This is a genomic window from Kitasatospora sp. NE20-6, assembly GCF_045862635.1.
The window spans coordinates 1-57252 of sequence record NZ_BPRL01000069.1; the positions used below are offsets into that span (position 1 = coordinate 1).

57 protein-coding genes and 2 pseudogenes (1 of these 59 only partly in view) are annotated in these 57252 nt (G+C 71.7%); 49 read left to right on the plus strand and 10 right to left on the minus strand.

The window, feature by feature from the left end; genetic code table 11:
- Positions 1-228: 228 nt before the first annotated feature.
- Positions 229-2664, plus strand: a complete 2436-nt coding sequence (locus tag SNE206_RS33645) for a hypothetical protein (RefSeq protein WP_407917346.1) — start codon at positions 229-231, stop codon at positions 2662-2664.
- A gap of 88 nt (positions 2665-2752) precedes the next feature.
- On the opposite strand, the gene SNE206_RS33650 is transcribed toward SNE206_RS33645, so the two are convergent.
- Entirely contained in the window at positions 2753-3142 is a 390-nt protein-coding gene (locus tag SNE206_RS33650) for a transposase (protein ID WP_407917403.1), read from the minus strand.
- Here SNE206_RS33650 and SNE206_RS33655 point away from each other — a divergent pair.
- Positions 3054-3386: a hypothetical protein gene (locus SNE206_RS33655; protein ID WP_407917405.1), complete on the plus strand. Its 333-nt coding sequence runs from the start codon at positions 3054-3056 to the stop codon at positions 3384-3386. The genes SNE206_RS33650 and SNE206_RS33655 overlap by 89 nt on opposite strands.
- 264 nt (positions 3387-3650) lie before the next feature.
- Here the strand turns inward: SNE206_RS33655 and SNE206_RS33660 are convergent, their stop codons facing one another.
- Together SNE206_RS33660 and SNE206_RS33665 are read right to left on the minus strand one after the other, a co-directional pair.
- Positions 3651-4556 (minus strand): phosphotransferase family protein, encoded by a 906-nt coding sequence (locus SNE206_RS33660; protein WP_407917347.1) that lies wholly within the window; start codon positions 4554-4556, stop codon positions 3651-3653.
- 33 nt (positions 4557-4589) lie between these two features.
- Positions 4590-5864 (minus strand): hypothetical protein, encoded by a 1275-nt coding sequence (locus SNE206_RS33665; RefSeq protein ID WP_407917348.1) that lies wholly within the window; start codon positions 5862-5864, stop codon positions 4590-4592.
- A 383-nt stretch (positions 5865-6247) separates the two neighbouring features.
- Between SNE206_RS33665 and SNE206_RS33670 the strand changes: the two genes are divergently transcribed.
- The gene (locus SNE206_RS33670) at positions 6248-6736 is read left to right on the plus strand and encodes an ATP-binding protein (RefSeq protein ID WP_407917349.1); all 489 of its coding nucleotides are present in this window, start codon (positions 6248-6250) and stop codon (positions 6734-6736) included.
- 42 nt (positions 6737-6778) lie between these two features.
- Positions 6779-7381 carry a hypothetical protein gene (locus tag SNE206_RS33675; protein ID WP_407917350.1) on the plus strand — a complete coding sequence of 201 codons (603 nt, stop codon included), beginning with the start codon at positions 6779-6781 and terminating at the stop codon, positions 7379-7381.
- Positions 7382-7527: 146 nt separating this feature from the next.
- Here the strand turns inward: SNE206_RS33675 and SNE206_RS33680 are convergent, their stop codons facing one another.
- Both SNE206_RS33680 and SNE206_RS33685 read right to left on the minus strand, forming a co-directional pair.
- Positions 7528-8016: an SAM-dependent methyltransferase gene (locus SNE206_RS33680; protein ID WP_407917351.1), complete on the minus strand. Its 489-nt coding sequence runs from the start codon at positions 8014-8016 to the stop codon at positions 7528-7530.
- A 78-nt stretch (positions 8017-8094) separates the two neighbouring features.
- Entirely contained in the window at positions 8095-9471 is a 1377-nt protein-coding gene (locus tag SNE206_RS33685; protein ID WP_407917352.1) for a Tat pathway signal protein, read from the minus strand.
- Positions 9472-9871: 400 nt separating this feature from the next.
- Here SNE206_RS33685 and SNE206_RS33690 point away from each other — a divergent pair, with 400 nt between their 5' ends.
- The 17 genes from SNE206_RS33690 to SNE206_RS33770 all read left to right on the plus strand — a co-directional run bounded on the left by SNE206_RS33690 (position 9872) and on the right by SNE206_RS33770 (position 25724).
- Positions 9872-11080: an ATP-binding protein gene (locus SNE206_RS33690; protein WP_407917353.1), complete on the plus strand. Its 1209-nt coding sequence runs from the start codon at positions 9872-9874 to the stop codon at positions 11078-11080.
- The gene (locus SNE206_RS33695; protein WP_407917354.1) at positions 11077-11499 is read left to right on the plus strand and encodes a roadblock/LC7 domain-containing protein; all 423 of its coding nucleotides are present in this window, start codon (positions 11077-11079) and stop codon (positions 11497-11499) included. Before SNE206_RS33690 ends, SNE206_RS33695 begins: the two co-directional genes overlap by 4 nt.
- Positions 11500-11519: 20 nt before the next feature.
- Positions 11520-11843, plus strand: a complete 324-nt coding sequence (locus SNE206_RS33700) for a DUF742 domain-containing protein (protein WP_407917355.1) — start codon at positions 11520-11522, stop codon at positions 11841-11843.
- A complete protein-coding gene (locus SNE206_RS33705; protein WP_407917356.1) occupies positions 11818-12420 on the plus strand; it encodes a GTP-binding protein in 603 nt (200 codons plus the stop codon). Before SNE206_RS33700 ends, SNE206_RS33705 begins: the two co-directional genes overlap by 26 nt.
- A complete protein-coding gene (locus SNE206_RS33710) occupies positions 12417-13826 on the plus strand; it encodes a cytochrome P450 (protein ID WP_407917357.1) in 1410 nt (469 codons plus the stop codon). The genes SNE206_RS33705 and SNE206_RS33710 overlap by 4 nt, the downstream gene beginning before the upstream one ends.
- Positions 13823-14929: a cytochrome P450 gene (locus SNE206_RS33715; protein ID WP_407917358.1), complete on the plus strand. Its 1107-nt coding sequence runs from the start codon at positions 13823-13825 to the stop codon at positions 14927-14929. Before SNE206_RS33710 ends, SNE206_RS33715 begins: the two co-directional genes overlap by 4 nt.
- Before the next feature lie 408 nt (positions 14930-15337).
- Complete coding sequence (locus SNE206_RS33720) at positions 15338-15760, plus strand: hypothetical protein (protein WP_407917359.1); 423 nt, start codon at positions 15338-15340, stop codon at positions 15758-15760.
- Positions 15757-15963, plus strand: a complete 207-nt coding sequence (locus SNE206_RS33725; RefSeq protein ID WP_407917360.1) for a DUF5999 family protein — start codon at positions 15757-15759, stop codon at positions 15961-15963. The genes SNE206_RS33720 and SNE206_RS33725 overlap by 4 nt, the downstream gene beginning before the upstream one ends.
- Positions 15960-16895, plus strand: a complete 936-nt coding sequence (locus SNE206_RS33730; RefSeq protein WP_407917361.1) for an SAM-dependent methyltransferase — start codon at positions 15960-15962, stop codon at positions 16893-16895. The genes SNE206_RS33725 and SNE206_RS33730 overlap by 4 nt, the downstream gene beginning before the upstream one ends.
- On the plus strand, positions 16892-17608 hold the full coding sequence (locus SNE206_RS33735; protein ID WP_407917362.1) for a hypothetical protein: 717 nt from the start codon (positions 16892-16894) through the stop codon (positions 17606-17608). Before SNE206_RS33730 ends, SNE206_RS33735 begins: the two co-directional genes overlap by 4 nt.
- The gene (locus tag SNE206_RS33740) at positions 17605-18372 is read left to right on the plus strand and encodes a Scr1 family TA system antitoxin-like transcriptional regulator (protein ID WP_407917363.1); all 768 of its coding nucleotides are present in this window, start codon (positions 17605-17607) and stop codon (positions 18370-18372) included. The genes SNE206_RS33735 and SNE206_RS33740 overlap by 4 nt, the downstream gene beginning before the upstream one ends.
- A 75-nt stretch (positions 18373-18447) precedes the next feature.
- Positions 18448-20457 (plus strand): glycoside hydrolase family 15 protein, encoded by a 2010-nt coding sequence (locus SNE206_RS33745; RefSeq protein ID WP_407917364.1) that lies wholly within the window; start codon positions 18448-18450, stop codon positions 20455-20457.
- Positions 20454-20990, plus strand: a complete 537-nt coding sequence (locus SNE206_RS33750) for a helix-turn-helix transcriptional regulator (protein WP_407917365.1) — start codon at positions 20454-20456, stop codon at positions 20988-20990. Before SNE206_RS33745 ends, SNE206_RS33750 begins: the two co-directional genes overlap by 4 nt.
- Positions 20987-22096: a hypothetical protein gene (locus SNE206_RS33755; protein ID WP_407917366.1), complete on the plus strand. Its 1110-nt coding sequence runs from the start codon at positions 20987-20989 to the stop codon at positions 22094-22096. Before SNE206_RS33750 ends, SNE206_RS33755 begins: the two co-directional genes overlap by 4 nt.
- Positions 22097-22513: 417 nt before the next feature.
- The gene (locus tag SNE206_RS33760) at positions 22514-23506 is read left to right on the plus strand and encodes a hypothetical protein (protein ID WP_407917367.1); all 993 of its coding nucleotides are present in this window, start codon (positions 22514-22516) and stop codon (positions 23504-23506) included.
- Positions 23507-24054: 548 nt separating this feature from the next.
- On the plus strand, positions 24055-24363 hold the full coding sequence (locus SNE206_RS33765; protein ID WP_407917368.1) for a hypothetical protein: 309 nt from the start codon (positions 24055-24057) through the stop codon (positions 24361-24363).
- On the plus strand, positions 24360-25724 hold the full coding sequence (locus SNE206_RS33770; protein WP_407917369.1) for a hypothetical protein: 1365 nt from the start codon (positions 24360-24362) through the stop codon (positions 25722-25724). Before SNE206_RS33765 ends, SNE206_RS33770 begins: the two co-directional genes overlap by 4 nt.
- Before the next feature lie 28 nt (positions 25725-25752).
- On the opposite strand, the gene SNE206_RS33775 is transcribed toward SNE206_RS33770, so the two are convergent.
- From SNE206_RS33775 to SNE206_RS33785, 3 genes are all read right to left on the minus strand, one after another.
- Complete coding sequence (locus SNE206_RS33775) at positions 25753-27120, minus strand: tetratricopeptide repeat protein (protein ID WP_407917370.1); 1368 nt, start codon at positions 27118-27120, stop codon at positions 25753-25755.
- 145 nt (positions 27121-27265) lie between these two features.
- A complete protein-coding gene (locus SNE206_RS33780) occupies positions 27266-28159 on the minus strand; it encodes a glycosyltransferase family 2 protein (protein ID WP_407917371.1) in 894 nt (297 codons plus the stop codon).
- Positions 28160-28413: 254 nt separating this feature from the next.
- Positions 28414-28848: an HD domain-containing protein gene (locus SNE206_RS33785; protein WP_407917372.1), complete on the minus strand. Its 435-nt coding sequence runs from the start codon at positions 28846-28848 to the stop codon at positions 28414-28416.
- A gap of 751 nt (positions 28849-29599) precedes the next feature.
- Here SNE206_RS33785 and SNE206_RS33790 point away from each other — a divergent pair.
- The 7 genes from SNE206_RS33790 (at position 29600) to SNE206_RS33820 (ending at position 37628) form a co-directional block, all read left to right on the plus strand.
- Entirely contained in the window at positions 29600-30823 is a 1224-nt protein-coding gene (locus SNE206_RS33790) for a methyltransferase domain-containing protein (RefSeq protein WP_407917373.1), read from the plus strand.
- Between the two features lie 129 nt (positions 30824-30952).
- Positions 30953-31669, plus strand: coding sequence for a uracil-DNA glycosylase family protein (locus tag SNE206_RS33795; RefSeq protein ID WP_407917374.1), 717 nt, complete (start codon positions 30953-30955; stop codon positions 31667-31669).
- 133 nt (positions 31670-31802) lie between these two features.
- The gene (locus tag SNE206_RS33800) at positions 31803-32537 is read left to right on the plus strand and encodes a nucleoside 2-deoxyribosyltransferase (protein WP_407917375.1); all 735 of its coding nucleotides are present in this window, start codon (positions 31803-31805) and stop codon (positions 32535-32537) included.
- Between the two features lie 168 nt (positions 32538-32705).
- Positions 32706-34490: an AMP-binding protein gene (locus tag SNE206_RS33805; protein WP_407917376.1), complete on the plus strand. Its 1785-nt coding sequence runs from the start codon at positions 32706-32708 to the stop codon at positions 34488-34490.
- Complete coding sequence (locus SNE206_RS33810; RefSeq protein ID WP_407917377.1) at positions 34487-35620, plus strand: beta-ketoacyl synthase N-terminal-like domain-containing protein; 1134 nt, start codon at positions 34487-34489, stop codon at positions 35618-35620. The genes SNE206_RS33805 and SNE206_RS33810 overlap by 4 nt, the downstream gene beginning before the upstream one ends.
- Positions 35617-36585, plus strand: coding sequence for a beta-ketoacyl synthase N-terminal-like domain-containing protein (locus SNE206_RS33815; protein ID WP_407917378.1), 969 nt, complete (start codon positions 35617-35619; stop codon positions 36583-36585). Before SNE206_RS33810 ends, SNE206_RS33815 begins: the two co-directional genes overlap by 4 nt.
- Before the next feature lie 41 nt (positions 36586-36626).
- Complete coding sequence (locus tag SNE206_RS33820) at positions 36627-37628, plus strand: thioesterase domain-containing protein (RefSeq protein ID WP_407917379.1); 1002 nt, start codon at positions 36627-36629, stop codon at positions 37626-37628.
- Between the two features lie 77 nt (positions 37629-37705).
- Here SNE206_RS33820 and SNE206_RS33825 read toward each other — a convergent pair whose 3' ends face one another.
- Complete coding sequence (locus tag SNE206_RS33825) at positions 37706-38095, minus strand: hypothetical protein (RefSeq protein WP_407917380.1); 390 nt, start codon at positions 38093-38095, stop codon at positions 37706-37708.
- Between the two features lie 358 nt (positions 38096-38453).
- Between SNE206_RS33825 and SNE206_RS33830 the strand changes: the two genes are divergently transcribed.
- From SNE206_RS33830 to SNE206_RS33885, 12 genes are all read left to right on the plus strand, one after another.
- Positions 38454-38678 (plus strand): hypothetical protein, encoded by a 225-nt coding sequence (locus tag SNE206_RS33830; protein ID WP_407917381.1) that lies wholly within the window; start codon positions 38454-38456, stop codon positions 38676-38678.
- 67 nt (positions 38679-38745) lie between these two features.
- Entirely contained in the window at positions 38746-39852 is a 1107-nt protein-coding gene (locus SNE206_RS33835; protein ID WP_407917382.1) for a phosphotransferase enzyme family protein, read from the plus strand.
- 523 nt (positions 39853-40375) lie between these two features.
- On the plus strand, positions 40376-40738 hold the full coding sequence (locus SNE206_RS33840) for a GNAT family N-acetyltransferase (RefSeq protein WP_407917383.1): 363 nt from the start codon (positions 40376-40378) through the stop codon (positions 40736-40738).
- A complete protein-coding gene (locus tag SNE206_RS33845; protein WP_407917384.1) occupies positions 40735-41682 on the plus strand; it encodes an NUDIX domain-containing protein in 948 nt (315 codons plus the stop codon). The genes SNE206_RS33840 and SNE206_RS33845 overlap by 4 nt, the downstream gene beginning before the upstream one ends.
- 64 nt (positions 41683-41746) lie before the next feature.
- A complete protein-coding gene (locus SNE206_RS33850; protein WP_407917385.1) occupies positions 41747-42607 on the plus strand; it encodes an aminoglycoside phosphotransferase family protein in 861 nt (286 codons plus the stop codon).
- Positions 42608-42659: 52 nt separating this feature from the next.
- Positions 42660-43670 carry an NUDIX hydrolase gene (locus tag SNE206_RS33855; RefSeq protein ID WP_407917386.1) on the plus strand — a complete coding sequence of 337 codons (1011 nt, stop codon included), beginning with the start codon at positions 42660-42662 and terminating at the stop codon, positions 43668-43670.
- Between the two features lie 118 nt (positions 43671-43788).
- Complete coding sequence (locus SNE206_RS33860; protein WP_407917387.1) at positions 43789-44103, plus strand: hypothetical protein; 315 nt, start codon at positions 43789-43791, stop codon at positions 44101-44103.
- A 48-nt stretch (positions 44104-44151) separates the two neighbouring features.
- Positions 44152-44658 (plus strand): GNAT family N-acetyltransferase, encoded by a 507-nt coding sequence (locus SNE206_RS33865; RefSeq protein ID WP_407917388.1) that lies wholly within the window; start codon positions 44152-44154, stop codon positions 44656-44658.
- A complete protein-coding gene (locus SNE206_RS33870) occupies positions 44655-45848 on the plus strand; it encodes a protein-L-isoaspartate O-methyltransferase family protein (protein ID WP_407917389.1) in 1194 nt (397 codons plus the stop codon). The genes SNE206_RS33865 and SNE206_RS33870 overlap by 4 nt, the downstream gene beginning before the upstream one ends.
- 59 nt (positions 45849-45907) lie before the next feature.
- Positions 45908-47926, plus strand: coding sequence for an ATP-binding cassette domain-containing protein (locus SNE206_RS33875; RefSeq protein ID WP_407917390.1), 2019 nt, complete (start codon positions 45908-45910; stop codon positions 47924-47926).
- A complete protein-coding gene (locus SNE206_RS33880) occupies positions 47923-48501 on the plus strand; it encodes an AAA family ATPase (protein ID WP_407917391.1) in 579 nt (192 codons plus the stop codon). The genes SNE206_RS33875 and SNE206_RS33880 overlap by 4 nt, the downstream gene beginning before the upstream one ends.
- The gene (locus SNE206_RS33885) at positions 48498-48719 is read left to right on the plus strand and encodes a hypothetical protein (protein ID WP_407917392.1); all 222 of its coding nucleotides are present in this window, start codon (positions 48498-48500) and stop codon (positions 48717-48719) included. The genes SNE206_RS33880 and SNE206_RS33885 overlap by 4 nt, the downstream gene beginning before the upstream one ends.
- Positions 48720-48865: 146 nt before the next feature.
- Here the strand turns inward: SNE206_RS33885 and SNE206_RS33890 are convergent, their stop codons facing one another.
- Positions 48866-49051 (minus strand): hypothetical protein, encoded by a 186-nt coding sequence (locus SNE206_RS33890; protein WP_407917393.1) that lies wholly within the window; start codon positions 49049-49051, stop codon positions 48866-48868.
- 166 nt (positions 49052-49217) lie between these two features.
- On the opposite strand from SNE206_RS33890, the gene SNE206_RS33895 reads away from it, so the two are divergent.
- From SNE206_RS33895 to SNE206_RS33935, 9 genes and pseudogenes are all read left to right on the plus strand, one after another.
- Entirely contained in the window at positions 49218-50612 is a 1395-nt protein-coding gene (locus SNE206_RS33895; protein ID WP_407917404.1) for a phosphotransferase, read from the plus strand.
- 54 nt (positions 50613-50666) lie between these two features.
- Positions 50667-51068 (plus strand): annotated as a pseudogene (locus tag SNE206_RS33900) (class I SAM-dependent methyltransferase); the annotation flags it as partial.
- A gap of 81 nt (positions 51069-51149) precedes the next feature.
- Positions 51150-51386 (plus strand): annotated as a pseudogene (locus SNE206_RS33905) (IS5/IS1182 family transposase); the annotation flags it as partial.
- Positions 51387-51717: 331 nt separating this feature from the next.
- Positions 51718-52383 (plus strand): DUF402 domain-containing protein, encoded by a 666-nt coding sequence (locus SNE206_RS33910; RefSeq protein ID WP_407917394.1) that lies wholly within the window; start codon positions 51718-51720, stop codon positions 52381-52383.
- Positions 52384-52709: 326 nt separating this feature from the next.
- Complete coding sequence (locus SNE206_RS33915; protein ID WP_407917395.1) at positions 52710-53915, plus strand: helix-turn-helix domain-containing protein; 1206 nt, start codon at positions 52710-52712, stop codon at positions 53913-53915.
- 130 nt (positions 53916-54045) lie between these two features.
- Positions 54046-54384, plus strand: coding sequence for a hypothetical protein (locus tag SNE206_RS33920; RefSeq protein ID WP_407917396.1), 339 nt, complete (start codon positions 54046-54048; stop codon positions 54382-54384).
- Positions 54384-54839 (plus strand): ATP-binding protein, encoded by a 456-nt coding sequence (locus SNE206_RS33925; RefSeq protein ID WP_407917397.1) that lies wholly within the window; start codon positions 54384-54386, stop codon positions 54837-54839. Before SNE206_RS33920 ends, SNE206_RS33925 begins: the two co-directional genes overlap by 1 nt.
- 118 nt (positions 54840-54957) lie before the next feature.
- Positions 54958-56184, plus strand: coding sequence for an aminotransferase class III-fold pyridoxal phosphate-dependent enzyme (locus SNE206_RS33930; protein ID WP_407917398.1), 1227 nt, complete (start codon positions 54958-54960; stop codon positions 56182-56184).
- Between the two features lie 42 nt (positions 56185-56226).
- A protein-coding gene (locus tag SNE206_RS33935) for a hypothetical protein (protein ID WP_407917399.1) crosses the window boundary here: on the plus strand, positions 56227-57252 show its 5' portion. Its footprint extends 222 nt past the window's final position; only the first 1026 of its 1248 coding nucleotides appear in the window; the start codon lies at positions 56227-56229; its stop codon lies beyond the right edge, outside the window.

The window sequence follows — 57252 nt, forward strand, 5'->3', positions numbered from 1 at the left end:
GCGCCGGATGCACCCGAGGGGGATGCTCTTTTCGGCGGGATGTGGCACGTGCGCAGGGTCGGCAGGCCGGGGGAGAGGGAACTGTGGTTCTACGGGAGCGAGGAGGCCGCGAACGCCGAGGGGGAGCCGACGGCGAAGCTTCCGTACGACCTGCCCAAGGGGAGCGGCACCTCCCCACCGGGCACTCAGCTGGCCTTCCCAGTTGTACCGCCGCCTGGGCGTGGTGGCGTGGAGGAGGTCGATTTCGTTGCGGGCGTCGGGCGTTCCTCGCTGACCACGGTCACTCCTAGGGGCAAGTCCGGGAGCTTCGTGCTCGGTGCCGTGCAATTCCAGCATGCCCCCGTGAGGTTTCGTGGGGTGCCGCTGCGATGGGTGCGCCAGGGGGATGAGGTGACGTTCTGGAATGATGGGACCAGCCGCAAGGTCGACTCGTTCACCAAGACGATCTCGGGTCCGGAGGTTGAGGGCGACACGGTTGAGCCGAGAGCGAATGTGACGCGGCTGGGGACGGCGCGTCTTAAGGCGCCGGATGCACCCGAGGGGCATGCTCTCCCCGACGGGAAATGGCACTGGCGCATGGCCGGCAAGCGGGGGCACAGGGAACTGTGGTTCTACGATAGCGAGGAGGCCGCAAACGCCGGGGGGGAGCCGACGGATAAACGTCCGTACGACCTGCCCAGGACCAGTCTTCTCCTCCCGCCGGGCTCTTGGGAGACATGCGGGAGTTCGTTCCGGCTTTGGCTGCCTGAGCGCTCTTCCCCGGAGAAGGCCGAGCCAGTCGCACACGCGCCTGAGCCAGTGGCCGAGCGCTGGGCGCCCGTCGGGGAATTGCTGGAGGCTCGCTTCATCAGGGGCATCGGTCGTTCTTCCGTGGCTTCCCTGACACCTCCGATCGTTTCCGGGTCTTTCAGGATCGGTCCCGTGCAATTCCAGAAGGTCCCCGAGATGTTCCGTGGAGTGCCGCTGCAATGGGTGCGCCAGGGGTATGAGGTGACGTTCTGGAAGGAGGGAACCAGCCGCAAGGCCGGCTCGTTCACCATGACGTTCTCCGATGCAAAACTCGAGAGCTACACGATGGTCCCAGGGGAGGCCATCGCAGAGTTTGGGATGGTGCGAATATTTGCGCCGGATGCACCCGAGGGGGATGCTCTTTTCGGCGGGATGTGGCACGTGCGCAGGGTCGGCAGGCCGGGGGAGAGGGAACTGTGGTTCTACGGGAGCGAGGAGGCCGCGAACGCCGAGGGGGAGCCGACGGCGAAGCTTCCGTACGACCTGCCCAAGGGGAGCGGCACCTCCCCACCGGGCACTCAGCTGGCCTTCCCGGCTGTACCGCCGCCGCCTGGGCGTGGTGGCGTGGAAGTGGTCTTGTCCTTCGCGCACGCGCCTGAACCAGTGGTCGTGCTGCCGCGCGTCGCAGAACACCTGGAGGCCGACTTCGTCGGAGGTGTCGGTCCTTCCTCGGTAACCACTGGGCTGGATGGTGCTGGGACGGCTCCCGGGTCGTTCGGTGCGGATCTGTCCGGGTTTGAGGAGCTCGGCCTCGTGGAGGAGCAGCTGTTCTCCGAGTTGGATCGGCATGTCGACGGCTTCCCCGGAAGGCTCGATGAGGGACGGGTGAGGACGGAGTACGGGGAGGGCGGGGACTTTTGGAGTGACCCGCCTCCAGACCGCGAGGATCCGCGCTCGCTGATCGGCGGGCTGCCGGAGGTGCAAGCGGCACCGGACGGGATGTGGCCCGACGCGGACGAGGAACGCATGGACTACTTCCTGGGCCTCTTCGACGATGGGGGGGCGGCAGTCGGCGGTGCCGCCGGGTACCAGCCTCTCGAAGCGGACGGCGGTTCCTGGTTTGTCCGGGAGGAGGGCACCGGGCCGACCGTTTCATGGCCGGGGCACCATCAAGGGGAGGTGAGTTCTCTCGCCCTGTCGCCCGAGCAGTCCGAGGTGTTCAAGCAGTTGTACGGGGCGTGGTACCCGGCCGGTCCGGCGCAGCCTGAGGCGATTCTGGAGAAGATCCTCGCAAGCCTGGAGCTCGGGTCGTGGTCCGACGACGTGTTCGACGGCGAGGTGCCGGGTGACGAGGCGTACCACGCTCTGATCGAGTGGACCAGACGACCCGCAGGAAGTGGGCAGTCGTTCTGGGAGACCCTGCGCTCGCGGGTCGATGACCTGCCGGAGTTGCCGCCTGCGCTCGACGAGGTGGCAGAGTTGGCGGGTCCGTGGCCCGTTTCCGCCGGATCCCTGGAGGCGGACATCGAGTTCCGGGTGCCGGTCGAGTTCATGGCGATGGATGCCCCTCCGGGGCCGCCGGATCTGGCGGCGCTGGTAGAGCTGGCGCTGAGCGGCCACAGCGCCGGCAATGTCGGCGCCGAGACATCTCCCCAGCCCGGTTTCATGAGTGGGCACGCGAGCGCGGAAGCGTTGGAGGATCTGGAGCTCAGGGCAAGGGATGCCCTGATCGCCGCCCCGCTTGGCCAAGGCTTGGCGGCGATGCTCAGCCTCCTGTGGAACCAGCGTGTCGACAGGGCGGCGGCGGTGGAGACGATCCGGCGCGTCGCCGGTGTCAGCCCGGAGGATGCGACCGGGCTATGGGATACCTACCGGCGGGACCGGCTGGTTCGGAACCGGTACCACGCCGCCGACCGATTCGGATCGCAGAGGTGACGGCCTGCGCGGTGACGTGTTCGCCGACAGCGGTTCAGGTCCGCACTCACGGGTCAGGGCGACTCTGTTGCTCTATTCGGGTCGGTGATCAGGCCGCGAGTTGGTGGGCGAGCCGTGTGAGTCGGCTGGTCCGGGGGCGTCGGGGGCCTTCGGACCAGTGGGCGTCGAGGCGGATGACGTTGATCGCGGTGGCGGAGTAGGCGTGCTGGAGGCTGACCCTGGGCAGGCCGCGGTAGCGGGCCCGGCGCAACCCGGTGACGTCCAGGGCCTGGTTGATGGTGCCCTCGACCCCGGCCCGGAGGGCGTACTTGGCCCGCCAGGAGTCGGTCTCTTGTTCGGCGCGGGTGGCGGCGACGGTCTCGTGGAGTTCGCGGGGCCGCAGGGTGAGCATGCGGTTGCCGCGTGCCGCAGTGGTGCACTTGTCGCGGGACGGGCAGGAACCGCAGTCGGAGCGGGCGAACTCGATCGAGGAACGGATACGCGCACACGTCGTCCTCTGCTGGCTCGCCCTGCTGTTGATCCGCATCATCGAGACGACCACCGACGAGACCTGGACGACCATCCGTCGCGAGCTCGACCGGCTCCACCTCGGCACGTTCACCGGCCCTACCGGCCTGTTCCGCCAGGTCACCACCCTCACCAAGCCCCAGACCGACCTCCTGGCCAAGCTCGGCATCCCCACACCGAAGCAGATCATCGCCCTCGAACCCGCACCCCGCTGACCTGCACGAACACCAGCGCCTAGAGAAACGACTCTCAGGCGCCGTCACCCACGTCCGCGCAGGTCAGACCCCAGATTCGTGACTCCAGGCCGCTGAATTTCGCGGAACGCAGGTCGGTCTTCAGCTCGCTTTAGGCAGTCACCCGGTCATGGTGGGCAGCCGGCCGGGAGCCCGGGAGCGATGACCGGAAATAGTCAGGTGTGAGTGGTGTTGTGCCGCTTCATGGATGGTGATGGCTGGGCGATCACCGACAGGTTCGTCTGGTCAGAGAATGCGCCACTGGAGCATTCCACTGCCCTCCCGCAGGCCCTGGATGCGTCGCCTGACCTCCGTGAGCTCAGGCGACTTCGGCGTGGCCTTCTTCGCGTTGGTGGTGATCATGCGCAGTTCTCTCAGTCCGCACATGGTCGAGTACCCGTCCCACTGGGTGATGTCGGTCCCGTACCGGTCGGCAAATGCCTCGTAGTGTGCCCGACCGTAGCCGAATCGCCGACAGTGAATCTCAATGGTAGTCAGGTCCCATTCCGGCTGGCCGAACGATGCGGTGTCCCAGTCGCAGAGGACGGCCAGGCCGTCGCCTGCGTGCAGGGCGTTGCGGTGTTGAGGGTCTCCCTGGATGACCGATGGCTTCAGGAAGTAGGTGATGTCGGGGAGGTCCGTCTCAAGCTGATCTAGGTGCCAGCCGAGTAGGTCTCGTTCATCCGTGGTGAGGGCGTCGGCGATGGCCAAGGAGCGGCGGATAGCGGCTGCTGTGTTCACCGGAGGCAGAGAAACGGGCGGATCGGTCAGCTTATGCAGAGCGCGGAGGGGGTCGGCCAGCTGTTCGGCTGCGACCGGGTGACCGGGCTGCGCTAGGTAGGTCCAGAACGTGGCGAAGTGGCCGTCGACCTCAACGGGCTGTCGGACGGAATGCAGGTCGACGGTCGGGAAGTGCTGCTGGGTGAGCCATGTGACCAGGGCGACGGTTCGGTGGACGGCGGCGGGGGGCGTGCCGAGCCGCGAAATCTTGACCACGACCTGTTCCCCGGGAAGGTGGTAGACCGCATTGGTGTGGCCGCGCAACAGAACGGCACCGTCGGGATCGAGCCCTGCCGATCGGCACGACTGCTCGAGAACGGCGGCGAGGTGTGCGGCGGTGAAGCCGCCGGCCGCGACTGCGGAGATGGTCATGGTGGTCAGGCTGTCCTATCCCGAGGGCTGATGTCACGCCTGCCCGGGAGGCAGGGCGAGCATCTCTTTGAACTGCCGGGCCGGGCGGCCGGACTGAAGCCGGGCAGGGAGTATGTCGATGACGTCTCGGGCCCGGGCACCGAGGATTGCGGTGCGGTGCGGGCCGGGTACCTCGCCGTAGGCGTGAACGGCCAGTTGCAGGGCCTCGGCCGGGCTGTGTTCCAGGACCAGGCACATCGCCTCCTCGAGGTGGAGGAGGGCGGGGTCGATGCCGGCGTGCCCTTCCGGGTAGAGCGCGAGTGCCTGTTGCTGGGCGTGCTGGGCCTGGCTGGTCTCACCGAGGGCGGTAAGCGCTCCGGAGAGGTAGAGCCACAGGCGCCGCTCGGGGAAGGCCCAAGCGTCGTCCGGATGTCCGGTTTGGGAATGCTCGAACAGGTCCTGGGCCAGGCGGATGGCCGCCTTCGCGCCGTCACGGTCGCCCAGCCGAGCGAGCGCCCGGGCCTCGGCAGCGACGGCGAAGACCGCCGTCGGTCCGGGGCGGCCTCGGCTCAGAAGGCGGGCTTCGCGGGCGAGCTGCGCGGCGACCTGCAGGGGCCCGTAGTAGTAGGGGAGCATTGCGGTCTGTACGCGGACGCGGGCCCGTAGCTCAGGGTTGCCGGAGTCATCGGCAGCCAGCCGGGCGGTTCCGTACCAGCGTTGTGCCTCGGCAAGGCGCCCGAGCTTCATCATGGCATCGGCCACCAGGGTGGACGCGATGGCGGTGAGCTCGGACAGGCGGGACTGCGCGGCGGCGGGCTGTCGCTCGGCGGCGAGCGCCTGGATGTCGTTCAGGTCACCGAGCAGGTGCCGGATCATCTGCTCAGGTGGGGCGGTGACGTAGAGGCAGCGGGCAGTGTGGAGGCGTTCGTCGAGCAGGTCCAGCTCTCCCGGGCTGACCGTGGTTGCGGCGATGGTCCGATTGATCGCACGACGGGTCCGTTCGGCCAGGTCCTGCACCGGGTTAGCTTGCTCCGGTCGCGCGGGGGCCATGACATGGAACACCGCGGCGGCCGAGCCCGAAGAGGCAAGGCCGAGGCCAGCGGGCGCAGCCTGGTACAGCTCGCACAGCAGTTTCAGGGCTCGCTCGCGGGGTTGGACGCCGAGGTCTTCCCAGGTTCGCAGCAGCTCCCGGGTTCCCTTGAAGGGCGGCTCGCCGCGCTGGGTGGCGAGCGCGACCAGGCGGGTGATGGTCTCCGGGCGGCTCCAGCCGTTTGCCTGCCGGTGAGCACGAAGCGCACTGATCCTGCAGCAGTTCTGGAGGGCTGCCACGAGGGCGGGGTGGCCTCCGTCGAGTACCGCGGGGGTCCTCCGCAGTCGTCCCACGCATGCGCGGCCGTGACGATTCGTCATACCGGCCATTGTGCTTGCCCGCGGGGCCCTGCCGCGCGTGCTGTCAGGAAGTCGGGCCGAAATGGCCCGGATACGGAGATCAATCCGGGCGAGATTTCGGATTCGGCCCAACTTCCGGCCTGGATCGCGTTGTTCGGCCCAACTCGGGTTGGTTGCCGCACTTGTGCGGCAGGGCGAGTCTGGGCGAGCCCGAGCAACGGGCGGCAATCACCCGTCTGGCCTCCGCACCGGCGTGCGCGCCGACCATCACTCCGAAGGGGAACGGCATGACGCTCAGGTCTGTACCGTCAGGAGCCGCCTTGGTGGAGGGTGTGTTCGCCGCTGGTCAGCATCCCGAAGGGCAGCGGGATGCGGTGAAGCTGCTGACTCTGGCCGCTGACGACCGGTCCGCCGGGCTGGCCCGGTCGTTTGCCTGCGCCGCGGTGGCGCAGTGGCACCTCGGTGAGGACATCGAGGGGGACGTCCTGTTGGTCGTCAGCGAGTTGGTCACCAACGCTCGGCGCCACGGGTCCGAGCAGGTGACCGACTTTGAGATCCGCCTTCGGATCGGCCACGTGCCCGGAGTGCTGGCGATCGGTGTAGAGGACCCGCACCCGGGTGAGCCGATGGTGCTCCAGCCGAGCCTGCACAAGACCAGCGGCCGAGGCATGGCTTTGGTAGCGGCCCACTGCGACGAGTGGATGGTCTTGCCCACCGCTGATGGCAAGCAGATCTGCGCCTTCTGGAACCTGCCCAGACCGCCTGCGTATGGCACCGGCTGGTGTCACGGCTCAGTCTCCGTCGCGGGCTGACGTCACGGTGCACCCCTCGATCCGACTTCCCTTGGATGGACGATGACCAGTGCGACTCAGGCGTCCGGACTCCGGCGCCGGGCGAATTCCGGTTTCTTCCGCCGACCCGGCAGCCGCCTGCCGAGCTACGGCCAGAACCCCTCGACGGCGCTCTGCCTGCGGATGCCCTCGGGGGTGGACGTGGTGCCGGTGCCGAAGGCGCCGCGACCCGCCGCGGTCGCCCCGGCTGTGGCCAGGGACGACGGGTGGAGCGAACTGACGCTCGACGTCGTGGTGCGGGCCCAGTTGGTCCGGCTCGCCAGCGAGGTCCAGTACAAGGAGGATGTCCTCGCCCGGTTCGGCGGGTACGGTGCGGCTGAGGCCTACCTCACCGACGTCCGGCACGCGGTCACCGCGTTGACACAGCTGGTGGACGAGCACGGGTGGCCTGGGCTGGACACGGCCGGACGGGATGGCTGCGATGCCGCGCTGGTCATCGCGCAGGCGGCCGGGCTCAACGAGCAGCGTCGCCTGCGGCCAGCCCTGGCGCGGGCGGTGGCCACCGGCCGCCTACCGGAATCGCACCTACTGCACCTGTCCACGCTGATCGCTCGCGCCACCGGCACGAGGCTGGACGACGTCGCCGCAGTGGCAGGCCCGCGGTGAGCGCACGCGCCATGAAGGTGCCACGGTCCTCACACCCACGACAGTCCGGCGCCGGAACGTGGCCAGTTCGTTCTGGTGTCGGGCGCCGCCCCGGCGCGGGGCTCAAGGGGCTCGGCGGCTACGTCGGTCCTTCCGGCCGGGCGATCTCACATGGGGCGGTCGGCGGCGTCGGCCCAGTAGGTGGCGAGCATCTCGCCGGGCCAGGTCGGTTCGGTAACCGGTCCTCGCGGGCCCATTGCCTGGAAGTACGGCGCGATGTCGATGATCGGCGTGCCGTGGACGGCGTCGAGGTCGGTGACGTGGAGGTCCAGGCCGTCAACCTTCAGCAGGCGCGGGTAGGAGATCGCGAGCTGGTTGGGGCGCCGGTGGTTCCTGTGCGCGAAGGTCCCCGTAGCCGGCCAAATGGGGTTTCCGCGCGGGCTGCGGGCGTGCAACTCGACATCGCCGGGCGACGCGAGGTGAAAGTGCCAGGTGACGGTCAGGTGGCTGAACTCCTCCAGACCCTGCACCGAGTCGAGGGGGTAGTCGGGGTTGAGGCGGATCACAGCCTGGACGCCGCCCTGGTAGTCGTCAGCCGACGCGCGGTGCCCGCCGACGACGGTAGCAACCGGCGTGACCAAGATCGGTTCTGGCATGGCTGCTTCCTGTCTCCCCTGATCCGTATGCAACTCCCGAACGGCACGGCACGACGGGCGCGCGTGATGCCGGCGCCGTCAGCCTACGGCCTGCAGGAAGTCCCGGGCACGCTGGTCGAGGCTGGCGGCGGGGCCCTTGCCGCGGGTCCGGATCGGGGACAGGGCGCTGCGCATCCGGGTCACCGTGTCGTGGGTACGGCCGGACTGGATGCCGGCCATGGCGTCGAGCGCTCGGTGCCAGGTGTCGCAGGCTGCGTCGACGTGGCCGCGGCGGGCCTGGACGTCGCCCAGGTATCCGAGGGTGACGGCGTGAGTGCGGGCCAGGTGTGCCGGGCGGGTGCGGACGCTGCGCTCGAACTCGGTTTCGGCGCCTGGGAGGTCGTCGAGGTCTCGCAGGGTGCAGGCGGCTTCGTGGGCGAGGCTGCCTTCGGTGAAGAAGTGCACCCGGGTCGGGTCCGGGCTGTCGGCCGGGGTGCCGGCGCCGCGGAGGTCGTCCTCGGCGCGCAGCAGGGCGGCCAGCGCGTCGTGCTTGCGGCCGGTGGCGGCCAGGGCGCGGGCGTGGACGACACCGAGGAGGGACTTCTCGCGGTGGCTGGCGGCGCCGTAGCGGGATCTGGCCATGGAGGCTTCGGCGTACTCCAGTGCCCGGCCGGGGTGTCCGAGGTCGACGGCCTGGTGGGCTGCGGCGCGCAGAATGTGGCTGGCCAGGGCGCCGTCGCCAGCCTCGGCGGAAAGAGCGAGGGCGAGGCGGAAGTTGGCCTGGGCGCGTGCGTGGGCGCCGGAATCGAAGTCCATCCAGCCAGCCACGTAGACGATCTCGCCGGCTGCGGAGACGAGGTCGCGCCTGATCTGCTCGTCGGGGCAGCGTCCGGCCAGGTAGTCGGCGACATCGGTGCGCAGGTAGGTGCCGAGGGCGGCTCGTCCGGCCCGGCCGCCAAGTCGCTGGTCGCGGTTGGAGAACCAGGTCGTCGCCTCGACGTGGACGCTGGTGACTGTGAGGGTGGAGAGCGGTGGGCGCCCGCGGGCGAGAAGCAGGCGCTGGTCCCACCACTGGTCGGGCGGGAGAGCGGTCCCGAGGGCCGAGTAGAGCGAGCTGCCCAGCAGCTCTCGGCGGTTCATCATGTCGCTGCCCCCGTGGTCGGCCAGAGCGGAGAGTGTGTCGACGTCCCATCCGGGCACCCCGTTGTTCTCGTCGCCTGCCGGGCCGAGCCCGACCTGCGACAGGGTGACCGCGCGTCCCAGTCCCCGGGACAGCGTCGCGGCCAAGATAGCCGGGGCTCGGCCCGAGGGCTGCACTCCGCGCAGCCACTGGGAGATGTGAGAGCGGGTCACCGACAGCAGCTCCGTGGCACCCTGCTCCGCGGCCACTCGCCTCAGGTGGGAGGCCAGGCGGTCCTGGGACCAGCCCAGCTCCTTGACCACGGCCTCCAGCAGGGTGTTGCGGGTCAGCGCCACGGTGCGCTCCCTGTCCTCGAAATGATCTTTAGCGACGTTAGCGGCATTCGCCCCGGCCACGGGATTCCCACGAGCTGTCACAGGCGGTTCGCTCAACGTCATGACGATAGAGCCCAACGACGCCCCCCACAGGCGGTTTCCCCGAGACCGCGCCGGGCCTGGGTGAGTCCCGGACCCGGCCCCTCTCCGCGTCCTCCCCTGACCATCTCGGCATGCCCTGCAGCAGGCCCGACCGCCCTGGAGCGATCACTGTGACGTCGTCCGACCGAGGCCGGCAGCAGCTCCTGCTGCCCGGCCCGCACCGGAGCTGCCGGGTCCCCGGTAGTAGGCCCGGGGCCGCTTGCGTCCCGGCTCAGCAGTTCGGGCAGCCGCCGGCGTCGCACCGGGCTCGGGGGCTGCGATGAACACGGATCTTCTCGCGGCAGCGGCCGCGGTGCCGGCCGTTGCGGCGACGGCCGGGTGGCTGCGGCAGTACGCCGTTGGCTCACGGCTGCGCGGCACAGTGGCCGCCCTGGACTCGGGCCTCCAGGCGCGCGAGGCGGAGCTGCATGCGTTCGTCCAAAGCGAGGTCCCCGCCCTGCTGCTCGGTCAGCTCGACGGCACACTACCGCGATCGGTGCGGCCCGAGCTTGCGGGCACCACCTTCGCGGAGCTCCTCCACGAGGCCGCGGCGGGCATCTCGCGGACGGTCGGCGGCATCCGTGAGCAGGCGGAGAACGCCGCGGCCACCGCGGTGCGCTCGACGATGCGCGGTGTGCTGGCCTACGCCTACGAGCAGCAGAAGCTGATCGGCCACATGCAGGAGGCGTTCGACGATCCGGATGTCTTCGAAGGGCTGATGCGGATCGACCACACGAACGCGCAGATCAGCGCCCGTGCCGTGGCGCTGGCCGTTCTCGCTGGCGCCCCGTGGCCCGGACGTCAGCACCCGGACACCCCGCTGATCGACGTGGCCCGCGCCGCCAAGGGACGCATCCGCGACTTCCACCGAGTGCTGGAACAGGGCGACTTCGCCACGCTGGTCCGCGGCCGGGCTGTCGAGCCACTGGCCCTCGCCCTGGCCGAACTCCTCGACAACGCCGCACGTCACTCCGAGGGCAGCTCCCCGATCGAGATCGCGATGGAGCGGGTCCCGGCCGGCGTGTTCATCACGATCGACGACCGGGGCGTGGGCATGGAGCAGCGCGTTCGCACCCGGGCCGCGGAGATCCTCGAGGGCCGCTCCACGCTGCCGTTCAGCCAGATCGGGGAACCGGCGAGCCTGGGCCTGTTCATCGTGGCCGCCGCGGCCGACCGCTACGGCTTCCGTGTCTCGGTGGACAAGGAGTCGCCGTACGGAGGGGTTCGCGCGGTGGTCCTGCTGCCCTCCGATCTGCTGGCCGCCGCAAACCCCGAGCCGCAGCCCGTCCCTGCCGCGCCCACGACGTTGGTGAACGGACTGCCCCAGCGCCGCCGCCAACGGCGATCTCAGACGGAGTTGCCGACTACTCGTCCCGACCAGCCGGTGGCGAGTACCGACGCCGAGGCGAGCCGCTCGCGCCTGTCGGCCTTCACCCAAGGCGTGCGCGACGCGCGCGCTACCGCATCCCCGGAAGGACAGCACCCGTGAACCCCATCGCGAACAGCTTCGCCGTCGTCAGTGGACTCCTGACCGATGAGGTCCGACAGATTCCCGGAGCGATCGGCGCGGTGCTGGTCAGTGCCGACGGCCTCCTCGCCGCCGCGTCCGAGGGCCAGGAACAGGCGTCTGCGGAGCGCTTCGCGGCCGCTGTCACCGGGCTGCAGGCCCTCAGCCGCAGCCTGGCACCGTTCTGCAGCGCATCCCCCTCGGGGTGGCTCGAGAATCTGATCACCTACGAGGGCGGACTGATCTTCCTCTGCGCCGCCGGCGACAGCTCGTTCCTGGCCCTGGCCGCGAAGGACTCCGCCGACGCCGGGAACATCGGCTACCGGATGACCAAGCTCGTGGAGCGGATCGGCAAGGCGCTGGCCACACCGGCCCGCACCGCTCCGGGTCTTCCCGGATGAGCGGGGGCCGCCCGGCCCTGGTGCGCACCTTCGTGCTCACCAACGGCCGGGCACGCCCAAGCCGGGGCATCCTCACCGCCGTCGACACGCTGGTCGAAGCGCACCACGAGGCCACCGCGACGGGAGCCGGCCCCGAACACCGCGCAGCCCTCGCCCTGTGCGCCCAGGGCGCTCTGTCCCTTATCGAGGTCGCCGCGCACCTTAACCTGCCGGTCACCGTCACCCGCATCCTGCTGACCGACCTCGTCGACAGCGGAGATCTGCGGGTCATCCCGATGGCCCAGCTCCCCGACCGTAAGAAGCTGGAGGACATACTCGATGGCCTTCGCAGGCTCCAGGTTTGACCGCGCCCGCCATCTGCCGGCCGGGGTGCACGCGACAGCGAAGATCCTGGTCAGCGGGCCGTTCGGCGTCGGCAAGACCACGTTGATCGCCTCGCTGTCCGAGATCGAGCCGCTGCGCACCGAGGAACCGCTGACCGTCGCCAGCGTGGCGCACGACGACCTGGCCGGGGTGGAGGCGAAGACCACGACCACGGTCGCGCTGGACTTCGGCCGCCTCACGCTCGACAACGGCCTCGTCCTGTACCTCTTCGGCACCCCCGGGCAGGCCCGCTTCCTCCCTCTGTGGGGCGACATCGCCACCGGCGCCACCGGCGCCCTCGTCCTCGCCGACACCCGCCGCCTGGACCAGAGCTTCGACTCGATCGACCTGCTGGAACAGGGACACATCCCTTACGCCGTCGCCGTCAACACCTTCCCGGACAGCCCCGACCACCACATCGCCGACATCCGCCAGGCCCTCGACCTCGAACCCCACACCCCCCTGAGCCTGTGCGACGCCCGCGACCGGCAGTCCTCCCTTGCCGCGCTCATCGCCCTGATCCAGTACCTGCTGACCCGCACCCCGGAGGTTTCGTGAACGCCCGCGCCGCGGCCCCGCCGCCCGGCTGCCCCGCCCACGCCGGCCACCGGCCCGCCCCACTCCTGTCACTGGCCGATCCACGCTTCGCCGACAACCCCGAGCCGTTCTACGCCCACCTGCGCCAGTGCGGGCCCGTCGTACCGGTGGAGTTCGAGCCCGGCGTCACCGTGATGCTCGTCCTCGACTACCGCGCGGCCCTGGAAGTGCTGCGCAGTCCCAGGCGGTTCTCCAAGGACGCCCGCCGCTGGGACCTCACCGCCGTTCCGCCCACCAGTGCCGTGCTGCCGATGATGGCCTGGCGGCCCAGCCTCCTCTTCGCCGACGGCCCCGCCCACGACCGACTGCGAGCCCCTATCGAGGACGCCCTGGAGCGCGTCACCTCCCACACACTGCGCCGCTACGTGCACAGCTGCGCACAGCGCCTGATCGACCGGTTCGCGGCCGACGGACACGCCGACCTGGTGGCGCAGTACGCCGCCGTCCTGCCGCTGCAGGTGATCACCGAACTCCTCGGGGTGCCCGAGGACCTCGGGTGGCACATGGTCGCGGCCGCCGCGGCGATGATCGACGCCGGGCCCCACTCCGAACGCGGCAGCGCCGACCTCGCGGCCCTGCTCGGCCACCTGGTGGCCCACAAGCGGACCCACCCCGGCGCGGACGTCACCTCCTGGCTCCTCGCCCACCCGGCCGCCCTCAGCGACGAGGAGATGATCCACCAGCTCGTGGTCATGGTCGGCGCAGGCACCGTGCCGACCACCGCCTGGATCACTACCGCACTGATGCTGCTCCTCACCGACGAGCGGTTCGCCGACCGGGTGGCCGGCGGCAGCACACCGACCTCCATGGCCCTCACCGAGGTCCTGTGGAGCCAGGCACCGATGAGCAACTTCTCCCTCCACTACCCCGTCGGCCCGCAACGCCTTCACGGCGTGGACCTGCCCGAGGGTATGCCGATCGCCATCAGCCACCACGCGGCGAACACCGACCCGAAACTCGGACAGCAACGCCGCGACGGCAATCACGCCCACCTCGCCTTCAGTGCCGGCCCGCACCGCTGCCCGGCCGCTGGCCCCGCCGAACTCATCACCACGGTCGCGATCGAAGCCCTCCTCGACCGGCTTCCCGACCTCGCACTGAGCGGATCGGCCGCCGACATCCGCTGGCGCCCCGGCCCCTTCCACCGCTGCGCCGTCGCCCTGCCCACGACCTTCCGCCCCACCACCACGACCGTCCGCACGACCGAACCCGCCCAGGAGAGCTCATGGAACCCCGCTGCCCCCACGCCCGAGCACACGTCCTGGACACCCGCGGCACCGACGTCCATGCCGAAGCCTCCCGCCTCCGCGCATCGGGGCCGGCCGTCCTGGTGGAACTTCCCGGCCAGGTTCAGGCCTGGTCGGTGACCCGCCCCGACGTCATCAAGCAGCTCCTCACCGACGGAAGCCTCGCCAAGAACCCGCGACGCCACTGGCCCGAATGGATTGACGGCACCATCGGCGCCGACTGGCCCCTCGCCAGCTGGGTCGCGGTGGAGTCGATGTTCACCAGCGACGGAGCCGACCACCAGCGGCTGCGCGCCCTGACCGCACCCGCCTTCGGCCCCCGCCGCATCGACGCCCTGCGGCCCCAGGTCCGCGCGATCGTCACCCGCCTCATCGACGACCTGCGCACCGCCGCACCGGGCGAGGAGGTCGACCTCCACGCCCGGCTCGCCTACCCGCTGCCCACCACCCTGATCTGCGACCTTTTCGGCGTTCCCGAGGAGCAGCGGCCCGAGATGCGGCGCGTGGTCGACGGCGTCCTGGACACCACCGCCGCCCCCGACAAGGCGCAGGCCAACCTGGACGACCTGTTCGCCGCGATGCACCGCCTGGTCGCCCACAAGCGGAACACCCCGGGCGACGACATGACCAGTGAACTGATCGCCGCCCGCGACGCCACGGGTTCCCAGCTCACCGAGCAGGAGCTCGCCTCCACCCTGATCCTCATGATCGGCGCCGGGTCCGAGACCGCGGTCAACCTGATCGACCACGCCACCGCGCTGCTCCTGTCCCACCCCGAGCAGCTCGCCAAGGTCCACCGCGGCGATGCGACCTGGCGTGATGTCATCGAGGAGACGCTGCGCCTCGAGCCGCCGATCATGCACCTGCCGCTGCACTACGCGGCCCAGGACATCGACCTGGGCGAGGACGTGCTCATCCGCGCCGGTACGCCGGTCCTCCTCGGGTTCGGCGCCGCCGGCCGCGACCCGCACCTGCATCCCGACCGCCCGAACGACTTCGACCTGACGCGCCCCGACAAGTCCCACCTGGCGTTCGGGCATGGCCGCCACTACTGCCTGGGTGCGTCCCTGGGCGTCCTGGAGGCCGAGGAGGCCCTCACCGCACTGTTCCGCGCGTTCCCGGACGTGCGCCTCGCCGTGGGCCGCGAGCAGCTGCTGCCCCAGGAGTCGTTCATATCGAACGCGCTGCGGACCCTGCCCGTCCTCCTGGCTCCCGCCGCGTAGGCACGCCCGATCGGAGAATCGTCATGCCGCCTCTGCCACTTCCGCGCAGCCGGCGCCGCTCGTACTCAGCTGTGACCGGGAGCGCGTCCGCGGCCCCTGGCGGCCGGTACGTGCATGGCGGTGGCGGAGGCGCTGCGCGCGTTGGAGCAGACGGATCTGCGGACCTGGCAGGCCACTCTGCTCGTCGCGTTCGTGGTCGTCACCGCCGTCGGCGCGGGGATGGCAGATGCGGCCGGGCTTGCGGCCATTCCCGGGCCGCCCGGGTGGTGGCCCTCCTCCCCTGGTGATCCCGGGGCCCATGGCGGCCGTTCGGGTCAGGGCCGCAACAGCAACACCCCGCAGGGGGAAGCCCGATCGGGCTTCCCCCCCCCGGCACTCCCGTTCCCACCAGCCCTTCGCGAAGGTCCGATGCCGTACCTCCCCAGCACCACCCCACACACAGCTGCCAGCAAGGCGACGGCCATCGCCGTTCTCACCGGGCGCACCGGAAGCGGGCAGACAACCACCCAGATCCTGTCCGGAGGTCAGCAGGTGTTCACCACCGCCTACCCGGACCGGTCCTGGGTCGCCGTCCACGAACCCGGGCACCGCGCCCCGGCCGTGCTAGCCGCCGAGGCCGTGCCGAACGGACTTCGCCTGACGGGCTTCCTGCACGTCGACGGGCAGGTCGTCCCCTCCGAGGAACGGGCTGGTGCCGAGTGGACCGTGCGGGCCTGCGCAGTGGACCAGCGTGCGGTCGTCACCTGCACGCCGTCCACCGACGCCGCTCTGCCCCGCGTCCTGCTCACCTACCCCGCCCTTCCCGCCACCGCCGCTCGGGAGGACTCGTGAGCTGCGGCCACAGGGACGCCTGCCCCGACGGCGACGCACCGGACGCCGCAGCCGCCGTGCCCGTGGCCCGCCAACCCGAACAGGGCTGGAGCCTGTTGTGCAACGGCGTCCTGCTCTTCGACGACACCGGTGCGGTACTGCCCGACGGGGACATCCAGCCGCCCGCGGGTACGGGCGCGCGCCGTTCGGAGAGTGCCGCATGACCCGACCCGGCAAGACCCGCCCCGAGGCCGTACGCCGCCCGGCCGGCCACGCCCCGGCGCCGCGATCGGCAGGCGTTGTACAGATCGAGGAACCGCTGCGGGAAGCCGTCGCCCTCGCCGAGCCGTGGAACAGCCCATGGGACCGGCCGTGGCCGCCCCAGGCCGCCGCCGCGCAGCTTCGTACGGACGTCGCCGCCTCGGCCCGGGTCACGAGCGTGGTCCTGGGCGGAAAGGATCACGTCGGCATCGACCGGGACGTCGCCCACCGCCTGCTCGAGGCAGACTCCGACTGGGCACAGACCGCCGAGTCCGCCAGGTGGGCCGTACTCGGTATGGCGGCCGCGGTTGCCAGCCTGGGCGTGGGCCAGTTCGTGGACCTGGGGTGCGGCCTGGCCACCGGGGCGCCCGGCAGCGCCCTCGCGCCGCTGCACACTGCTGTCCTTGCGGCCCGCCCCGACGCGCACATCCTGTACGCGGACCAGGACCCGATGGTGCTGGCCCACGCCCGAGCCCTTCTTCGGGTCCCCGCGCCCGCATCCGTCGGACACCTGCCGGTCGACCTCACAGACCCCGCCGCACTCCTGGCGGCGCTGCGCGAGGAGACGAACCTGGAATGGAGCACCCTGGTGGCGGCGGTCCTGTCCGACGTCCTCCACGAGCTGACGGACACTCAGGCCCATCGACTGCTGGCGACGCTGCACGAGAGCCTGCCGCCTGGCAGCGTCCTGCTGCTCACCCACCGGGCCCCGGGCACAGGCGGGAGCGCAGTGGCGCTCGCCGACACACACACCGAGGCCGCTCTGGCGTGGCACCCGCGCAACGACGAGCAGGTCGCAGACCTGACCAGCGCCTGGCAACCCTTGCCACAGGTCGGTCCCGTGCGGTGCGCCGGCTTCACCACCGCGGTCCTCACCAACAGGCGGCCCGCATGACCGCCACCACCACGGCCGTCCCCGGCACGAACGATGCGAAGCCGACGACTGCGGCCCGCGCCGCGGGCCCCCAGGTGCCGACGGTCACCCGGTGGAGCGGCGAACTGCTCGACCCGAGCCTGATCGTCGACACCGGCCCGGACGGCGCCCGGCTGGCCTACCGGCAGGAGACACCGGCCGACCGTGTGAACGGCGTGCTGGTGCTGCGCTTCACCGGCAAGCCGGGCCAGGGCGAGCCGCTGTGGAACGCCAGCCACCCGGGCCGTCAGACCCGGACGATGGGCGGCTTGCGGTGCCGCGTGTGCGGGGCGCCGGCCGACCGGACCGCGGACGGTGTGCTGTGGCTGCTCCCTCACCCCACAACGCCGGGCGGGCGGCGGCGCACCCTGGACCCCTGCTGGCCGGAGGGCGCGGTCGTCGAGCACCCGCCGATCTGCGCCCCGCACGCCCTCTCCTCCCCACGCCTGTGCCGTGCCCTGGACAGCGCGCTGCTCCTACGGGTGGCCGACGCCCCCCTGTACGGCTTCGCGGGACTGCGCTTCGACACCGGGAACGGCGGACCGCAAGCACCACTCCGAGGGCAGTTCGCCCTCGACTCGGCGGAGCTGCGCCGGGTGGCCGCCACCCACCTGCTGCGCACCCTCACCGGCTGCACCCGCATGTCCGAGGAGCACCTGCGCACCGAACTCGCCCGCCGCGGGGAGGAACGATGACCCGTACCCAGGCGGGCGCGGCGGCCCGCGTCGCAGAGCTGTGGCTGCACGGCCTCGCAGACACCCCGATGGCGCCGCAGCACATCAAGGACCTTGCGGACCGGGCGGGCCTGCCCGCCCGGCACCCGGACCGGCGCGCGCTCCTCGCGATGGCCGACCACGGCCACAAGCCAGCATCAAGGACGCGGGCGGTGGCCGTCGACACCGGTGAGGGGCGCCAGGACCGCTTGCAGGCACTGGCCGGGCACGCCGTACGGATGCGCTCGGCCGGCACGCTGGTGCCGTGCGGACTGCGTACCGCCCGGTACGCGGGCCTGCTCGGTGCCACCGAAGCCGGTAGCCGCCTTGCCCCTCCGCGCGGGAGCCGGGTCAGGCACCGGTCGCACGTGGCGCTGGACGAGTCCGCCCTCCACCAGTCCTACGGCAATCCAGCAGTGGTCGCCGACCAGTTCGGCAGCCTGACCGCAATGGCCCACGCCGGGCAGCTGAGCGTCACGATCGTGCCGACCCGCAACCCCCGTCACGCGGTGTGCGTCACCCACCTCGCCTTCGCGGACGGCGGGCAGCCACTGATCGCCGTGGAGCACCCAGAGCGAGTCGCCTACCTCCTTCCTGAGAGCGGCCCCGGGCTGCGGGCAAAGGCCCTTCTCCGCCGCTGGCTTGGACACGGGCAAGGTCCGGCCGACGCCATGCGCCAGCTGATGGTGGCCCGCAGCCTCCGCGGATCGCTGCGACAGCGGCCTACCACCGGGCCCGGCCCCTGACCTACTGGCACACCTCCCCGAACACCACGACCACCCCGAGCCTTCCACCACCCACCCTTGAAACCAGGACGACCCATGCCCACCACCCCCAACCAGGCCGCTACCCCCGCTTCGCCCGACTGCGCCAGCACCGACCTGCCCGCCTGGCGGAGCCCGCGCCTGGAAGACCTCGCCCACCTCGGTGACCTACGCGCGAGCGTCCACATCGACCCGCACGGCCGTGTGCTGTGGGGCGCAGGACCCCGCCCCGACTCCCCAGCGATCTTCGCCGCACTCCTCGGGACCCCCGCCCACGGCCACTGGAGCGTGCAGCCCGCCACCGGCCCGACACTGGCCGTGCAGCACACCTACGACCCCGACGGCGCCCCCGTACTGGTGCAGGAGTGGGCGACGGAGGGCGGCCGGCTGCGGGTGACCAGCTTCATGCCGCCCTACACCACCAGTGACACGGCGGGGCCGCGCCTGATCCGGATCGCCGAAGCACTCGAAGGGCAAGTGCAGGTCCGCTCGGTGCTGGCGCCGCGCCCCGACTACGGCGCGACCGTGCCGCTGATGGCTCCCAGCCTCGACCAGGAAGGCACCCACCGCCGCTTCGTCGCCCCAGCCGGCCCGGCCGCACTGGTGCTGGACGTCCACCACCCCGCCACCGCGGGCGTCAACGAGGAACCGGCCCGGGTTGCCGCCGCCACCGCGGTCACCGACCTGGTCCTGAAGCAGGGCGAGCAGCTCACCCTCAGCCTGACCTGGCACGGGGAACACCACAGCAGCCAGCCGCTTCCCGACCCGTACGCCGAACTGGCGCGCACCCGCGCGTTCTGGACCGCCTGGACGACGACCCTCACCGCGCGCGGCCCATACGCGCGCGAGGCCATCGCTGCGGCGGTCCAGATCAAGGCCCTCACCTACGCCCCGACCGGAGCGATCATCGCCGCCCCCACCACCTCCCTGCCCGAGGAAATCGGCGGCGAACGCAACTGGGACTACCGCTACTGCTGGCCGCGCGACGCCGCCCTCATGTGCATGACCCTGCTACGCCTGGGCCGCACGGCCGAGGTGGAGGACTGGCTCCGCTGGCTGGCCCGTGCGGTCGGCGCCGACGCCCGGCAGATGCGCGTGATCTACCGCGTCGACGGGACGCACGACCTGACAGAGCAGACCCTGAACCACCTGACCGGCTACGCGAACTCGACGCCGGTACGCATCGGCAACGGCGCCGCCGGCCAGCTGCAGCTCGACGTGTACGGCGAGGTCCTCGACCTGATCTGGCACGCCCACCAGGCGGGAATCCCCCTCACCAGGCCGGTCACCGCACTGTGGACGCAGCTGGTCACTCACCTGGAAGAGCTGTGGGAGCAGCCGGACGCCGGGATCTGGGAGGTCCGCGGCCCGCAGCGTCACTTCGTCCACTCGAAGGTGATGTGCTGGGTGGCGCTCGACCGGGCAGTTCGCCTGGCCCAGGCCGGTGCCGCCAGCGTGCCGCAGGAGACCGTGGCACGGTGGGCCGCCACCCGCGACGCCGTCCACGCCCAGGTCTGTGAGCAGGGATACGACGGCGAGCGCAACACGTTCACCCAGTACTACGGCGGCGCAGACCTGGACGCCGCGCTGCTGCTGCTTCCCCGGATGGGGTTCCTGCCGCCGGACGACAAGCGGGTGATCGGCACCATAGAGGCCGTCCAGCGTGAGCTCACCACCACCGGCGGATTCCTCCTGCGCTACCCGGGTGCTGGCCGCCACGGCGAGCACCAGGTCGACGGCCTGGCCGGGCACGAAGGCGCGTTCCTGCTCTGCGGATTCTGGGAGGTCGACGCCCTGGCGATGATCGGCCGCCGCGAGGAGGCCATCACGCGATTCGAGCGCCTCCTCGCCCTGCGCGGCACTACCGGGCTGCTGGCCGAGGAATGGGACTCGGCCGCCGGACGCCTGCTCGGCAACCTGCCCCAGGGCTTCACCCTCGCCGCGCTGGCTGACACTGCGCTGCTGCTTGCCGACCTGACGTCCAGGGCCGCTCTGCCCAGCCAGCGGACCCCGGCCGATGCCAAGACGGGCGTGGGCGCCACCCACCAGGTCGTGGCGCTGTCGTGACCCGTACCGCCCACACCCCGGCCGCCGACGTTCCCCCGTCCCTGCCCGCGCTGCCTGCCCTCGACAAGGACAGCTGGCAGCTGGTGCGCTTCGTCCTGACACCGGGCCGGCTCAAGGACCGCGCTCGGCTGGTCGGTCTGGCTTCGGCGCAAGTCGCGGGCGCCGCCAACCGGGTGTGCGACCTGCTGGGGGCCCTGCACCTGCCGCAGGCCGGTGCGATGGTCGCTGCACACCGCCGGTTCACCAGCGCGGACCTCGCCTTGCCCAACCTGCGCGGCCCGCTGCACCTGGCGCCTCGCCGACGGCGCGCACTGGAACTGCTGATCTCCGGGTTGGAGGAAGAGCAGATCGCCGAGCGCCTTGAGGTGCCGCGGGACACCGCCCGGGGCTACCTCACTGACGTGGTGGCTGAGCTCGGAGGTCCCCGCCGGCCCCAGGCGGCGTTCACCGCGATCGCCTCCGGCACCGTGGCCCTGTCGGTGATCTCCCCGCTCTACCCGGACGTGCGCCTGACCCCCGGAGCAACTCAATGACGGGCAACCCGACGACGGTCGAACCGGACAGGGCCGACACGGCGCACTACCGCATCCGCGCCGCGCTGCTTCTTCTCACCCCTGAGGGCCGGATCGTGCTTGTACCGACGCCCTCGCCGGACGGCAGCACGCGCCCGGCACTGCCCGGCGGGATTGTCCCCACCGGCGTTGTGCCCAAGACGGTGGCCGCCCGACGCACTGCCGAGGCGACGAACCTGATCGGGCTGACGGCCGGTCGGCAGCTGGCCGTCTCGCTTCAGCCGGGCGGCGCCGGTCGGGTGGGCGAGGCCTTGATCGTCCACGACCACCCTGTACTCAGCGGTGCGCAGGTTGCGGCACTCACGGCCGATGCCGGCAACCGGGCCACCGCCGTGCTGGTCGCGCCTTGGGAGCTGGAGAGGAGCATTCCGGGCGAGGCACGGGAGATCCTGGCCGCGCTGGCCGCCCGGATCGAGGACATCACAGCGTTCCTGGAGTACGGGCATCCCACGATGGCCGCCGAGGTGGATCTGCCCCGTCTCCTCGCTACCCCGCCCAGGCCAACCGTGGGCACCTGGTGTCCCGGGCCCGCAGCCGATGTACACACCGTCACCGGTGTCGGCGGCTGGCTACTGACCCCGGACGGGCGGGCCGTGCTGGTTCACGACCCTGCCACCGGCCACGCCCGCCTGCCAGGCGGACTGGTCGACGGCACCGATCCGACAACTGCCCTTACCTATGCGGGCGCTCTGCTCGGACTCCACATCGACCCGGTCCGGACCAGGCTCCTCGGCCATCACCACAGCGAAGCCCGGATCGCCACCGTCGTCACCCACATTGGAGCGCAGCCCAAGCAACCCGGCCCGACCCGCCTCGCACGGATCCTGGCCACCCCTGCGCAGGTACAGGAGCTGTGTCCGGGGCAGGTGGCCGACCGTGAGTTGGAGGCGCTGGTGAGCGCTGCAGCCCAGCTGGGAGTGCCGACAGCCCTGCGGCGCCCCGTCACGCTGGTGCCGGACATCGGCATCATGCCGGGGAGGGTGGCTCGTAGCCTCAGCGGTGACGGGCCGCCCGGAGCGGCGGTCGTGAACAGTCCTGACGCCGCCCAGCGCAACCGGGCGGGGTAAGGCAGGTGGCCGATTCCCTCCAGGGGGCCGCCGTGCTGGACGCCCGCGACCTCCGAGCCGTGGCGCTCGCCACGACGACGGCGCAGCTGCTGCGACTGTTCTGCGAACACTTCCAGGACGTAGACGCCCTGATCGGCTCCGACGAAGGCCGACTGCCCCAGGTCACCACGACTGTGTTCGGGGTCCAGGCGGTGGACGGAGCTGCGCAGACGGCCATCCACCGTTTGTGCTCCGACTCGCCCGAAGCAGTCGTGGGTCGTCAACGAGCCGGACAGACCGGAGGGCGGGCGCGCCGCCCCGGTGGCCGCACCCCACGGGTGCGTACCAGCGGATGCTCTCCAGCGCGCGATCCGCCTGACGCACACCGGGCTCGCCGCCGTTCCCGCTGCCATCCCCTACTCGACGAAGGACGTCTCCTTGCCCACCCGCACCACCTCTGGCATCGACCAGGTCCACTCCCTTCAGACTGTCGTTGTCCTTACTGCTCCGGATGGCCGGGTGGCCCTTCGTCCGGCCGGCGAGCACCTAGAACCGTTTGCCATGCCCGTGAGCAGCGGGGAGAGCCCGCACGACGCGGCCGTGCGTGCGCTGCTCGGACAGACCGGGCACGACGCGGTGCCCGGCCGGTTGTTGGCTGTCGACTGGACCGCTCCCGCTCCGGAGACCACGGGGAGTGCGGAGATCGTCCACCTCTATGGGGGAGAGGCGACTGCTGCTCGACGTGCCGAACTCGAGGCGGGTGGCCAGGCTCGGTTCGTCGCGCCGGGCGACCTGGACAAGGTCCTTCCCCCGCGATGGTCACGCCTGCTGCTGGCTGCTCTGCACGCCCGCGTGGAGGGCACCGTCACCGAGCTCGAACACGGCAGGCCGCGCCATCCTGGTGCGCTCGACCGCCACCGCGTCCTGGCCAGCCGCACCGTGGCTGCGGAGGGCCGGTGGATGCTCGGCTACAGCTGGGACGGAACACCGACGCACGTCCGGGGCTGGCTTTTCGCACCGGACGGCCGGGTCCTGCTGCTCCATGACCCGGCCACCGGCCGCACCGGCCTGCCTGGCGGTGTAGGAGGGGAGGATCCGATGATGGCGCTGGGAGCGGTGGCCGCGACTACTGCCCAGGCGACGCTCAGTCAGGACCGCGAGGTCTTCGGGCACCATCTGATCGGCGACGAGGCAACGGCGAGTGTGGCGGCGAGGCTGAGGGTCGTCGGTCCGCTGGTCCCGGCACCCTGCGCGCCGATGCCGATCCGGCTGCTTGCCACTCCTGAGCAGGCCCGCGAGTTGATGCCGGATGCAGCGGTGACGCACTCCGAGCTCCAGGCCGTGATGCACCTGGCGCACTCGGAGTTCGAGCTCCCCACCGCCGACCGTCGTCCGGTCACCGAGATCCCTTCCACCGGTGGTGTCCTGTGAGATCCCTCATCGCGCGTCCACACGCCGCGGCCTGGCCGTAAAACATCGCGTCCCCCGGCGCACCCGGCGGTCGGCGCCCCGGGCCTGCCCGGCAGGGCATGGCCGACGCCGGAACCAGTACGTCGGTCATCGCCTTGAGCATCCTCGCGCTGATGGCGCTCTGGAATGCCGTCCACCGCCTGGCGACCCGGCAGCCCCGCACGGTGACGAAGTCGGTCAGCCGGCTCTCCTGAACGCCTGGCCAGGGCGGCCGCGCCCAGGCCGGCGCCTTCGGCGCGGCCGCCCCGATCGGCCCGACCATCCCGTTCCCCGCGACCCAAAATCTCTGCGAGCAGACCATGACTGACCGCCCTTCGCCCCACCCCGTACCCACCCGCACCGGGCCGCCCCACAACTGGCCCAACCACCGCCGACCGCGATCCACTACGCGCAGGCAACGGAATGGGGCGGGCAGGATCCTCTCGGCCTTCGCCCTCCCGCCGCTGCTGACGGCCCCCGCTGCCCAGCACGGCCGCCACCTGGTCCACGGCTACACCTACCCCCCTGACGTGAGGGAGGTTCAGGTCCGGCCCGGCCAGACGTCCTCACTGCACTGGCACGTCGCGGTCGACCCCGGCATGGAGCACCTGCCCATCGAGCCCCTCCCCGATCCGGCGGTGCTGGAGTTCGATGGGGCGGACCGGGAACCGGCCGAGGGATGGGTGGAGACCTCCGGCAACGGCGGGGAACTGTACCTGGTGTTCCGGGCGAAGAACCGCGGCACCACCACTGTGCATGTCGAGAGCTGCCAAGGCTGCCCATCGGACTACGACAGCTACCGCGAGCACAACGTCTACCTGGTCACCGTCGCTCCGTGACCGGCGACACGAGGCAGCCGAACGTGCGGCTGGGCGCACTCGTCGACGTGTGCGGGGCGTCGCACCGGGAGCTCGCCCGCCTCGTCAACGCCGCGGCGCAGGCGGGCGTTCGGCGGACGGCGTACACCCACACCCACGTCGCCGCGTGGCTGGCCGGCACGACTCCGAGGAAGGCGGCGCAGGAGTGCGTCGTCGAGGTGCTCGGCAACCTTCTGGGCCGGGTGGTCACTCTTTCGGATGCAGGGTGGGGCGTCCCGCCGGTTTCCGGGACGGACACCGGGTTGGATTTCCCCCACGACCGCGAGGCCGCCCTTGCGGGCGCCGTGAACTGCTGGAGAAGCGTGGACCGTCGTGACCTGTTGCTGACGGCGGGCGCGACCTTCACCACGCCGACCTTCCGCTGGCTGGCCGACCCGGCCGACGAGCCGGACGAGCACGTCGGATCAGTGCGCGTCGGCCCAACTGACGTCGAGCGCCTGTGGTCGGCGGCGGCCGAAGCGCAGGTGGCCGACTCCCGCTTCGGAGGCGGCAACTGGCGCCGCAGCCAGGTCATGGACTGCCTGCGGGAAGCCGGGCCGCTCCTGGAGGGCACGTACTCGGACTCGACGGGGCAGGCCCTGCACAGGGCGCTGGCCGAACTGTCGCGGGTGGCCGGGTGGGCGGCGATGGACGCCGGCGACCGCGCCGCCTCCGACCGGCTCCTGATCCAGGCGCTGCGCATGGCCCGCGCCGCGGGCGACGTGGAGATGGGCTGCTACGTCCTGGCCACGATGTCCCTCTCGGCGTATCTGGCCGGCCGGTGCGCGCAGGCCGTGGAGATGGCCTCCGCCGCCTATGCCCGCGGACGCGGGCACGCCGCCCCCAGGGTCCTGGCGTTCTGCAAACTTGCCGAAGCCCGGGCCCTGGCCAAGCAGGGCGACGGCGCTGGCGCGGGAGCGGCCCTGGCCCTGTGCGAGAGGCTGCTGTCGGGGATCCGACCCGGATCACACGACCCCGGGTGGCTCTCGTACATGGCCTCGGAGCGGCTGGCCACCGACGGCGTCGAGGCGCACCGGGATTTGGGCCTGACCCGGTCGGCGATGGTGTGGGCCGACCGGGCGGGGACGATGCCGGTGGAGCGCTTCACCCGGGCGGTCGGCATCAGGCGTGCCGTGCTGGCCGGCGTCCATCTGATCGACGGCGACCTCGAACCGGCGCTGGATGAGGCGTGCCGGTCGGTGGACATCCTCAGAGGGGTCCGCTCGCCGCGCGCCCACACCTACCTGCACGACCTGGTGGATCGGCTCGGCCGGTGGCGCGACGAGCCGGGGGTACGCGAAGTGGTCCACCGGATTCGCACCGAACTGCCACCCGCCGTGTGACTGCTGCGCCCGGTACGGGCGGGGTGCCCTACGAGGCTGCCGCCAGGCGGGAGGCGCGGTCCGCGAGGTCGGCCGCGCCGCGGATCCCGCGCCGCGCGTACAGCGCCAAATTCGGCCGCATGGCAAGGAGTTCGCGGCGGGCCCGGTGGGAGGCGATGCCGTCCGTCAGGTCGAGGCTGCGGGCGAGGAGGTCGACGGCCTCCTCGTGGCGGTCCTGGGCGGCGACGGCGCGGGCGATGTTGGCGAGGGTGAGGGCGCGGGTGCGCCGGTAGGCGTGGTCGGTGCGGTCGGTCAGGGCGGCGCGGTAATGCCGCTCGGCGGCGGCGTGGTGGCCCATCTCGGTCAGGGTGCGGCCGGTGTGGGAGGCGATGACGGCGTCAGTGGGGCCGGCGGCTGCCGCGTAGGCGGGCAGCGCGTCGGTGCCGGTACGGGCGCCGTCGCGGGCGGCATCGATCAGGGCCGAGGCGGCGTGCGGGCTGCCGCTGGCGCCGTGGGCGCGGGCGGCGGTGATGAGCAGCAGGGCCTCGGTGCGCTTGTCTACGCGGCCGCGGGTACGGGCAAGGGCGGCTTCGGCGAGGTCGACGGTGCCTGCGGGCTGTCCGAGGTCGAGGGCCTGGTGGACGAGGGCCCGCATGCCCCAGGCGGCCTGTCCGGTGCGGTCGTCGGGGTCGGCTTCGCGGGCGAGGCGGACGGCGAGCTGGTAGTGGCGTTGGGCGACGCCCTCGTATCCGGCGTCGTGGCACTTGAAGCCGACGAGGGTGGCCAGCGCGGCGGCGGCTTCGAAGGCGTCGGCGCGGACGCGGTCGTCGGCGTAGGTGCCGTGCAGCATCGGCGCGACGACGTCGCTGAGGAAGACGCCGGCGACGCTGAGGCCGTGCCCGCCGCCCAGGAGCTCGTCGGAGGTCCGGAAGACGGCGGTGAACTGGCGTACCGCCGTGACCTCGCCGCTGCCGATCCGGCGTCTGGGGCCGGCGGCGGGTAGCGCCGTGGCGGTGCGGGGATCGAGCGCCAGCGGGGCCAGGAGGGCCGCGGCGGAGAAGCCGAGGGCGAGGAAATCGCGGCGGTGGTGCACGAGGAGCCTTCCGGTTTCGGTTGCGGCGGCCGCGGGGCTCAGGAGCATGAAGTCGGTGCTCGTGTCCTCGCCCAGGCCGATCTCGGTGACCGTGACAGGTCGTCGGAGTCTTCGGGACAGAGCCTCAGCGACGTAGGCGGGGGTGTTGCCCGCCGGAACGGCACCGGCGCTCACCCAGGCGTGGACGGCCGAGCGGGACGTGCCCAGCCGGACTCCGGACTCGGCTGCCACCGCCTTGGTGGCGCGGGCCAGCGCTTCGAGGGTGAGGCCGGCCTCGTCCATCACGCCGGCCAGCTGCTGGTTGGGTGTTCTGGGTGTCGCCACTGCCCGCCCCCTGACATCGCACCACCGACGGACCTGGTCGGTGGCGACCACGCTAGCGGCGCTGCCCACCTCGGCCCGCGACTGCGCGAAAGCAGCACATCACCTTCCGCCACGGGGGCGGTGCCGGGGCCGGGCCTGTCCGTGGTCAGATCACCGGGGGGCGTCCGACCCGGGTCAGGCGCCACGCGGTGTGCCAGGAGATCGGGCGCCGCTCGCCGTGGCCGCCGCGCAGCCCCTCCCACAGGCCGGAGAACCACGGGGCCAGCGTGCGGGGGGCACGCCGGGCCCGCAGGACGGTGATGGCGACCCACGTGGCGATGTAGAGGGGGACCAGGAGCGCGGGCAGGCGCCGGTAGGCGACCCAGACCCGGTTGCGGGCGACCAAACGCTGGTAGAGGGCGTGGCGGGCGGGATCGCTGGCGGGGTGGTGGACGACGACCTGCGGCGCGTAGTAGCCCGTCAGGCCCGCGTCCCAGCACCGCAGGGCCAGGTCGAACCCCTCGTGGTAGAGGAAGAAATGGCCGGGCCACCCGCCGACCTGATCGAAGGCGCGGCGGCGGACGAGGACGACGCCCTCGGCCATCGCCGCGACGGTGCCGGGCCGGTCGGGGTCCGCGGTGCGCAGCCGGGGCACCCAGCGCCGGACGGTCACCCCCGTGTCAGGGTCGGCGATCCGGGGCTGGACCCAGGCGGCCCGCGGGTGCCGGCGAGCGGCCTCGACGAGGCGGGCCAGGGTGTCGGGGGCGGGCAGGTGGGCGTCGTTGTCGAAGAAGAACACGAACTCGCCGCCGCCGTCTTCCGCCAGTGCCCGGGCGCCGATGTTGCGGCCCTCGGGGATGCCCACGTTCTCGGGCAGCGCCAGGGTGGTGATGCTGGCGGGGATGTCCTCGGGCTGGACGCCGTTGCCAACCACGATCACGCGCAGGTCGACTCCTTCCTGAGCGAGGAGGGTCTGCAGCGCCGTGGCCTGCTCGGGGCGGTCATTCATGGTCAGGACGACAGCGTCGACCCCGGCGGGGGCAGTGTCGGTGGGGGTCATGCGTGCTCCGGGAGCAGAGGGGGCGAAGGGGCGGGGCGGTCCGGTGGGACCAGTCAAGCGCCACCTACCGGGCTAGGACAGGGGGCCGGGGCCGCGCATGCGTTCATCGCGTTCATGATCGCCGCAGCCGGCGCCTGCGGGCGGGGCTGGTGCGGGCGGTCATCGTGCGGCGGGGACGCGAAGCAGGTCGTGCTGCCACTGCGCCGGGTCCATGGTCTCGGCGGCCGCGGCCAGGCAGTGTGCGGAGTCGGTCTTCAGGGCGTCGCGGCAGCGCAGGGCCTTGCCGCCCACCGGGTTTCAGGGGTCTTGTCGTCCTCGATCTCGCCGATGGCGCCGAGCACGACGTCCCGGACGTTCGGGTGTGCGGCGGCGACCTGGTCGCCGGCCACGGCGCGGGGGGCGGCGGCAACGTAGCGTCGGGTGACGGGTGTCTGATCGCCTGTGCGGGTCTCGGGCAGGTCGTGCAGGACGCACAGCAGGGCGGTACGGCCCGGGTCCGCACCTTCCATCGCAACCAGGACGAGGCCGATGAGGGCGGCGCTGTGGCTGTGGTCGGCGACGGTCTCGGTGGCGGCCAGGGGGACGCCGTCGTAGCGCCAGCCGGTGCGCGGCAGATCCCCCAACTCCCGGGCCTCGAACTGGAGAGCGGCGGTTCCTGTGAACCGGAGTTCGCTGATTTGTTCGGTCACGTCACGTGCTCCTGCCGGTGCGTCAGATCGTCTGCTGCAGAAGGTAGTGGACCGGCTCCAGCACGCGTGCCGATACCGGGGATACGGCGCGCGGTCCGGAAGGCCAGTGGTCCAGGAGAACTTGCTGGGAGGCGCGGCGAAGGCCGGCTGCGCTCGGAGGCCACGGTGCCCTCCGCGCGGACGCCCACCGGTCACCACTGCGCCACTTTTTCGATCATGAACACGATGAACGTGTTCGTGCCCCCTGGCCCCTGCCCGGACGGGCAGTGTGCCGGGTTCACTGGGACGACCGCAGCGCGAAGCGGCACAGGTCCGAATCGCAGGTCGGTTCACGTCATGTCCGTGGTCGTGGAACGCAGTTGCGCACAGGCTCGCAGGTCCGGGCGACCGTGCATCATCGCCCCGCTCAGAGGCGCCGGATGCTTCCGGCCGCTCGAATCGACTATCGAATGCCGCCCGAAGGAGGAGGGGGCGAGGGCGGTCGCCCGTACGCGGCAGGGTCGACCCGTTCGAAAATCGTTCTCATTGAAAAGTGCCCCCCGAACGTGCCTCCCGCCGGAGGCCGATCTGCTGTGTGCTTGTTCCCCTGAGCGCCCCGGGGGCTGGTCGACCGCCGCGGGGCCTGCGGCGTCCGTGCCATGCGTCCCGGGCCGAGCCGATCTGCCCATGCCCCGAGGAGCGATGACGCCCCCATGCGTGCCGTGCGAGTTGAGAAATGGAGGTCCAGATGATCCCGAACAGGACCCATTGGATGCAACACGTCATTGACGTCGCACAACGGGGGCCGCAGTCAGGTCTGCGGGTCGGCGTTGCGCTCGTTTCCGAGAACAACGAGCTGATCTGCTCCGCCTTCGAGGGCGAAGAGGGCGGCACGTCCTGGTACCGCGCCCTGCGGGGCAAGATGCAGGAACTCGGGACATCCAGCGCGCACAGCGTGTTTCTGACGGTCAACACCCTGTCGGCGGACCGGTCGTTCGAGCTTGCCGAACTCTTGAAGGAAGTGCACGTCGACAGGGTGTACATCGGCCTGCCCGACCCCGCGCTGACGACCTACTTCGACGACGACCCCGTCACCGCACGGGGTCGTGTAGACCGTTTCCCGGACGACCTGCAGCGGGAGATCCTCGAGCAGAACCGGGGCCTCTACGCGGCGAGCGAGCAGAACATCGTCCGCAACCCCCACTACTTCGCGCACCGCATCAGCGAAGCCGTCTCCACCGGGCTGGGGTCAAGGGGCTTCGTGCTTTCCCGGGACGACGTCAATGCGAACAGGGGGAGGACCGCGCTCGCGTCGCTCCTCTGCCAGAGGTACGGGATCGGGAGCGAGGAGGCCGATCGCGCTGTAGGCGGCGTACTGTCCGAAGCGTTCGACGCGAAGTACGGCTCCTACGACTACGAGGTCGACGCCCGCGCGGCCAACCCGGGGTGGGCGGACGACTTCATGTCGGTCTACAGGAGTGTGTCCGCGGTGCCGCTGTCTGCCGTCGACGTCCTCAACGTCGGTGTCGGCGCCGGCGTTGAGGCGGCAGCCTTGTTCTCGGACTGCCCGCAGGTCACCTTCGTCGACATCGCGGAACGTGGCCTTGCGAATATCGGCGGACGCATTCCCTCGTCGAAGACTCTCGTCTCGAGTGCCGAAGACCTGTCCACCCTGCCGAACGACAGTTTCGGTCTCTATGTCTCCCTGAGGACGTACAACTCGTCGTTCTTCGACACGCCCGCGGCCGCCTCGGAGGCGCACCGGGTGCTGAAGCCCGGTGCGGCGATCATCGTCTCCGTGGCCAACGGATTTCTGTACACTCAGCGCGGCTGCGTCATACCCGGGCTGATCACCCCCGGCACTGAATTCGTCGATCTCTATCGCGGGATGGACACGGCCGATCTGATCGGCGCGGAGCTCGACCGCGCCGGATTCAAATATGTTCGAATCCATCCGAAAACTACCGAGATATACCTGACGGCTGTCGCCGCCTGACGTTTCCGTCCTCCCTCCAGCGGGGCGCGCCCGCGGCGTCCCGCCGGTTCCGGAGGAGGGACGAATCGCGGACAGCCGGGGTGCGACCGGACCGGTCCGAGGGGCCGGCGTGAAGGAAGGGCTTCTGCAATGGCCGCGCGAACGACTGTCGCCGATCGGATCCTGCAGTTCAACGAGGGCCTTGCGGGCACGACTCTTGAAGTGCCTCCCGGGTTCGCGGTCGTCAATCCGTTCAACGGGCCCCAGAAGGACCGGGTCCGGGAGGTGACGACGGCGTTCTACGGGAAGTACTACGGCGACGACAGGCCACGCCGCCTGGTGCTGGGGAGCTCGCCCGCCCGACGCGGCACGGCCGTGACCGGGGTCCCCTTCGAAGACGCCAAGCTCCTCGAAAGCGAGACGGGATTCGACGTCGACGGCTACGCGGTCAGCCGGCCCTCTGCCGGGTTCCTGCACGACGTCATCAGCCGTTACGGGGGCCGCGAGAGGTTCTACGCCGACTTCGTCATGAGTTTTGTGTGCCCCCTCGGCCTGGTGAGAACGAAGCCCGAGGGGAAAGAGGTCAACTGCAACTACTACGAGAACAAGAAGCTGCTGGACCTCCTGCGCCCTTTCCTCGTGGAAACCCTGGAGCGGCAGCTTGAATTCGGCACCGACGCCTCGGTGTGCTACTGCATCGGCAGCGGCGAGAACTTCAGGTTTCTCACGAAGTTGAACGAGGAGCAGCACTTCTTCGGGAGCATCGTGCCCTTGGAACACCCGCGTTTCATCACCCAGTACAACCGGGGCAGGGAGGAGGAGTTCGCCGAAAAGTACCTCCGCGCCTTCCGTGGACAAGGCGAATAGTCGGCACGCCCCCGGAACGCTCGTCCACCCTTTCAACTGGGGCTGTAGCGCCCCAAAACATCGGAACGAGAAGAAGGAGAGCAGTACATTGGCGGCAGAAGGCAGGGTCCTGGTCCACTTCGACGCGGGGCGCGTGAGCGTTTTCCGCTCCCGGAGCGGCGAGTTGGAACTGCTCGGCAGGGAGCAGTTCGCCAACGACGGCAACCTCGCCCCCGAGGCGCTGGCCGAGCGAGTCGGCGAGTTCTGCGCCGGCCTCAAGGAGTTCCAGGAGGTCGTCGACAACACGGGAACGCGGCTATACGCCACTGGGGCGTTCCAGCAGCTCCCGCAGCCGGACGCGGACGCGCTGGTCACCAGCGTCTACGTCGACACCGGCCTCTACTTCAACATCGTGGGGCCCGAGCTGCAGCGGTTCTACCTGGAGACGGGCATGTCCGCGTGCGACTCGGACGACATGATGGAAGGCGTGATCCGGCGGGAATTCCGGACGGCCGTCGTCTGCGGCAGCTTCCAGCAGTCCCTCGGGGACATCGAGGACACCGTCGCCCGGCTGCGCGAGAGCGGTGCCGACGTGCTCAGCCCGCTGAGCACCAGGATCAAGCCGGAGACCGCGGGCACCGACTTCATCCTCTTCGACTACCAGGACCACCTGAAGAACGACCGCGACACGTGGCGGCACAAGTTGGTGCACATGGACGCGTTCCGGCGAGCCGACGCCGTCGTCGTCTGCAACCCCGGCGGGTCCGTCGGCAAGGGCACGATCTTCGAGCTCGGGTTCATGGCTGCGATCTCCAAGAGGGTCATCTTCACCGAGGAGCCCCAGGGCGTCTCCGTCCGCTTCCCCTGCGAGGTCGGCCTCGGAGCCTGAGCGCTCCCGCCGAGAACTGCGGCGTTCCGCCCCCGTTTTCTCCTTTCCGACCGGAGTCAAGCGATGTCCCGGCCGGTGCAGCCCCGGGAGCAGGGCTCCGCCTCCTTCACGCTCTCCTTCCCACCAGATCCCCCTCTCGGCCACGAAGATACGGAAAGGACCCCGCCGGTGCGCGACGCAGAGACCACCGACACCACGCGCGACAAGCTGCGAGAGATCGTGGCGTCCGTCCTGGAAGTGGACAGGGAAGACGTCGAGCCCGGCGCCCTGTTCTACGAGGACCTCGGCATGAGCTCCCTGGAGAAGGTCGCGGTCGCGGCAGCGGTCGAGCGCGAGTTCGGCCCCCTGTCCGCCGAGGAAGCCGCGGCCCTCACCAGCCTGGACGCCGCGGTGTGCGTGCTCAGTGAGAGGGCGGCGAACCCCCAGGGCATCGACCTGGTCGACCACCTGGTGGCGGGTCATGTCTTCGCTGGCCGGGGCGGACAGGCCAGCTACCTCGACCCCCAGGCCGGGGAGATCACCTACGCGGGCCTCCTGGAGGCGGCACGCGGGTACGCGGGCGCCCTCAAGGCCGCGTGCGTGCCCGAGGGCGCCCGCGGCCTCCTGGTTGCCGACGACTCGGTGGCGACCGTCGTCGCCGTCCTCGGCCTGTGGTGGCACGGCTGCGTCCCGGTGCTGATTAGCCCGGTGCTCACGGACGATGAAGTCCGCTACGTCGCCGCGGACTGCGCCGCCGCGACGGTGCACCTCGACGCGGCCCCCACGCGGCAGCGCGCCTTGGAGGCGCTGTTCGCCACGGCCACCCGCTTCGCCGGCGCCGACGTCCGCGCTGGCCTGGCGGCGGCCGAGCCCGGCCCCGCGCGGCGTCCGGGGGAGGCCGGGCCACCGGTGGTGTGGAGTGCGGGGCGTGAGGCGCTGGTGCAGTACACCTCCGGGAGCACCGGCATGCCCAAGGGGGTGCGGCACTCGGCGGGTGCGATCGCGGCCATGGCCGACGGCGTCGGCACGGCCTTGGAGCTGACGCCCGAGGACACCGTGCTCTCCAGCGCCCGGATGAGCTTCGGGTACGGCTTCGGCGCTTCCGTCCTGTGCCCGCTGGCGGCCGGCGCACGTGTCGCGCTCGTCCGCGGCCCGGTCGACATCCACTCCCTGGCCGCCGCGCTGCAGCGCCACCGGCCCACCGTGCTGTTCTCCGTCCCCCGGGTGTACGCCGCGCTGCTGAACGCCCCCGGGACGGAGCTCGCCTCCGGCTCCGTGCGGCTGTGCGTGGCGGCGGGCGAGAACCTGCCCGCTCCGCTCGGCGAGCGGATCCGCACCGCGTTCCAGGCCGGGGTGCTCAACGGGCTCGGCGCCACCGAGGTGCTCCACATCGTCGTCGGCACGCCGCCGGACACCGGGTGCCCGGGTACCTTCGGGGTCCCGGTGCCCGGGATTACCGCGACCGTCCGCGCCGCGGACGGTACGCCCGTCGCCGACGGCCAGGAGGGCCGGCTGCACATCGCCGGCCCGACCGTCGCCCTCGGCTACATCGGCCGCCCGGAGGCCGCCGCGCTCACCTTCGCCGATGGCGGTGCCTACACCGGCGACGTGGTGCGCCGTGCGCCGGACGGCACGTTCATCCATCTGTGCCGCGCTGACGACCTGCTCAATCTGGGGGGCTACAAGGTCGTGCCGAGCGAGATCGAGAGCGTCATCCGCGGCGCGGCAGGGGTCCAGGACTGCGTGGTGGTCGGCGGCCGCGACGCCGACGGCCTGGAGCAGGCCGTGGCGTACCTGGTGGCCCGGCCGGGATCCGACGAGGCCGCGGTGCGGCGCGCGGTGAGCGCCGCGATCCGCGGCGGCCTCGCCGCCCACAAGCGGCCCGCCCGCCTGGAGTTCCTCGACGCCCTCCCGACCACCTCGACCGGCAAGCTGGCCGCCTTCGAGCTGAGGAAGGCGGCTGCCCGATCGTGACCTGGGACGTCACGGGCATGGCCGCCGTCGCCAACATCGGCGCCAGCCCCGAAGAGATCTTCGCCGTGCTGTGCGCGGGCCAGGAGAGCCGCACACCCCTGAAGGCGTTCGACCCGGAGAAGTACCGGGCGGCCTACGCCTACGAGATCGACGACCGGCCCGCCGGCGGGGACATCCCGCGGCGCGCCACCCGCTGGCTCACCGCCGTCGTGCGCCAGGCGGTCGCCGACGCGGGCCTGGGCGAGGACCTCTCCCAGATACCCGTACTGGTCGGGACCACCATGCGCGAGCAGCGCAGCCTCGAACTGTGGTGGCGCGACGGGGTGGAAGTCGCCCTCGAAGACCTGCATTTCGGCACCGCCCTGAAGGCGGCCTTCGGGGCGTCCACCACCTACACCTTCGCCAACGCCTGCTCCGCCACGCTGTACGCGCTCGGCCTGGCCACCGACATGATCGAGGCCGGCACGGCCGACACGGTCGTCGTCGCGGGCACCGACGCTGCCACCGAGAGCGGCTTCGGCACGCTCGACCGGGTGCAGAACGGCATCCCCGAGGCGCTGCGCCCATTCGACGCCACGCACAAGGGCATGCTGATGGGGGAGGGCGCGGCGGCCGTCGTCGTCCAGCGCGCTGGCACCGGGAGCGGGCCCGTGCACGCTCGGGTGCGGGGTGTGGGCATGAACTGCGACGCCCACCACGCCACCGCGCCCGACCCCGACGGCATCACCCGTGCGGTGCTCGACGCCCACCGCAGGGCGGGGGTGCGGGCCCGCGACATCGACCTGGTGATGCTGCACGGCAGCGGAACCCCCCGCAACGACGCGGCGGAGGCGGGCGTCCTGCGCCGCATCTTCGATGGTGCCGGACCCGGTCCGCGGATGACCGCCGTCAAGGCGATGACCGGCCACACCCTGGGCGGTTCGGGACTTCTCAGCCTCGTGATGGCGGTGCTCGCCATGAGGGAAGGAACGGTCCCCCCGGTCCTGGGACTCACCAACCCGATCCCCGAGGCCGCGGGCCTGGGCCTGGTGCGGGGCGTCCCCGCGGCCGGCCCCCTGGCCATCGCGCAGATCGACGCGTTCGGCTTCGGAGGGATCAACGCCGTCGCGATCGTGGAGGCAGCCCGATGAGCACGACGAACACCGCGCACAGGAGGATCCCGAACGTCCGGGAGGTCGTCGTCACGGGCATCGGACTGGCGCTGCCCGGCGTGGCGACGTACGGCGACCTCCTCGGGCCCCTGCCGGGGGAGGGCGGCTTCGATGTCGCCACCGGACTCAGCGGACGCGAACTGCGCCACAAGGACCGCGCGTCCCGCCTCGCCCTGCGGGCTGCCGAGTTCGCCCTCCACGACGCGGGCCTGACCGACGACGCCGCCGCGTTCACGAGGGCGGCCGATGAGACCGCGGTCGTGGCCAGCACCAACCTGGGCAACGCGGACAGCGTCTGCGAAGCCGCCGCCACCATCGCCGGAGCAGGCGTCAGGGCTCTCAGCCCCCTAGGCCTGCCCCAGACCTCCAGCAACGTCACCGCGGGCTGGGTGGCCATCCGCTACGGGCTGCGCGGCCCCAACCTCACCGTCTGCAACGGCGCCACGAGCGGGTTGGACGCCCTCGCCTGGGCCCGGAACCTCATCGTGGCCGGGCGCGCCGAAGCGGCCGTCGTCGTCGGCGTCGAACCGGCCAACGACGTGGCGGCGAAGCTGCTCGGCCGGCAGTCCACCGACGCGGCGGTCGCCGTCGTCCTCGAACCGGCGCACGCGGCCGCTTCCCGCGGCGCACGGCCTCGCGCCACGATCGCCGGGTACGCGCGGGCACAGGACCACTCTGCTGCGCTGGCCGCCGCCGGTGTGGCGCAGGAGGAATCCGTCGGCCTGTTGCTCGGGGACGAGGCGGATGCCGGGGCGCGCCGGCTGCTCGCAGCCACGCGCCACATCGACCTGGAAGCCCAACTGGGCCCGCTGTCGGGGGCTCTGGGCATCCTGCAGTGCGCCGCCGCAGCCGCCCACTTCGAGAGCGGCGCCACTGGCAGGGTGCTCGCCACGGCCGGAGGCCCTGGCCACGACGCGGCAGCCGCTCTGCTGCTCACTCCTTGACCGACCCACTCGTCCATCCACCAGGAGCCGGGGGAACACCCATGACCAGTGCGACCGTGACCATCGAGGATCTCCGCGCCCTGATAGCCGGCGTACTGGAGATCGACCCCGGGGAGGTCGCCGACGACGCGCACTTCGCCGACGACCTCGACATCGACTCGCTGCTGATGCTCGAGATCTCCACCCGCGTGGAAAACGCATTCGACGTGCCGGAGAACACCGTGGTCATCAGCGGTGCCGCCACCCTGGCGGAGCTGCACGCCCTCGCCGTCTCCAAGCGCGTCGGCGAGACAGCGGCCGGCCCGGTCATCCGCCCGAGGCCGCTGAGCGACCCGGCGGTGCGCCTGTTCCTGTTCCACCACGCCGGCGGCTCACACCTGCTCTACCGGGGCTGGGCGGAGCACTTCCCGAAGGACTGGGAACTCTGCCTCCTGGAAACCCCCGGCCGAGGCCACCTGCAGACACTCCCGCTGATCGACGACTGCGACCGGCTGGTCGACTACTTCCACACCGCTCTCGCTCCCCTGCTCGACCGGCCCTTCGGGTTCTTCGGCCACAGCCTGGGCGCCCTCATCGCCCACCAGCTCACCCGTCGGCTCCACCACGAGGGGAACCCGCTCCCCACCTGGCTGGGTGTGTCCGCCTACGGCACCCCGCGAGGCGCAGCCGACGCCGACGCCCGCCCTCACCTGATGTCCGACGACGAACTGCGAGACTGGCTGCGAGACGTCGGCGGCAGCACGCCGCAGCTCCTCGACGACGAAGCCCTCTGGCGCACGTTCGCCCCGGCGTTCCGCAGCGACTTCAAACTCCTGGACACCTGGGTGCCTCCCCTCGTCCCCGAGCCTCTGCCCGTTCCGCTCTCGGTCTTCGGGGGCCGCCGCGACAGGCTGATCGGCGAGGAACGCCTGCTTGCCTGGCAGCCGTTCACCACGCACTTCCGCGGACTCGAGATGTACGAAGGCGACCACTTCTACGTGACGGACCACCAGCGGCCCCTCGCTACCGCCATCACGGCCGCGATGCGCTCCGCAGCTCCTTGAGCCCGCTCTCACCACCACGCCACCCGCCAGATGATCAACTCCAACGAGGTGCTGGCGGAGGGTACGGGGGCGGGCCCTCAGGCGTCGGGATCGACTTCGGGGTGCGTGAACCGCAGGGGCCTGCCCAGCGACCGGGCGTAGGCGATCTCGGCCCGGGTGCTGTCGCCGATGTAGTCGCCGACCACGAGCACCTCATCAGCGAGCAGGATCTTCGACCGGTGCAACTCGTCGAGTCGAAACTTCAGCGCCTCAGCCTCGACAGGATCGGACCACATTGCGTGCGGCGACTTCAGGTCGCAACCCGGCTTGACGACAATCCTCCCGGCCTTGGTCTCCCGCAGATCGGCCTCGGCCATCTCGGCCATGAAACGAGTGGAGCCGCAGATCGCGACGATACGGGGGAAACCCAACTGCCTCTTCGCCTCGGCGAGCTGGTCCGCGGGGGTGATCACTTGCGGGGATGACACTGATTCCTCCTGGTGGTGCGGCCCGAGGGAAGCCTGCGGAGACGAGAGCGAAGGCGCCCAAGATCACCTTCTGGTGAACGACGTGGACACCCGCGCGCCCGCACTCTATGCGACGAGCATCCCTACTCGGTGCCGCAGCGCCCGCGGTCGGCCCTGCGTTCTGCCTGCGCGATGCCGAACCGGCCAACCTCGCCACAAAGAGCCGTGCCGGTCACCGCGTTCACTGCCCCAATCAGCCGATTCACGCGGCAGGGCGCCGCGGTATCGGCTTGGACGGTCTGATTCGTGCCTGCAACTGGTGGCGGTGCCGGGTCGGGCCCGGGTACTGCCACAACCCGAACGGGGGAGGCGCAATCAGATGACCGCATTGACGGAGCGCTGTCCGTCGGCGATCTTGCGGCCCCGCTGCACCCGGCGCGGCCCGCCGCAGCTCGCTGAGCACCTGGCGGTCGGCCGGGCCGGGGAACTGGTCGCGCTTGGCCAGTTGCTGCAGGCCTGCAGCAGAGGTGTCCACCCCACGCTCACCCCGCACACCGCCCGCCGGGCCGAACACCTCACCGGCGCCCCCGTACCTGCATCCTGATCGACCCGACCACCTGCCGCCCGCTCATCATCCGACCAATATCGCTGCGCGCTTCGACGAGGAGACCATGTCCACCGCATCTCACCAGCCCGCCACCAAGCCGGTCGCCGCGCCCTTCGTACCCGACCGCAGTACGGAGGGGGAGCAGATCACGGCGGTCGCCGACACGCTGGTGCTCGCGTACGGACTGGACCCGGCGGAAATCACGCGAATCCCGGAGGGCACTGCGACGGACAACTACGCCATCGTGGACCAGACGGGCTGTCGGCACTTCGTCAAGGTCTATCGCGGTCGAGAGAGCTTGGATCTGGAGCGGGCATCGGTCGAGCTGTCCGAATACGCCGCCGACGGAGGTGTCGCGACTGCGCGGGCAACCCGCACGCGCGAGCACGAACTCCTCGCGACCCACGGCCGCCTGCCGATGTCACTGTGGTCGTACGTGCCGCACACCGAGACTGCCGAGGGCAATCTGACTGGTGCGCGGTGGGCGGCGGTCGGCGCAGCGATGGGTCGCCTTCACAGCCGGCTTGCCACTCACCCCGCCGCCGCACCCACGCTGGAACCTGGTGCCGCGGTGTGCGACGTGGCCGCCGCACGTGACCGCTTCGAGAGGCTGATTCTCGCGTTCCAGAACAGGCCCAGGCTCGGAGAGTTCGAGACGTGGGCGCTGCAGGCGGCGCGTGAGCGACAAGCCGTTCTGGGGGACGTCGAGCGCGTCCTCGCTTCGCTTCCACAGCTGACGGTCCAGGTCATGCACGGCGACCTGGCCGGTCCCAACGTCCTGTTGAAGGACGACGATGTCGCGGCGATCGTGGACTTCGGGCCACCTGCACCTGGGTATCTCGCCTGGGAGATCGTGCGTCTTGGCTGCGACCCCAAGAGCGTCCTGTCCAACGGTGTGGAGAGCTGGCTCAAGGGATACACCGATCTCGCCCGCGCCTATCGAGACGCCAACCCCGAAGCGCCCGCGGACGACCTCTTGTCCTCGCTGCGTGTCGGCTGTGCAGCCATGCTCTGCTCGACCTTTCCGTTGTCGGCACCAGTGGAACGACCGCACCTCGTCGACGCCGCGCTCGAGTCCTACGCGCGGGCACGGCATGAGGCAGCTCTGATGTTGCTGGACCGGCTACCTGACTTGGAGGAGGCCTTGCATGACATCTTGCCGAGTTCATGACCCCCATGGTCACGCAAGCAGCAGGGCGCTCAGAGCCGACCGAAACGCGGAGGCCTGCGCGCCGAGCTCGGGGCGGAGCCGGGTGGGATCACAGTGTCTCGGCCGCGGGGTACGGGGCGAAGGACAGTGTCGGAGGACGTGCGGTCCGCACAGCGGTCGCTCCCGGCCGGGCGGGTGCACACCTGCCTGGTCCGCCTCGACGCCACCGGCCTTCCCCCGTTCCCACCGCCTGACAAGCCCCGACCGGTGAACCGTGGTCGGCCGACGCCCGCTGGAGCGCCTTCCGCCGCATCCAGGGAGGAGAAGACCAGAAGGCACGCTAAATCGAAAAGTTTGTCTTCGTCCATTCTTTCCGGGAACCTCCTGGCTTGATCGGTCGACTCGAACAGCGGGAGGATCTCCAACCCGGAACCGTTCCCGACGAGGCATCAACTCCTTTTCAAGAAAAGCCATTGGCGCTGCCATGCAACGTGATGGCGCCGGGTTGCACTGTGCTCGCCTTCCAGGAAAAGGGGCTCTACGAATGATCGACTTCGAGGTGCTGACGGCATCCGCCCGCCGCGAAGGAATCGAACGCTTCCGGGTCGTCAACGGCGGCGCGGGCACCCTGGTGTCGTACAGGGTCGCGCAGTGGGACCACCGCCTGCCCCGGCCGGGCCGGGCGCCGTGCACCGGGGTTATCGCCTCCGTCACCACCGACCCCGCGCACCACCGTCGCGGCCACGCCCGGCATGTGGCCGCCGCCGCCCGGCAGCGGCTCGCCGACGCCGGCTGCGGGCAGGTCCGCCTGCCCGCGTCCCCGGACGGCGAGCAGCGCCACCGCGACCTCGGCTTCACCGATCCGGACCTGTCCGGTCCGATCCCCACGGCCTGGAGTGCCCCGTGACGACCACTTTGCTGCTGTTCGATCCGCTGTCCCGGGCCCGGGCGGAGGGCATCGAGCACACCTCCACCAGTGTCCTGCTCACCGACCCGGCCGGCCGCGTCCTGCTGCTGCGCCGCGCGCCCGCCACCCTGCAGGCCGGGCTGTGGGAGCTGCCCGGCGGCGGCACCGAACCGGGCGAGGACGTCGTCTCGGCCGGGCTGCGCGAGCTGTCCGAGGAGGCCTGCCTCACCGGTGCCCGTGTCACCGCCTACCTCGGGCACGAGGACTACACCAACTCCCGCGGCGCCCGCACCCGCGCCTTCGTGATCGCCGCCCACCTCGACCACGCTCAGGAGCTGCGGCTGTCGGCCGAGCACGACGACCACCGCTGGGTCCTTCCCGCAGAGGTGCCGGAGTCGGTCGCCGCCCACGAGGCGGAGCTGATCCGCCGGCATACCGCCCCGCCGCCGGCGCTGCCCGGGCACCTGCCGCTGCCCGCCTACCTGCCCACGATCCCCGCCGCCCCGATGTGGGGCTCGATCTTCTTCACCACCGAGGACGGGCGGGCGGTGATGCTGCGCGCCATCGACCCGGCGAAGGGCCTCCAGTGGGCCGGGGGCGACGTGGAGTTCACCGACGCGAGCCCACTGCACACCGCGGTGCGCGAGTGTGTCGAGGAGACCGGCATCCTCTTGGAGCCCGACCCGGCCCGGCTGCCACTGCTGGCCACCGTGTTCGAGCAGCCGCGCGGAGGCTGGCCTGCCAAGGTCGGCTTCGCCTTTCACGGCGGCACGCTGACGGCCGAGCAGGTTGCCGGGATCCGTCTCGACCCGGCCGAGCACACCGAGGTTGTCCTCCTGTCCCACGACGAGCTGGCCGCGCAGAGCGACCCCCGCCGGGTGCAGCTCACCCTCGCCGTCCTGGACGCGGTGCGCACTGGCGTGCCCGCCTACGTCGTCCGCTGACACCGGCATGCGCCGCCCTGCCCCTGCCGTGCACCCGATCCGTCCTGTTCGGAGACCCGATCCGATGACAGACTTCCCGCCCCCGCCCGAGCTGCTCGTCTGGCTCGCCGGACACCTCCCGGGCCCGGTCACGGCGGCCGACTGGCCCTGGCCGCGGGCCACCTCCCGGGTGTGGTGCATCAGCGGCCCCGACGGCGCGTTCGCCCGAGAGGTCGCCGGCTACGCCTACGCCGCGCGCTACTTGCCCGAGCGGCAGGCGCCCCGGCTGCTGGCGAGCGACCCGGGGCTGCGCGCACTGCTCAGCACCGCACTGCCCGGCCGCGTCGTGCGCGGCCTGCCGCTGGAGCGGGCTATGGAGCTGCGGCTGCACCAGGACGCCGGGAGGCTGTTGCGGCGCTGGCACGACCACTCGTACGCGGACACCGCCGACCACCGGGCGGCGGTACGCGAGGCGATGGGCACCTACGCGCGGGAGGCGGCGCAGTGCCGGGAGGCCCTGGCCGGGCAGGTGCCGGACCATGTGCTCGCCCTCGTCGACGCCGCGGCCGCCGAGATCCCCGACCTGGCCGACCGGCTGCCGCTGCTCTTCCTCCACGGCGACTACGCGACCCGCAACTGGCTGATCGACACCACCACGGGGCGACACGGATTGATCGACTTCGAGCAGGCCCGCCACGGCTTGGTGGTCGAGGAGTTCGTCTGGCTGCTGGGGGCGCTGTGGCCCACACGCCCCGATCTGCGGAACGCCTTCTTCGCCGGCTACGGCCGACCGCTCGACGCCGTGGAGAAGTGGCTGCTGTTGCTGCTGACCGTCCGCCTCGGCGCCTTCTACCTGCACGCCGGTCTGCGCGAGGGCCGAGCGGACCTGCAGGAGCGCGGCCACCTCGCCCTCGGCCGCATGACCGCCGGGCCCCTGCGCTCCTGACCCGCGCCGCCGACGCCTGCCCCACCCCGTCCGCCTTCGAGAACGGAGACCGGTGTCCACCACCGACGAACACCCCGTCCCGCCCGCCGAGCACGGCCCGAGCACCGAGGTCCGGGAGTTGCTGGAGGCCCACCCGGCCCCGCTGCTCGGCGTTCACGCCCTGCTGCGCGATGCCGATGGGCTGCTGCTGGTCGTCGACCGCGGCAGGCAGGGCGGCTGGGACCTACCCGGTGGCCTGGCGGGCAGCGAGCTGCCCGCCGGCGCGCTCGCCCGCCACCTGCGAGAAGCCGTCGGCGTCGAGGCCGAAACCGGACGGTTGCTGGTCGTGGACACCGTACCCGCCGGCCGGCCGCTGCTGGACCTCCTCTTCGCCGCGCACGTCCCCGCCACCGCGGGCCCGACAGCGGCAGAAGCCGAAGGGGTCCGCTGGGTCGACCAGGCGCAGGCCCTTCAGCTGCTGGAACCGGTCGCGGCAGCACGCCTGCGGGCCGCTCTCGGCGCCGAGCAGGGCTCGCACACCGCGCTGCTCCACGACAGCGAACCGGTGACGCGGCCCTCGCGGGACTACTACCGGCAGCTGCCGTCCCCGATGGCGGCCGCCACCGTGCTGGTGCGCGACACCGCCGGCCGGGTCCTGGTGCTGGAGCCCACCTACAAGCAGCACTGGGAGCTGGTCGGGGGCATGATCGAGGCCGGCGAGTCCCCGGCCGAGGCCGGGGCCCGTGAGGTCCGTGAGGAGATCGGGCTGGACCTGCGGCTCGGGCGGCTGCTGGTGGTGGACACCGTCCCGGGCCGCCTCGCGCGCAACGGCCGCGCTCTGATCGCCCATGTCCACGACCTGAAGCCGCTGACGCCCGACCAGGTGGAGGCGATGGTCCTCGACCCGGGTGAGGTTCGCTCGGCCCGGTGGCTGACCCCCGCGCAGGCCGTTGGCCTGCTGCCGCGCGTCCTGGCCGAGCGCGTCAGCGCCGCGCTGCGCGCCCTGGAGCACAGCACCGTCGAGGTCCTGGACCGCACGGACACCGCCACGCTCGCGGACCCCGAACGCGGGGACCCCCAGTAGCGCCACCACCCGACCGCACCGCCCCGAGACCGTTCGTTCCCGACGCCGGCGAAACCCCGGCCGGCGCGGCCGCGCCCGACCGTCCTGCCAGTCCCTGCTGCAACCCACCGTCCTCGCGATGAAACAGGAGACCCCCTTGTGCGTGACCTACGGCGCCGCCCAGCGCCCCGGAACCAAGTCCCCCTGCGCCGAGGCGTTCTTCGCCCGGCCCAATGGCGACCGGTTCACCGCCGCGGTCGTGGACGGCGCCGGGCACGAACCCCAGACGGTGGAGTACGCGAACACCGCAGCCGCGGCCATGACCCTCTACGGCATGGTCGCCGCCGCAAACCCGAAAGCCGACGGCTACCAGGACGACGCCACCGCCGTCGTCCTGCGCCTGCACCCTGAGGAGGCCGCGCCCGGCGAGACCGGTGCGGCGGACGCCGCCTGACGCCCCCGGCACCCGATGCCCGCCCCCACCCTGCTCAGGAGAAGCCCGATGGCACCGACTTCCGCCCGCCCGGCCATGTCCGGGGACGCCGAGGAACTGCTGCGCCTGCGCGTCGACGTCCTGACTGGCCAGCCGGCCGACGACGCTTGGCGCTCCACCTTCCTGACCGACATGCAGGCCGGTCTCGGCACCGACCCACACCTGCTCGCCTACGTCGCCGACGCCGGGGACGGCACGCTGGCGGCGTGCGCGATCGGCATCGTCTACCGGGGCTACGATGGCCCCTCTTACCCCGGCGGCCTGTGGGGTCGCATCCATACCGTCGTCACGGACCCGCGCAACCGGCGCCGCGGCCTGGCGGAGGCCGTCACCCGGGCCCTGATCGGCGAACTCCAGGAACGGGGCTGCTCCTCGGTCGAGCTGATCGCGACCCCCGAGGGCCTGCCGCTGTACGAGAAGCTCGGCTTCGAACCCGCCGCCCACTACCTGACACTGCGCCAGCCCCTGGCACCGGCCCACGCCGCCCGGCCCGCGGCCGCCGGAGGGGCGGCGTGAAGCTGAATTTGCATCAGGACGACCCGCAGCCCCCGGCCGACGCCCTGACCGCCGTGCAGAAAGCACTGGTCTCATTTCCCGCCGCCGTCGCGGCTGAGCCGGACTCACCCGGGCCGTACGATCTACGGGTGCTGGCGGCGATCGGCCAGGTGCCCCGGCACCTGCTGATCCCCCAGTTGCTCGCCCCGGTCGGCCCCGACCGGCCGGCACGCCACTGGCGGCTGCTCGACCTGGAGCAGCACCCGGAGGAGCACCTGGCTGTCTGTTACGGCCTGGAGCAGGTCGTGGTGCAGCTCGACCGGCCTGCAGCCGTCCCGACGGGCGGGCAGGCACAGGGGGCTCCGACGGCGCAGAGCTCGGCAATCGGCCTGATCGCCGCCGTCCTCACCGACCTAGCCCCGGGCCCGGGCGAGCGGCTGGTCGAAGTCGGGGCGTGCACCGGCTACCTGGCGGCGCTGGCCACTAACCTGACGGGACGCCAGGTGATGGGGGTGGAGGTCGACCCGGACCTGGTGCGGGTCGCCGCACCGCGCCTCGTCGCGGCTGGCGCGGACGTGCGGATGGTGGTCCGGAACGGCCTGCGCGGCCTTGCGGGCCGGTGGGACGCCATCGCGGTGTCGTTCTCGGTGCGCGGCCTGCCGGCCGCGTGGACCGGTGCGTTGGCGCCGGGCGGGCGGCTGGCGGCCACGGTGATAACCGGCGCGCCGGGCTGGGGTGCGAGCGCGCTGGTCGTGCGTGACGAGCGCGGGGTGCTGTCGGGGCGGCTGGAGTACAGGCGCTGGACGCACGTGCCCGACCGCACCGCAGGATGGCTGCCCCTGCCCTCGGGCGCCCCGGCGCGGCCGGGCCGCCGACGCAGTGGGGTGCTCGCGCCGCCCCGGGCGGAGCCCGGCTTCTGGGTCGCGGCCGCGCACCTGCTGCCCAGGGTACGCCGCCACTACCGCGCGCCCGGCACGGAGCCGGACGCGGTGGTCCTGGTCGACGGTGCCGGCTCGCGTGCGGAGGTCGCCGCGGACGGGTCGGCGGCCGTGGAGTGGGGCCCGCGCAACCTGTGGGCGCAGGCCGAGGCGGTACACGACCGCTGGGCCGCCGCGGGTCGGCCCGCCGCGTACGACCTCGAGTTCGGCCCGGCCGGCACGGTGCGGACGGTGGGCGGCGCGGGACTGTCCTGGGAGCTGCCGCTGCTCTGACCCCGACCGCGCCTTGCTTTCTCCCGTTCCGTGTCCGTGCCCATCGCCGGAGGCCCCGCTTGACCGACCACACCACCACGACCGCCCCCATGCCGGGGCCCCGCACCCCCACCCTGCAGCCCCCGCCGGAGCAGGTGCGCGCCGCGCCGACCGGCGGCGACCTCGGCGAGCAGGTCACCCAGGGCTTCTGGGAGCGGTTCGAGGGCGAGGCCTCCCGGACCGGACTGGTGACCATTGCCCGCCGCCTGCCGGCCATCGCCCGGCAGGTGTGGGGCACCGCGTGGCGCGCCGACGCACGAGCGGCTGGCCTGGTCGCCGTTCTGCAACTGGCCTCCGCCGCGATGGCCTCGGCCGGGCTGATCGCCAGCCTGGGCGTGATGCAGAAGGTCTTCGCCGGCGGCGCGACCGAACAACGCATCCGCGCGGCGCTGCCCGCGCTCGCCGTGGTCGCGGTGCTGCTGACGCTCCGCGGCCTGGTTGACACCGGCATCTCGCACTGGCAGGCCCGGCTCGGCCCCCGGGTGCGCCAACAACTGGAGGCCGACTTCCTCGCCCTGACCAGCCGCGTCGCCCTCACCGCCGTCGACGACCCCACCTGGGCCGACGAGGTCCGCCGCGCCAACGACCGCGGCCTGTACTTCGCCAAGGACTCCGTCGACAAGACGATCGAACTGGCCAGCGCCGTCCTTGCGCTGCTCGGCGCGGCTGGCGTCCTGGGCATCCTGCACCCCGCGCTGCTCGTGTTGCTGCTGGCCGCCGTCGTCCCCAAGGGCGCCGCCTCCATCCACTCCATCCGCGCCGGCTACCTCTCTGCCGTGCGGCAGAGCACCCTGCGCCGCCGGATGCTCCAGTTCTCCTGGGTCCTCTACGAGCGCGACACCGCCGCCGAACTGCGCGCCTCCAACGCCCAGCAGGCGCTGCTGGATGAGCACCGCGCACTGTCCGCCCGGATCACCGACGAGGAGGTCGCCCTCGGCGAACACCAGAGCCGCGCCGCCCTGCTCGGCCGCGCGCTCGGCGGCCTCGGCATGCTCGCCACCTACGCCGCGCTCGCCTGGATGCTCGGCGCGGGCTGGATGCCGCTGGCCACCGGCGGCGCCGCCTACCTCGCCATCCAGGCCAGCCAGAGCGCACTGCTGCGCCTGGTCATCGCCGCGCACCGGGTGTTCGAGAACGCCCTGTGGGTGGAGGACCTGAACCGGTTCGAGGAGAGCTGCCGGGCCCGGCTGCCCCGCACCGGCGCGCCCGCGCCCGCCGCGGTCAGGGAGATCACCGTCCGGGACGTGCACTTCGCCTACCCGCAGGGCAAGCAGGCCCTGCGCGGGGTGAGCCTGACCCTGCGGGCCGGGAAGAAGTACGCCTTCGTCGGCGTCAACGGCTCCGGCAAGTCCACCCTCTCCCGCATCCTGGCGGGGCTGTACGAGGCGAACGAGGGCACCGTCCGTTGGGACGGCACCGACGTGCGGGAGTTCGACGCGGCGAGCCTGACCGGGCGAGTCGCCCTTGTCCTCCAGGACCCCGGGCACTGGCCGCTGTCCGCGCTCGCCAACATCACCATCGGCTCCGGCAGCATCACCACCGCCGACCCGGACCGGGTGGTGCGCGCCGTGCGGGCCACCGGCGCCGACCGCGTGATCGCCAGCCTCGACCGGCAGTGGGACACCGTGCTGAGCCCGCAGTTCGAGGGCGGCGCGGAACTCTCCGACGGCAACTGGTCCAAGATCGTCTGCGCCCGCGGCCTGTACCAACAGGCCCCCGTGCTGGTGATGGACGAGCCCACCGCGAGCATGGACCCCCTCGCCGAGGACCGGCTCTTTCGCGCCGTCCTGGACGAGTACGCCGGCCCCGACACGATCACCGTCCTGGTCTCCCACCGCCTGGGCCCCGCCGTCGCCTGCGATCAGGTGTTCGTCCTCGACCAGGGCCGGATCGTGGAGACCGGCAGCCACCAGGAACTGATCGCCCTCGGCGGCGTCTACGCCGAGATGTTCGAAACTCAGGCCGCCGCCTACCGCGTCGGCACAGCGACCCCCGCCGGCCACGCCCCGGCGGCCGACGGCGGAAGGAACGAGACGTGATCGTCTGGATCAACGGGGCGTTTGGCTCCGGCAAGACCACCCTCGCCACCACCCTCCAACAGGAGCTGCCCGGCGCCGTCCTCGCCGACCCGGAGGAGATCGGCTTCATCCTGCGCCAGGTCTTCCCCGGCAAGTACGCCGACTTCCAGGACAACCCGGCCTGGCGCCCCCTGGTCGCGCAGCTCGTCGTCCACTGCCACCGCGAGAACGACGGCCACCCGGTGATCGTCCCGATGACGTTGCTGCACCGCACCTACGCTGCCGAGATCCACAACGCCGTCCGCGCCGCCGGCGTCCCGCTGCGCCATCTGCTGCTCCACGCCGCCCCAGGCACGATCGGCGCCCGCATCGGCTCCAGCACGGAGTACCCCGGCGACGCGGAGCGCAGTGAGAAGGTCCGCGCGTTCCGCCGCAAGCAGCTGCCGGTCTACACCGAGGCGTACGCCACCTGGCTCGCCGCCGACGCCGAGGTGATTGACAGCACCGGCCTCACACCGCGTCAGGTCGCTGACCGGGCGCTGGTGCTCCTCGAACCCCGGTCGGCCGGTGGCGGTTCGGAAGCGGACGGGCGGTGACGGGCCGTCACCGGCGCCCGCCGGGGCCCCTGCGGCCGGAGCACGCTGCCGCCCTGCTGTACGCCGTCGGCAGTGGGCGGCCCGTCGTAGAAGAAGGCGTGGTGGTGTTCCCCGGCAGCACGATCCCCTACGCCTACCGGACCGTGCACCAGCCGGACGGCCGGTGCGACCGGTACGTCGTGCGCCTGGACCCGCCGCCGCCGGAAGTACCTTTCTGACCATCCTGGAGGAATCCCTTGTCGCGCCTCCCCGTTTGCCCCGCCGGTACCCGCACCCGTGCCGGCGGCTGCCTGTGCGGAGCGATCCGCTTCACCGTGACCGGTGAACCCGAAGACCCGCACATCTGCGGGTGCGCTCACTGCTCTCACCGGGCTGGGAGCCCGTTCCAGTGGTGGACCGGCTTCCCGCTGGCCGGCTTGTCCTGGACCGGCGAACGAGGCGAGCCGGCTTGGTACGACACCCATGTCGGTAAGACTAGGCGCGGCTTCTGCCCCGTGTGCGGCAGCCACATCGCAGCCCTCGACCACGGCGACACCGCCGTCGTCGGCATCCTCGTCACCGCGCTCGACGGCTACCGGGACGATCCTGTCCATGTGCCGCTCAACCCGGCCCGCCTGACCGAAGCCGCCCCCTGGCTCGCGCCCGCAGCACACCGCCACCAGGAGCCCGTCGACGTCCACCTCATTCTGCGCCGGGACAGCGCCGCAGGCCCCGAGGTGCTGCTGTCCCGGCGCGCCGGGCCCGTCTACGCCACGGGCCTGCTGCATCTGCCGTCCGGACACCTCGACGGCCCGCACGAGGACGTCGTGCAGGCGCTGATCCGCGAAGCGCAGGAGGAGACCGGCGTCGGAATCGACCGGGCCGACGTCCGCCACGCTGTCACCGTCCACCACCGGGCGCCCGGCGGTGCTGCCCGGATGGGGATCTTCTTCGAGGTCCGGCACTGGCGCGGCGCGCCCCGCATCATGGAACCGGCCGTCTGCGACGCCATGGGCTGGTACCCACTCGCCAGGCTTCCGTCTCCGGTGGTGGCCTACTGCCGGGCCGGGCTGGACGCCTACCAGGCCGGCCGGCAGTTTGCTGTCCACTTCCAGCAGCCCGGCGACCCGGTCGCCTTCGAGCCCATGGCGGACCGTCTCCGCCTGCTGCCTTCCACCGAGACGGCCGCGCCCGACCTGGCGGTGCGGGAGTTCACCGAGAAGGCCGTCGGGCGCATTAGTGCCTGGACCGACACCTCCTGGGCCCGGCCGGGCAGCCGCGTCTGGCGGGTCCTCGGCGCCGACGGCGGGCAGTGGTTCGTGAAGATCCATCAGAACGGCCGCTTCCATGACCGGGAGGTCGAGGCCTACCGGAGCTGGGTGCCGGCCCTGGGTCCGGCCGCGCCCCGCCTGGTGGCCGCCGACCAGCAGCTGCGGGCCGTCGTCATCACCGCGGTGCCCGGCCGCTCCCTGCACGGTGCCGTCCACCCGCCGGAGGAGCAGCGGCGGATCTTTCACCGCATCGGGGAGCTCGCTGCCGCGATCCACCACAGCGCCCCCGCGCGGTCGGGCGAGGGAGTGTCGGCAGCGCTCGGGAAGCTGCAGCGGCACCTCGACGGTGCCCGCGACCACCTTGCGATCGGCGACGAGGACTTCATCCGCCAGGCCACCGCGGAGGCCTACCAGCTGCCGGCACTGGACCTTGTGCCCACCCACGGCGACTTCCAGCTCCGCAACTTCCGCTGGGACGCGGATGTCGGCACCCTCTACGTGATCGACTTCGAGCGCGCCGAGCCGGGCCAGGCCGTCAGGGACTTCGTGCGCCTCTCCGACGCCTGGGCCGGTCGCCCTGACCTGTACGAGGCTGTGATGGCTGGCTACGGCAGGCAGCTCTCGGCGGCCGAGGAGCAGCACCTCGCCGTCCACCAGGTCCTCGACGCCGTCTCCGGCATCCAATACGGCATCGCCAACGCCGACCCCGAGCTCGTCGAGCGAGGCCGCCGCACCCTGGCCCAACTGCGCGCCACGCAGGCCGACACCGCGACCGACCTGCCCCGCGACCCCGACAGCACCGGCGGCCCCCCGTCGAGCAGCCTCGCTGACCCGGACGCGGCGCCCGAACCGCTCCGCTGAATAGCCCGTACCTGACCAGCACGACAGCCGACCGGCCAGCAAAGGAGCGCCACCGTGGGGCCCATCCCGCAGGAGCAGTGGGAGCAGATCTACACCGACGGCATCGCGTTTAGCCCCCTCGGTGAGGACGAGCGCCAGCTGCTCGCCGAACATGCCCCCGCACCCGCCGGGGGAGGTCGGGCGCTCGAGGTCGGCTGCGGAAGAGGGGAGCTGGCCGTCCACCTCGCGGCGGCCGGCTACCGGGTCGACGCCGTCGACCTCGCCGAGGCCGCGCTGGAGCGCGCTCGCACCGAGTACCCCGGCGCCACCGGGGTGCGGTGGCTGCGTCTGGACATCGAGCACGACGATCCAGAGGCGCTCGGCGACGAGCTCTACGACCTCGTGGTCTTCCGCCTGGCGCTGGCGTTCATCGGCGACCGTGCGCGCGTGCTGCACGCCGTTGGCCGACGCCTGCGCGAAGGCGGCACCCTGCTGATCATCACCCCGCTCGCCGCGACCACGCCGGCCGACCGGCGTCACATCGCCGTCGACGAGCAGGAGAAGCGGGACCAGGCCACCAACCGCAAGAAGAAGGGCAGCAGGGGCGGCCGGCCCGTCGGCCACGACGCCGGGCTCTACAAGGACCGGAACACCGTCGAGCGCCTGATCAACAGGCTCAAGGCCTGGCGGGGCATCGCCACCCGGTTCGACAAGACGCCGGAGAGCTACCTCGCAGGCCTCCACCTCCGCGCCGCGATGATCTGGATCAAGGACCTCACCAAGACCACCCCTTGATCACGACCAAATACGCTCCCTAGAAGCATGTACCGGCTGACTGCGCTCAACTGCCCGGCTGTGCCATGGGCCCTGCCGGTAGACCGTTCGGGTGAGTGGCGTTCGGGCGGGACGGCCCGGCGGGCAGAGCTCGTAGATGACGACTCCCTCGACCGGGCGCTCGCGTCGGCACCGCCGACCGGACCCGCCCGCAACCACACCCCCACAAGCAGCGGCTGGCCCGGACGCCGCTGCGCCGCACCGGCTGTCGGCCGTCCGTGGCGCGGTGGTGGCCACGGTGTGCTACGAGCCCGCATGCCTGGCTCGGGAGGACCGGTGACGGTCCCTGCCGGTGGCCGGTTTGTTCGCGCCGGGTGACACGGCGGTGCGCCGTGACGTCCACCGCGGGCGGGTGTGGACCGCGATGCCGCAGCGGGTCCTCGGCGACACCGGCGACGTGCTGACCCTCTCCTACTGGCCGGGCATCACCTCGCTCGCCCCGACCACCTGGATCGCCGCGCTTGCTGCTGGTGACCAGGCGGTGCGCAAGAGCGACCTGGACGATCTCGCCGCCGGCACGTGGGCCCTCGGCCACTACCGCTGGGAGCGCACCGTGGTCCTGAGCCGGTTCCTGACCGGGGAGCACTTTTCCGTCCACTGTTTCCAGCAGGCCGACTCCGGTGAGCCGATCCGCTGGTACGTCAACTTCGAGGTGTCCTTCGCCCGCCGGTCGGGCATTGGGATCGACACCTTCGACCTGTTCCTCGACCTGATCGTCGAGCCCGATCTGTCCGGGTACAGCTGGAAGGACGAGGACGAGGACGAGTACGCGCAGGGCCGCCGCCTGGGCCTGGTCGACGACTCCCTCCACGCCCTGGTCGACGTCGCGCGCGAGCGGGCACTGGGACTGCTGCAGAACTGCGCCGGGCCGTTCGCCGGCAGTTGGCCCGCCTGGGCACCCGATCCCGACTGGCCGTTGCCGCTCCTCCCGCACGGCGCTGACCAGGTCGCCGTGTAGAAGCGGGACCGGACCGGTGCGACCGGCGGACCGGCCTTCGGCGCGCGATCGCCGTGTCGGGGCGGTGTGGTCTCCGGCCTCGGGGGTGCCGGAGACCGGTGAAGTGTTCGGTGCGCCGGCAGGAGCGCCCCGATGTTGCCGCACCTGCGTCATCGACGCCAGCCCTTCGGCAGGGCGGCTCCGCCGGTACCGAACTGGACCGTAGGCCCGACCCTGCTGCACCGTCGCAGGCTGAGCGGGAACGTATCCCTGACGTTCTGTGTCCGCCCGACGGCTGGGGCGGGTACCGTCCGAAGTGCAGGCGAATGCGCGGAAGGCGGGCCAGCATGACGCAGTGGAGTGACTACACCACAGCCGAGCGCATCAAGATCCTTCGGGGCCCTGATGTGACGCAGGAGCAGTTGGCGGAGGCGACGGGTCTGTCGGTCGCGACGATCCGCAAGGCCGAGCGTGACCTGGGAGTGAGCCTGCAGACGCTGCTGCGGATCTCGGACGCGCTGCACGCGGACGTGTCGGTGATCCTCGGTCAGCAGGCACCGCGGCGTGCGATGCGCGGTGCGGACCGGGCGATGATGCGGGAGCTGTCCCGCGCGGTGCACGACACCGCGGCCGGCGTGGGCACAGATGCTCCGCCACCGGAAGCGGCCGATCTGGCCGCTGTGCTCCGGACAGCGTGGGAGACCTACCGGGCCGGGGATTTCCTGCGCGCAGGCGTTCTCATCGCACCGGCCCTTCGGGAGGCATCCGCGGCGCAGCGGTCGGCGCCGGTCGGGCGGCAGTGCGCGGCGGCCGGTGCGCCGACCGACGCCTACCGCCTGGCCGCTTACGTGGCGAACCAGTTCGGTGCCCGTGATCTGGCCTATGCGGCGATCGGGCATGCGCAGGTGCAGGCGGAGCGGGGTGGCGACACGATGCGTGCCGCGATGGTCGCTGCCGGCCGTTCCTGGATCTACCTGCGGGATTCTCGGCTGGACCAGGCGGCGGAGACCGCCCGTCTGTCGTACGAGGCGATCGAACCGCGCTACGGCGATCGCGACCCCGCCCTGCTTGCCACCTACGGCTGGCACGTGACGTTCGCAGCCGTCGTGGCGGCACGCGCCGGAAGGGTCGAGGCCGCGGACGACCTGCTCTCGCAGGGCCACGCGGTCGCAGCCCGCATGGGCCGGGACGTGACGGTCAACGGCACGGCGTTCGGACCGGCCACGGTCACCGCGCAGGCGATCGGGATCGCCGTATCCACCGGCCGGCCGGGCAAGGCACTGGGGCTGTTCTCGTCGATCGGCGACACCAGCGCGCTCATCCCCTCGGCTCGCAACCGGCTGATGCTGGACGTCGCGCTCGCCCAGGCGGACACCCGGCAGTCGGACACCGCCCTCGACACCCTGCTGGAGGTCTGCTCGGCCGCCCCCGGCTGGGCCCGCCACCAGGCATTGCCGGGCGTCATCGCGCAGCGCGCCGGGAACGGCAGTGTCACCACCGCCAAACTGCGCAAGCTCGCTGCGATCCTGGGAACCTCCATGATCCTCCGCTGAGTGATACACGGTGTATCACTCGGAGCCGGTCGGCCTTCGACAGTGATACGGCCCGAGCGTTCAACTGAGGCGAGAACAGCGCGACAGTAGCTGCATGCTGACGCATCATCACTTCCGTAGTCGGCCGGCCTTGAGCGCGCAGATCTGCCTGCGCAGCACTGCCGGCGACGAGACCGCCGCCCGGCGTCGTGCGGCGCACTGCTGCCGGTTCACCGGGCTGCGCGACCCGGCAGCCGTACCTACGGCCACCAACGCCCCGCCCGGCCTCGACCTGGCCGGCCGCGGGGGCTGGATCCCGGCGGAGGCGGCACTGTCCGACGGCAGCGCCACCAGGCCTCGGGACACGCCGGCCGGCATCACCGAGACGTGTCAGGTGGCCACGCCCGCCACCGACCACCAAGCCTTCCCCGTTGTGGCGCAGGAACCGGCGTCGGGCACAGCGGCGAGGGCGGGGAGGCGTCGGCGGTGATGACCGCGATCGAGCCGCGCCACGCGGTCTGTCCGGAGGCGACCGCGCGGCTTCCCTACGAGCCCAGCTCTGCCGGTGCGGCGCGCCGCCTGGTGCGGGACAAGCTCACCGAGTGGCAGCTGGCCGACCTGGTGGACGATGCCGATATCGTCGTCACCGAGTTGGTGTCCAACGCCGTGAAGACCGGATGCCGGCGACGGATGGTCGTCGGCATCCGCCGGATCACCGAGCAGACCGTGCGGATCACCGTCCGGGACGGCTCCCGCACGCTTCCTGCCATGGTCACCGCCGCACCGGAGGACACCTCCGGCCGAGGCCTGGCCCTGGTCCACGAGCTGACCTGCGGCCACTGGGGAGCTACCCCCGACACCCTGGGCAAGACCGTCCACGCCGATCTGCGCACCTCGCGGTCGGCCACCGGACCGGCCCGGGTGCTGCGTCCGCGGCGGCCATGATCGCCGCGCTACCCGCCCATACATGAGCACACCCGGGAGGGGCTTTTCCATGGATCGGTACTCATCGCGCCGCACACGGCTGCTGACGTCGTCCAGACCGCTGTCGGACTTCGAAGTCGTGTCCGCAGCCGGCCCCTGGCTCTGCCGCGCGGACGGCAGCCGGATCTTCGACGGATCGAGCGGACTGCTCTGCGCAAGCGTGGGACAGAGCAGTCCCAAGGTCATCGCCCGGATCCAGCAGCAGTTCCCCCGCTACTCCTTCGGCGGTGCCGCCGTCGTCCAGCCCCACATCCAGATGGAGCTGATGGACCGCCTGTGCAACGCGGTAGGCCGACCCGAGGACTCCGTCGCGCTCGTCACGTGCGGCACGCTCGGCGTGGAGACCGCAATCGGCCTGGCCCGCAACATCGCCCGGGCGCGCGGCGGCAAACGGCGCGGGGACATCCTGACGTCCGATCTGAGCTACCACGGAATGAGCGCGCTGACTCTCGGGCTGGGAGGCAACCACGCCCGTCGCCCCCACCCCGAGGACGCGATGGGGCTGGGCCCGGCGTTCCCGGCGCCCTACCCGCCGACCCACGACCACGGCGACGGCCGGGCGTGCGACGCCTCCTGCGCGGACGAGGTCGCGAAAGCGATCGACAGCAGGGGCTCCGAGAACGTCGCCGCCGTCCTGCTGGAGCCGGTCAACGGCACCACCGGCGGCGCCTACGTGCCGCCCGACGGATACCTGCGACGCGTGCAGGAGATCTGCCACGAGCGCGACGTCCTGGTCATCCACGACGAGGTCCTGACCGGGCTCTGGCGCACCGGTGCGCCGCTGGCCGGTCAGCACTGGCACGGCGTCGAGCCGGACCTGTGCATCGTGTCCAAGGGCCTGGGCGGCGGTTACACACCGGTTGCCGCGGTACTGGTGTCACCACAGATCGCCCCGCTGCTTGGCCACGAGGACGCGGACCCGCTGCCCGCGATGGGCACCATGGCCACCCACCCGCTCCAGGCGGCGGCCTGCCTCGGCGTACTGGACGAACTGGAGGCCATGGACTTCGACGCCTTCCGGGCCCGCGGCGAGCGACTTGGAGCAGCCCTGCAGGCCCTGACCGACCGGCCCGGCGTGCGGGACGTGCGGGGCCTGGGCCACCTGCACGGGGTGGAGCTCGCACCCGGCCTGCTCTGGCCGCTGATGGCGGAGGCCGAGAAGCGCGGGGTGTTCCTCTACCCGTTCACCGGGGCGGGCCGACCCAAGAGCGAAGGCCTGGTCGTGGCCCCTCCGCTGACCTGTACAGACGAGGACCTCGACTTCCTGACCACGGCGCTTGCCGACGCAGTAGGAGCCCTGGGCTGAAACGGCCCGACCGCACGATCCCGACACTGATCAAGGAGATGCATGATGCTTCTGCCCTACCCCGTGATCGACTCCATGACCGATGCCCAGGTACGCGTCTGGGAGGAGCACTTCTCACCGGAAGCCGGCGGCCAGCGCCGCCCAGCCGTCGAGGAGGGGATCTGGAGGCGCACCCAGGACCCCGCCAACGCGGAGCAGTCCGGATGGACCGAGGACGAGCACGGCCGCCGCCGTGTCGTGCACTACCGTCTCCACTACGGCCTCGACCGGACCCAGCCGGTGGAGCGCCTGACACTGGACGAGCTGTACCTGTACGTGTCCTGGCTCGCCCCTGCCGGCGAGATCGCCGACCACCGCAGCGACCTGGAGCAGTGGCTGGTCGACGGCCGGTGGAAGCCCACCGGTGACCTGGACGGCTCCTGGCGCCGCGGCGACCTGTACGCCACGATCACCGAGCACCCGGTCCACCCGCAGGACGAGCGGGCCGGCCGCGACGCTCCCACGGGATTCACGTCGATCGACACCGTGATCCGCTCCGTGGACTACACCCTCACCCGGGCCTCGCGGAACCTGCCCTGGGACGTGCTCGCAGGCGGACCGCGCATCAAGGAGCAGCGCGGAAACCCGACCTACGCCGACGACCTGTCCTGCCTCCTCGACCACCTCCCCTTCATGGTGGAGGCCGGCTGCGGGACCAGCATCGAGGCCGGCGTGCCGCCGCTGCACTGGCTGCACGAGGTCTACCGGGTCACCGCCCGCACAGGCAATGACCTGACCCAGGGCTTCACGTTCACCATGGCTCCGCACGCCGACATCCTGGTGAAGGAGGTGCTGACGGACACCGACCGGAAGGTCGACGACCTGGTGTCCATGTTCCGCCGCCTGATCCTCGCCGAGCCGACCGCAGCCCACGCGGCCTTGAAGGCCCTACACACCGCCGGGCACGCGGTGGGCCCGGTGGCGACCCACAACTTCGACCGCCTCTTCGCCCGGGCAGGCCTGCCCGAGGCGTTCATGCGCCGCTACGACCAGCGCACCCCGCACGTGGACTTCCCCGGCCACGCAAGG

Excerpts from the sequence above, each read along its gene's own strand:
- SNE206_RS33820 (WP_407917379.1), top strand. The coding sequence starts at position 36,627 with ATGACCAGTGCGACCGTGACCATCGAGGATCTCCGCGCCCTGATAGCC.
- SNE206_RS33925 (WP_407917397.1), top strand. The coding sequence starts at position 54,384 with ATGACCGCGATCGAGCCGCGCCACGCGGTCTGTCCGGAGGCGACCGCG.
- SNE206_RS33865 (WP_407917388.1), top strand. The coding sequence starts at position 44,152 with ATGGCACCGACTTCCGCCCGCCCGGCCATGTCCGGGGACGCCGAGGAA.
- SNE206_RS33795 (WP_407917374.1), top strand. The coding sequence starts at position 30,953 with ATGGCCGCGCGAACGACTGTCGCCGATCGGATCCTGCAGTTCAACGAG.
- SNE206_RS33860 (WP_407917387.1), top strand. The coding sequence starts at position 43,789 with ATGAAACAGGAGACCCCCTTGTGCGTGACCTACGGCGCCGCCCAGCGC.
- SNE206_RS33790 (WP_407917373.1), top strand. The coding sequence starts at position 29,600 with ATGCAACACGTCATTGACGTCGCACAACGGGGGCCGCAGTCAGGTCTG.
- SNE206_RS33915 (WP_407917395.1), top strand. The coding sequence starts at position 52,710 with ATGACGCAGTGGAGTGACTACACCACAGCCGAGCGCATCAAGATCCTT.
- SNE206_RS33890 (WP_407917393.1), bottom strand. The coding sequence starts at position 49,051 with ATGCCGACGACGGCGGTGTCGCCGTGGTCGAGGGCTGCGATGTGGCTG.
- SNE206_RS33835 (WP_407917382.1), top strand. The coding sequence starts at position 38,746 with ATGTCCACCGCATCTCACCAGCCCGCCACCAAGCCGGTCGCCGCGCCC.
- SNE206_RS33740 (WP_407917363.1), top strand. The coding sequence starts at position 17,605 with ATGACCCGTACCCAGGCGGGCGCGGCGGCCCGCGTCGCAGAGCTGTGG.
- SNE206_RS33675 (WP_407917350.1), top strand. The coding sequence starts at position 6,779 with ATGACCAGTGCGACTCAGGCGTCCGGACTCCGGCGCCGGGCGAATTCC.
- SNE206_RS33755 (WP_407917366.1), top strand. The coding sequence starts at position 20,987 with ATGACGGGCAACCCGACGACGGTCGAACCGGACAGGGCCGACACGGCG.
- SNE206_RS33660 (WP_407917347.1), bottom strand. The coding sequence starts at position 4,556 with ATGACCATCTCCGCAGTCGCGGCCGGCGGCTTCACCGCCGCACACCTC.
- SNE206_RS33830 (WP_407917381.1), top strand. The coding sequence starts at position 38,454 with ATGACCGCATTGACGGAGCGCTGTCCGTCGGCGATCTTGCGGCCCCGC.
- SNE206_RS33815 (WP_407917378.1), top strand. The coding sequence starts at position 35,617 with ATGAGCACGACGAACACCGCGCACAGGAGGATCCCGAACGTCCGGGAG.
- SNE206_RS33705 (WP_407917356.1), top strand. The coding sequence starts at position 11,818 with ATGGCCTTCGCAGGCTCCAGGTTTGACCGCGCCCGCCATCTGCCGGCC.
- SNE206_RS33655 (WP_407917405.1), top strand. The coding sequence starts at position 3,054 with ATGCGGTTGCCGCGTGCCGCAGTGGTGCACTTGTCGCGGGACGGGCAG.
- SNE206_RS33680 (WP_407917351.1), bottom strand. The coding sequence starts at position 8,016 with ATGCCAGAACCGATCTTGGTCACGCCGGTTGCTACCGTCGTCGGCGGG.
- SNE206_RS33840 (WP_407917383.1), top strand. The coding sequence starts at position 40,376 with ATGATCGACTTCGAGGTGCTGACGGCATCCGCCCGCCGCGAAGGAATC.
- SNE206_RS33690 (WP_407917353.1), top strand. The coding sequence starts at position 9,872 with ATGAACACGGATCTTCTCGCGGCAGCGGCCGCGGTGCCGGCCGTTGCG.
- SNE206_RS33730 (WP_407917361.1), top strand. The coding sequence starts at position 15,960 with ATGACCCGACCCGGCAAGACCCGCCCCGAGGCCGTACGCCGCCCGGCC.
- SNE206_RS33780 (WP_407917371.1), bottom strand. The coding sequence starts at position 28,159 with ATGACCCCCACCGACACTGCCCCCGCCGGGGTCGACGCTGTCGTCCTG.
- SNE206_RS33735 (WP_407917362.1), top strand. The coding sequence starts at position 16,892 with ATGACCGCCACCACCACGGCCGTCCCCGGCACGAACGATGCGAAGCCG.
- SNE206_RS33850 (WP_407917385.1), top strand. The coding sequence starts at position 41,747 with ATGACAGACTTCCCGCCCCCGCCCGAGCTGCTCGTCTGGCTCGCCGGA.
- SNE206_RS33745 (WP_407917364.1), top strand. The coding sequence starts at position 18,448 with ATGCCCACCACCCCCAACCAGGCCGCTACCCCCGCTTCGCCCGACTGC.
- SNE206_RS33720 (WP_407917359.1), top strand. The coding sequence starts at position 15,338 with ATGCCGTACCTCCCCAGCACCACCCCACACACAGCTGCCAGCAAGGCG.